Annotated in this window: 52 protein-coding genes, 1 tRNA gene, 4 pseudogenes and 1 riboswitch (1 of these 58 running past the window's edge); of the genes and pseudogenes, 28 read left to right on the forward strand and 29 right to left on the reverse strand. The window is 63.0% G+C overall.

The window, feature by feature from the left end:
- The 6 genes from D3227_RS30310 to D3227_RS30335 all read left to right on the forward strand — a co-directional run.
- Positions 1–668: zinc-binding dehydrogenase (locus D3227_RS30310; protein ID WP_147377718.1), on the forward strand; the 668-nt coding region annotated here is incomplete at its 5' end.
- Positions 669–733: 65 nt separating this feature from the next.
- The gene (gfa, locus tag D3227_RS30315; RefSeq protein WP_120017892.1) at positions 734–1,303 is read left to right on the forward strand and encodes an S-(hydroxymethyl)glutathione synthase; all 570 of its coding nucleotides are present in this window, start codon (positions 734–736) and stop codon (positions 1,301–1,303) included.
- Positions 1,304–1,370: 67 nt separating this feature from the next.
- Positions 1,371–1,838, forward strand: a complete 468-nt coding sequence (locus D3227_RS30320; RefSeq protein WP_120017893.1) for a YaiI/YqxD family protein — start codon at positions 1,371–1,373, stop codon at positions 1,836–1,838.
- A gap of 27 nt (positions 1,839–1,865) precedes the next feature.
- Positions 1,866–2,543 (forward strand): DUF1345 domain-containing protein, encoded by a 678-nt coding sequence (locus tag D3227_RS30325; RefSeq protein WP_120017894.1) that lies wholly within the window; start codon positions 1,866–1,868, stop codon positions 2,541–2,543.
- 107 nt (positions 2,544–2,650) lie between these two features.
- The gene (locus D3227_RS30330) at positions 2,651–3,532 is read left to right on the forward strand and encodes a cytochrome b/b6 domain-containing protein (RefSeq protein WP_120017895.1); all 882 of its coding nucleotides are present in this window, start codon (positions 2,651–2,653) and stop codon (positions 3,530–3,532) included.
- 1 nt (position 3,533) lies between these two features.
- A complete protein-coding gene (locus D3227_RS30335) occupies positions 3,534–4,325 on the forward strand; it encodes a molybdopterin-binding protein (protein WP_120017896.1) in 792 nt (263 codons plus the stop codon).
- Between the two features lie 40 nt (positions 4,326–4,365).
- Here D3227_RS30335 and D3227_RS30340 read toward each other — a convergent pair whose 3' ends face one another.
- Positions 4,366–5,367, reverse strand: a complete 1,002-nt coding sequence (locus D3227_RS30340; RefSeq protein ID WP_120017897.1) for a hypothetical protein — start codon at positions 5,365–5,367, stop codon at positions 4,366–4,368.
- 293 nt (positions 5,368–5,660) lie between these two features.
- Positions 5,661–5,747, forward strand: a riboswitch (glycine riboswitch).
- Positions 5,748–5,895: 148 nt separating this feature from the next.
- On the opposite strand from D3227_RS30340, the gene gcvT reads away from it, so the two are divergent.
- The 3 genes from gcvT to gcvP are packed head-to-tail and all read left to right on the forward strand — an operon-like array spanning position 5,896 to position 10,197.
- A complete protein-coding gene (gene gcvT / locus D3227_RS30345; protein ID WP_120017898.1) occupies positions 5,896–6,996 on the forward strand; it encodes a glycine cleavage system aminomethyltransferase GcvT in 1,101 nt (366 codons plus the stop codon).
- Positions 6,997–7,001: 5 nt separating this feature from the next.
- Positions 7,002–7,370 (forward strand): glycine cleavage system protein GcvH, encoded by a 369-nt coding sequence (gcvH, locus tag D3227_RS30350; RefSeq protein WP_120017899.1) that lies wholly within the window; start codon positions 7,002–7,004, stop codon positions 7,368–7,370.
- A 16-nt stretch (positions 7,371–7,386) separates the two neighbouring features.
- Entirely contained in the window at positions 7,387–10,197 is a 2,811-nt protein-coding gene (gcvP, locus tag D3227_RS30355; protein ID WP_120017900.1) for an aminomethyl-transferring glycine dehydrogenase, read from the forward strand.
- 10 nt (positions 10,198–10,207) lie between these two features.
- On the opposite strand, the gene D3227_RS30360 is transcribed toward gcvP, so the two are convergent.
- From D3227_RS30360 to cpaB, 9 genes are all read right to left on the reverse strand, one after another.
- Positions 10,208–11,377 (reverse strand): GGDEF domain-containing protein, encoded by a 1,170-nt coding sequence (locus D3227_RS30360; RefSeq protein ID WP_120017901.1) that lies wholly within the window; start codon positions 11,375–11,377, stop codon positions 10,208–10,210.
- 158 nt (positions 11,378–11,535) lie between these two features.
- Positions 11,536–12,006 (reverse strand): tetratricopeptide repeat protein, encoded by a 471-nt coding sequence (locus D3227_RS30365; protein WP_120017902.1) that lies wholly within the window; start codon positions 12,004–12,006, stop codon positions 11,536–11,538.
- 138 nt (positions 12,007–12,144) lie between these two features.
- Positions 12,145–13,107, reverse strand: coding sequence for a type II secretion system F family protein (locus D3227_RS30370; protein ID WP_120017903.1), 963 nt, complete (start codon positions 13,105–13,107; stop codon positions 12,145–12,147).
- Between the two features lies 1 nt (position 13,108).
- Positions 13,109–14,074 carry a type II secretion system F family protein gene (locus D3227_RS30375; protein WP_120017904.1) on the reverse strand — a complete coding sequence of 322 codons (966 nt, stop codon included), beginning with the start codon at positions 14,072–14,074 and terminating at the stop codon, positions 13,109–13,111.
- Between the two features lie 3 nt (positions 14,075–14,077).
- The gene (locus D3227_RS30380; RefSeq protein WP_120017905.1) at positions 14,078–15,499 is read right to left on the reverse strand and encodes a TadA family conjugal transfer-associated ATPase; all 1,422 of its coding nucleotides are present in this window, start codon (positions 15,497–15,499) and stop codon (positions 14,078–14,080) included.
- Entirely contained in the window at positions 15,496–16,710 is a 1,215-nt protein-coding gene (locus tag D3227_RS30385; protein WP_120017906.1) for a CpaE/TadZ family protein, read from the reverse strand. Before D3227_RS30385 ends, D3227_RS30380 begins: the two co-directional genes overlap by 4 nt.
- Before the next feature lie 33 nt (positions 16,711–16,743).
- Positions 16,744–17,013 carry a hypothetical protein gene (locus tag D3227_RS30390; RefSeq protein ID WP_120017907.1) on the reverse strand — a complete coding sequence of 90 codons (270 nt, stop codon included), beginning with the start codon at positions 17,011–17,013 and terminating at the stop codon, positions 16,744–16,746.
- A 4-nt stretch (positions 17,014–17,017) separates the two neighbouring features.
- Positions 17,018–18,463: a type II and III secretion system protein family protein gene (locus D3227_RS30395; protein WP_120017908.1), complete on the reverse strand. Its 1,446-nt coding sequence runs from the start codon at positions 18,461–18,463 to the stop codon at positions 17,018–17,020.
- Between the two features lie 29 nt (positions 18,464–18,492).
- Positions 18,493–19,422 carry a Flp pilus assembly protein CpaB gene (gene cpaB / locus D3227_RS30400; RefSeq protein ID WP_245451930.1) on the reverse strand — a complete coding sequence of 310 codons (930 nt, stop codon included), beginning with the start codon at positions 19,420–19,422 and terminating at the stop codon, positions 18,493–18,495.
- A 233-nt stretch (positions 19,423–19,655) separates the two neighbouring features.
- On the opposite strand from cpaB, the gene parE reads away from it, so the two are divergent.
- Together parE and D3227_RS30410 are read left to right on the forward strand one after the other, a co-directional pair.
- Positions 19,656–21,710 carry a DNA topoisomerase IV subunit B gene (gene parE / locus D3227_RS30405; RefSeq protein WP_120017939.1) on the forward strand — a complete coding sequence of 685 codons (2,055 nt, stop codon included), beginning with the start codon at positions 19,656–19,658 and terminating at the stop codon, positions 21,708–21,710.
- A gap of 44 nt (positions 21,711–21,754) precedes the next feature.
- Complete coding sequence (locus D3227_RS30410) at positions 21,755–23,812, forward strand: FUSC family protein (RefSeq protein WP_120017910.1); 2,058 nt, start codon at positions 21,755–21,757, stop codon at positions 23,810–23,812.
- Between the two features lie 144 nt (positions 23,813–23,956).
- Here D3227_RS30410 and D3227_RS30415 read toward each other — a convergent pair whose 3' ends face one another.
- Complete coding sequence (locus D3227_RS30415) at positions 23,957–25,078, reverse strand: DUF2336 domain-containing protein (RefSeq protein WP_120017911.1); 1,122 nt, start codon at positions 25,076–25,078, stop codon at positions 23,957–23,959.
- 150 nt (positions 25,079–25,228) lie between these two features.
- On the opposite strand from D3227_RS30415, the gene D3227_RS30420 reads away from it, so the two are divergent.
- Both D3227_RS30420 and D3227_RS30425 read left to right on the forward strand, forming a co-directional pair.
- Complete coding sequence (locus D3227_RS30420) at positions 25,229–25,681, forward strand: MaoC family dehydratase (protein WP_120017912.1); 453 nt, start codon at positions 25,229–25,231, stop codon at positions 25,679–25,681.
- Positions 25,682–25,684: 3 nt separating this feature from the next.
- Positions 25,685–26,566, forward strand: coding sequence for an HpcH/HpaI aldolase/citrate lyase family protein (locus tag D3227_RS30425; RefSeq protein ID WP_120017913.1), 882 nt, complete (start codon positions 25,685–25,687; stop codon positions 26,564–26,566).
- A gap of 12 nt (positions 26,567–26,578) precedes the next feature.
- Here D3227_RS30425 and D3227_RS30430 read toward each other — a convergent pair whose 3' ends face one another.
- The 3 genes from D3227_RS30430 to D3227_RS30440 are packed head-to-tail and all read right to left on the reverse strand — an operon-like array spanning position 26,579 to position 28,472.
- Positions 26,579–27,253 (reverse strand): methyltransferase family protein, encoded by a 675-nt coding sequence (locus tag D3227_RS30430; RefSeq protein WP_120017914.1) that lies wholly within the window; start codon positions 27,251–27,253, stop codon positions 26,579–26,581.
- Between the two features lie 18 nt (positions 27,254–27,271).
- A complete protein-coding gene (locus D3227_RS30435; RefSeq protein WP_120017915.1) occupies positions 27,272–27,880 on the reverse strand; it encodes a flavin reductase family protein in 609 nt (202 codons plus the stop codon).
- Between the two features lie 7 nt (positions 27,881–27,887).
- Complete coding sequence (locus D3227_RS30440; protein ID WP_120017940.1) at positions 27,888–28,472, reverse strand: nitroreductase family protein; 585 nt, start codon at positions 28,470–28,472, stop codon at positions 27,888–27,890.
- A gap of 154 nt (positions 28,473–28,626) precedes the next feature.
- On the opposite strand from D3227_RS30440, the gene D3227_RS30445 reads away from it, so the two are divergent.
- Positions 28,627–29,592, forward strand: coding sequence for a hypothetical protein (locus D3227_RS30445; protein WP_120017916.1), 966 nt, complete (start codon positions 28,627–28,629; stop codon positions 29,590–29,592).
- 11 nt (positions 29,593–29,603) lie between these two features.
- On the opposite strand, the gene D3227_RS30450 is transcribed toward D3227_RS30445, so the two are convergent.
- The 5 genes and pseudogenes from D3227_RS30450 to D3227_RS30470 all read right to left on the reverse strand — a co-directional run bounded on the left by D3227_RS30450 (position 29,604) and on the right by D3227_RS30470 (position 34,329).
- Positions 29,604–30,542: a lysophospholipid acyltransferase family protein gene (locus tag D3227_RS30450; protein WP_120017941.1), complete on the reverse strand. Its 939-nt coding sequence runs from the start codon at positions 30,540–30,542 to the stop codon at positions 29,604–29,606.
- A 76-nt stretch (positions 30,543–30,618) separates the two neighbouring features.
- The gene (thrS, locus tag D3227_RS30455; RefSeq protein WP_120017917.1) at positions 30,619–32,595 is read right to left on the reverse strand and encodes a threonine--tRNA ligase; all 1,977 of its coding nucleotides are present in this window, start codon (positions 32,593–32,595) and stop codon (positions 30,619–30,621) included.
- Between the two features lie 109 nt (positions 32,596–32,704).
- Positions 32,705–33,522, reverse strand: a pseudogene (gene blaOXA / locus D3227_RS30460) (class D beta-lactamase).
- Between the two features lie 148 nt (positions 33,523–33,670).
- Entirely contained in the window at positions 33,671–34,039 is a 369-nt protein-coding gene (gene yidD / locus D3227_RS30465) for a membrane protein insertion efficiency factor YidD (RefSeq protein WP_120017942.1), read from the reverse strand.
- A 134-nt stretch (positions 34,040–34,173) separates the two neighbouring features.
- Positions 34,174–34,329, reverse strand: coding sequence for a hypothetical protein (locus tag D3227_RS30470; RefSeq protein ID WP_245451931.1), 156 nt, complete (start codon positions 34,327–34,329; stop codon positions 34,174–34,176).
- Positions 34,330–34,636: 307 nt separating this feature from the next.
- Here D3227_RS30470 and D3227_RS30475 point away from each other — a divergent pair, with 307 nt between their 5' ends.
- On the forward strand, positions 34,637–35,548 hold the full coding sequence (locus D3227_RS30475; protein WP_120017919.1) for a LysR substrate-binding domain-containing protein: 912 nt from the start codon (positions 34,637–34,639) through the stop codon (positions 35,546–35,548).
- Here the strand turns inward: D3227_RS30475 and D3227_RS30480 are convergent.
- The gene (locus D3227_RS30480; RefSeq protein WP_120017920.1) at positions 35,545–35,991 is read right to left on the reverse strand and encodes an iron-sulfur cluster assembly scaffold protein; all 447 of its coding nucleotides are present in this window, start codon (positions 35,989–35,991) and stop codon (positions 35,545–35,547) included. The two genes, D3227_RS30475 and D3227_RS30480, sit on opposite strands and share 4 nt — an antisense overlap.
- 239 nt (positions 35,992–36,230) lie before the next feature.
- On the opposite strand from D3227_RS30480, the gene folE reads away from it, so the two are divergent.
- The 3 genes from folE to D3227_RS30495 all read left to right on the forward strand — a co-directional run bounded on the left by folE (position 36,231) and on the right by D3227_RS30495 (position 38,466).
- Positions 36,231–36,866: a GTP cyclohydrolase I FolE gene (folE, locus tag D3227_RS30485; RefSeq protein WP_120017921.1), complete on the forward strand. Its 636-nt coding sequence runs from the start codon at positions 36,231–36,233 to the stop codon at positions 36,864–36,866.
- 87 nt (positions 36,867–36,953) lie between these two features.
- Entirely contained in the window at positions 36,954–37,412 is a 459-nt protein-coding gene (hisI, locus tag D3227_RS30490) for a phosphoribosyl-AMP cyclohydrolase (RefSeq protein WP_120017943.1), read from the forward strand.
- An 85-nt stretch (positions 37,413–37,497) separates the two neighbouring features.
- Complete coding sequence (locus D3227_RS30495) at positions 37,498–38,466, forward strand: patatin family protein (RefSeq protein ID WP_120017944.1); 969 nt, start codon at positions 37,498–37,500, stop codon at positions 38,464–38,466.
- 12 nt (positions 38,467–38,478) lie between these two features.
- Here D3227_RS30495 and recJ read toward each other — a convergent pair whose 3' ends face one another.
- From recJ to D3227_RS30520, 5 genes are all read right to left on the reverse strand, one after another.
- Positions 38,479–40,263 carry a single-stranded-DNA-specific exonuclease RecJ gene (recJ, locus tag D3227_RS30500; RefSeq protein WP_120017922.1) on the reverse strand — a complete coding sequence of 595 codons (1,785 nt, stop codon included), beginning with the start codon at positions 40,261–40,263 and terminating at the stop codon, positions 38,479–38,481.
- A 66-nt stretch (positions 40,264–40,329) separates the two neighbouring features.
- A complete protein-coding gene (gene glpX, locus D3227_RS30505; RefSeq protein WP_120017923.1) occupies positions 40,330–41,313 on the reverse strand; it encodes a class II fructose-bisphosphatase in 984 nt (327 codons plus the stop codon).
- 144 nt (positions 41,314–41,457) lie between these two features.
- A complete protein-coding gene (locus tag D3227_RS30510) occupies positions 41,458–42,771 on the reverse strand; it encodes a homoserine dehydrogenase (protein WP_120017924.1) in 1,314 nt (437 codons plus the stop codon).
- Positions 42,772–42,817: 46 nt separating this feature from the next.
- On the reverse strand, positions 42,818–44,035 hold the full coding sequence (locus tag D3227_RS30515; protein WP_120017925.1) for an LL-diaminopimelate aminotransferase: 1,218 nt from the start codon (positions 44,033–44,035) through the stop codon (positions 42,818–42,820).
- 103 nt (positions 44,036–44,138) lie between these two features.
- Positions 44,139–44,543: a hypothetical protein gene (locus D3227_RS30520; protein WP_120017926.1), complete on the reverse strand. Its 405-nt coding sequence runs from the start codon at positions 44,541–44,543 to the stop codon at positions 44,139–44,141.
- A 97-nt stretch (positions 44,544–44,640) separates the two neighbouring features.
- On the opposite strand from D3227_RS30520, the gene D3227_RS30525 reads away from it, so the two are divergent.
- From D3227_RS30525 to D3227_RS30535, 3 genes are all read left to right on the forward strand, one after another.
- Positions 44,641–46,476 carry a PHA/PHB synthase family protein gene (locus D3227_RS30525; protein WP_120017927.1) on the forward strand — a complete coding sequence of 612 codons (1,836 nt, stop codon included), beginning with the start codon at positions 44,641–44,643 and terminating at the stop codon, positions 46,474–46,476.
- A 327-nt stretch (positions 46,477–46,803) separates the two neighbouring features.
- Positions 46,804–47,928 (forward strand): YcbK family protein, encoded by a 1,125-nt coding sequence (locus tag D3227_RS30530; RefSeq protein ID WP_245451932.1) that lies wholly within the window; start codon positions 46,804–46,806, stop codon positions 47,926–47,928.
- 179 nt (positions 47,929–48,107) lie between these two features.
- Positions 48,108–48,182 (forward strand) — tRNA-Glu (locus tag D3227_RS30535).
- A 442-nt stretch (positions 48,183–48,624) separates the two neighbouring features.
- On the opposite strand, the gene D3227_RS30540 is transcribed toward D3227_RS30535, so the two are convergent.
- The 3 genes and pseudogenes from D3227_RS30540 to D3227_RS30550 all read right to left on the reverse strand — a co-directional run.
- Positions 48,625–48,915: a hypothetical protein gene (locus tag D3227_RS30540; RefSeq protein ID WP_120017929.1), complete on the reverse strand. Its 291-nt coding sequence runs from the start codon at positions 48,913–48,915 to the stop codon at positions 48,625–48,627.
- A gap of 92 nt (positions 48,916–49,007) precedes the next feature.
- On the reverse strand, positions 49,008–49,466 hold the full coding sequence (locus D3227_RS30545) for a YidB family protein (protein WP_120017930.1): 459 nt from the start codon (positions 49,464–49,466) through the stop codon (positions 49,008–49,010).
- A gap of 94 nt (positions 49,467–49,560) precedes the next feature.
- Positions 49,561–50,434: pseudogene (locus D3227_RS30550) on the reverse strand (ATP-dependent DNA ligase); the annotation flags it as partial.
- 201 nt (positions 50,435–50,635) lie between these two features.
- Here D3227_RS30550 and D3227_RS30555 point away from each other — a divergent pair.
- The 7 genes and pseudogenes from D3227_RS30555 to D3227_RS30585 all read left to right on the forward strand — a co-directional run bounded on the left by D3227_RS30555 (position 50,636) and on the right by D3227_RS30585 (position 56,464).
- Positions 50,636–51,058, forward strand: coding sequence for a CBS domain-containing protein (locus tag D3227_RS30555; protein ID WP_120017931.1), 423 nt, complete (start codon positions 50,636–50,638; stop codon positions 51,056–51,058).
- Positions 51,059–51,305: 247 nt separating this feature from the next.
- Positions 51,306–51,476, forward strand: a pseudogene (locus D3227_RS44805) (sunset domain-containing protein); the annotation flags it as partial.
- A gap of 20 nt (positions 51,477–51,496) precedes the next feature.
- On the forward strand, positions 51,497–51,868 hold the full coding sequence (locus tag D3227_RS30560) for a helix-turn-helix domain-containing protein (RefSeq protein ID WP_342634021.1): 372 nt from the start codon (positions 51,497–51,499) through the stop codon (positions 51,866–51,868).
- A 569-nt stretch (positions 51,869–52,437) separates the two neighbouring features.
- Positions 52,438–52,902, forward strand: coding sequence for a nucleoside diphosphate kinase regulator (gene rnk / locus D3227_RS30565; protein WP_120017933.1), 465 nt, complete (start codon positions 52,438–52,440; stop codon positions 52,900–52,902).
- Positions 52,903–53,057: 155 nt separating this feature from the next.
- On the forward strand, positions 53,058–53,621 hold the full coding sequence (locus D3227_RS30570; protein WP_120017945.1) for a GreA/GreB family elongation factor: 564 nt from the start codon (positions 53,058–53,060) through the stop codon (positions 53,619–53,621).
- 621 nt (positions 53,622–54,242) lie between these two features.
- Positions 54,243–55,784 (forward strand): annotated as a pseudogene (ctaD, locus tag D3227_RS30580) (cytochrome c oxidase subunit I); the annotation flags it as partial.
- 59 nt (positions 55,785–55,843) lie between these two features.
- Entirely contained in the window at positions 55,844–56,464 is a 621-nt protein-coding gene (locus D3227_RS30585; RefSeq protein ID WP_167480917.1) for a Tim44/TimA family putative adaptor protein, read from the forward strand.
- Between the two features lie 131 nt (positions 56,465–56,595).
- On the opposite strand, the gene D3227_RS30590 is transcribed toward D3227_RS30585, so the two are convergent.
- Positions 56,596–56,615, reverse strand: the end of a protein-coding gene (locus D3227_RS30590; RefSeq protein WP_120017937.1) for a universal stress protein. 802 nt of this gene lie beyond the right edge of the window; 20 of the gene's 822 nt are visible here — the last part of the coding sequence; the start codon falls outside the window, past its right edge; its stop codon occupies positions 56,596–56,598.

Raw genomic sequence — 56,615 nt, forward strand, 5'->3', positions numbered from 1 at the left:
AGGTCAATCCCGACGCCCCCTTCGACAAGATCTGCTACATCGGCTGCGGCGTCACCACTGGCATCGGTGCGGTCATCAACACCGCCAAGGTCGAGCAGGGCGCCACCGCCGTCGTCTTCGGTCTCGGTGGTATCGGCTTGAATGTTATCCAGGGGCTAAAACTTGCCGGCGCCGACATGATCATCGGCGTCGACCTCAACAACGACAAGAAGGCCTGGGGCGAGAAGTTCGGCATGACGCATTTCGTCAATCCGAAGGAGATCGACGGCGACATCGTCCCTCATCTCGTCAACATGACCAAGCGTGGCGCCGACCAGATCGGCGGCGCCGACTACACGTTCGACTGCACCGGCAGCACCAAGGTGATGCGCCAGGCGCTGGAGGCCTCGCATCGCGGCTGGGGCAAGTCGGTCGTCATCGGCGTCGCCGGTGCTGGCCAGGAAATCTCGACCAGGCCGTTCCAGCTGGTCACCGGGCGCAGCTGGATGGGCACCGCCTTCGGCGGCGCGCGCGGCCGCACCGATGTGCCGAAGATCGTCGACTGGTACATGGACGGCAAGATCCAGATCGATCCGATGATCACCCACACGCTGAAGCTCGAAGACATCAACAAGGGCTTTGACCTCATGCATGAGGGCAAGTCGATCAGAAGCGTGGTGATTTACTAAGGAGAAGCCGCCGACCGAAGGGCCAGCGACTGAAGTTGCACAGGGTTCAACAAGGGAGGAATAAAATGCCGGAAAAACTGCATCCGAAAATCGACAATGGCCTGCCCAGGGAAAGCGCAAGCTTTGCCGGCGGCACGCTGGTCTGCGCCTGCACCAGCAAGCCGGTGAAGGTGAAGGTCAAGGGCCAGATCGCCCACAACCATGCCTGCGGCTGCACCAAGTGCTGGAAGCCTGACGGCGCGATCTTCTCGGTCGTTGCCGTGGCCGGCACCGGCGACGTCACCGTCGTCGAGAATGGCGACAAGTTGAAAGTGGTCGACCCAAGCGCGCTGATCCAGCGCCATGCCTGCACCGGCTGCGGCGTCCACATGCACGGCCCGGTCGAACGCGATCATCCGTTCAAGGGACTGAGCTTCATCCATCCCGAGCGCTTCGAGGAGGACGGCTGGTCGCCGCCGGGCTTCACCGCCTTCGTCTCGTCGATCATCGAATCGGGCGTCGATCCGGGCCGCATGGACGGCATCCGCGCGCAGTTGAAGTCAATCGGCCTCGAGCCCTATGACTGCCTCAATCCAGGCCTGATGGACTACATCGCGACATGGACCGCCAAGAAGTCTGGCGCACTACCGACCTGACACATTTGTTCGATTTTAGGCATGGGGCCGGGCAAGTCTCCGGCCCCATGCTCGTTTTGGAGAGACAATGCCCGCACCCGCAATCCTCGTCGACGCCGATGCCTGTCCGGTGAAAGCCGAGGTCGAAAAGGTCGCCGAGCGCCACGGCATCGTCGTCACCTTCGTCTCCAATGGCGGCCTGCGTCCTTCGCGCGATCCGATGATCCGCAACGTCGTCGTCTCCAAGGGCGCCGACGCCGCCGATGACTGGATCGTCGACAATGCCAGGCCGAACGACATCGTGGTAACGGCCGACATTCCGCTCGCCGCCCGCGCCGTGGCGCTTGGCGCCCATGTGCTCGGCCCAACCGGACGCCCGTTCACGCCGGAAACCATCGGCATGGCGGTGGCGATGCGCGATTTGAAGCAGCATCTGCGCGAGACCGGCGAAAGCAAAGGCTACAATGCCGGCTTCATGCCGCAGGACCGTTCGCGATTCCTGGGTGAGCTCGACCGCATCTTGCGGCGGGCGCTCAAATCCGCCACACCGGATTGACTTCAGGCGCCCTTCAGAGGCAGGACCATGGTTGACGACACATCCGCCAAATTGCCGATGCCCCGGCATAAGCAGTTCGCCGTGTCCGCTGTCATCGGTGTCGTCGCACTCGTCGTTGCACTGCTGCTCAATGCGCCGCTCCCCTATTCGATTGGCGCCAACGCGTTCTTTACCACTTACGTCGTTCTCGTGCTCGCCCTGATGCCGCGGCTTACCGGCCACTATCTCAGCAAGAACGCGCGCGCCACCGACCTGCCAGTGCTGGTGATCTTTGCCGTCACGCTGTTCGTCGTCGGCATCGCCATCGGCTCGCTTTTTCAGCTCATCAACCAGAAGGACAGCGCGCACCCGTTGGAGCTCGTCTTCGCAATGACGTCCATTCCGCTCGGCTGGTTTGCCATCCATGCCATGGCGGCGCTCCACTACGCTCATGTCTACTGGATGGACGGCGACGAGATCGACGCCACCACCAAGAAGAAGATACCGGTCAGCGGCCTCGAGTTCCCCGGCGGCAGACGGCCGGAAGGCTGGGATTTCCTCTATTTCGCGACGGTCATCGGCATGACGGCGCAGACCGCCGACACCGGCATCACGACCTCGCATATGCGCCGCGTGGTGCTTGTCCATTCGATCCTGGCGTTCTTCTTCAACACTGTGATCGTCGCCGCCGCGGTCAACCTTGCCGTCAGCCTCGGCAGCCCGTAATAAAAACGTGATCGTGTGAAACATCGGTTGGGCTGGCGACGTATTGGGAGGAGAACGAACAGCTGAGAGGCCCGCGACGGGACGCGCGGCCGGGAGTACAAAAGACGATGGAAACCGTTGCCAGGAGCCAACCAACCGTCGAGGCGGATGCCGCGCCGAAGGATGCGACGCTGATCTACCGGCAGTCGCGCTGGACGCGGCTGACGCACTGGCTGTGGGCGATCTCGCTGTTCTTCATGCTGCTTTCCGGCCTACAGATCTTCAATGCCCGCCCCCAGCTCTATATCGGCAAGGAGTCCGGGTTCGATTACAACAACACCGTCTTCGCCATTGGCGCCGAAAACACCGCTGCCGGCACGCGCGGCTACACCGAGATCTTCGGCAAGCGCTTCGACACCACCGGTGTGCTCGGTTGGTCGGGACCGGCCGGCCAGGAAACAGCGCGCGGCTTCCCGTCCTGGGCAACCATCCCATCCTACTACGACCTCGGCACCGCCCGCGTCGTGCATTTCTTCTTCGCCTGGATACTGAGCACCACCCTTGTCGTCTGGCTCGTCGCCAGTGTGCTCAACGACCATCTGCGCCGCGATCTCGCACCGCGCATCGAAGATCTCAAGCGCTTGCCGCGTGACATTGTCGACCACGCCAAATTGAAATTCCACCACACTCGCGAATACAACACGCTGCAGAAGATGGCCTATGGCGGCGTGCTGTTCGTGCTGTTGCCGCTGATGATCATTACCGGCCTTGCCATGTCGCCGAGCATGAATTCGGTGCTGCCGTTCCTGAACGACCTGCTCGGCGGTCGGCAGACGGCGCGCACCATCCATTTCGCGGTCATGGTGTTGCTGGTCGGCTTCTTCATCGTCCATATGCTGATGATCCTCGCCGCCGGCCCGATCAATGAGCTGCGCTCGATCATCACCGGCTGGTACCGCACCGATCCGCCGCCGGCGCATGGCGACAACACGCCCGAGAGGAGCGCCTGACATGGCAAAGTTCGAGATCAGCCGTCGCAAATTCCTCACCTCGGCCAGCCTTGGCGTTTCCGGCATAATGCTGTCGGGTTGCGATGCTTTCGACAGCCAGCTCGGCGTCGGTGACGGCTTGCGCAGTTTCCTCGAAGGCGCCAACGGCCTGACGTATCGCGCGCAACGCTGGCTCGCCGGCCGCGACGCGCTGGCCCAGGAATTCACCGAGGCCGATATCCGCCAGCCGCAGCGGCCGAATGGCGTCACCGCGCCCGACGACGATACCTATAAGGGCCTGCTCGCCAACAACTTCGCCGACTGGCGATTGGAGGTTTCAGGCCTGGTCGAGAAGCCGCTGTCGCTCACCCGCGAGCAACTTCAGAACATGCCGAGCCGCACCCAGATCACCCGCCACGACTGCGTCGAAGGCTGGAGCTGTATCGCCAAATGGACCGGCACGCCGCTGTCGCTGGTTCTCGACCAGGCGGAGGTCAAGCCGCAGGCGCGCTATGTCATGTTCCACTGCCTGGACACGATCGACCGCAGCCTTGCCGGCGACATCAAATATTACGGCACCATCGACCTGATCGATGCCCGCCATCCGCAGACGATCCTCGCCTATGGCCTCAACGGCAAACCACTGCCGGTCGAGAACGGCGCGCCGCTGCGCGTGCGGGTCGAGCGGCAGCTCGGCTACAAGATGCCGAAATACCTATACAAGATCGAGCTGGTCGACAGCTTCGCCAGCATCGGCGGCGGCCGCGGTGGCTATTGGGAAGACAATGGCTACGACTGGTATGCCGGAATCTAATGCGATACCACTCCGCCATTTGCGATCAATGGTTTGACGCCTAGGCGACCTTGTCGAGCAGCGGCTTCAACGCCGGATGGATTTCCGGCGAGGCATGCTTGATCAGCGTCAGCAGCGCGCGCTCGTTATCGAGCAACGGCCGATCGGCGCCGATGCGCTCGGCCAGCCATTTCGCCTCGCCGGCGTCGATCGTCTCGGCGCGGCGGGCCAGCGCTTCCGCTGCCCGGTTCTTTGCTTCCCACTCGGCCTCGATACCATCGGGCGAGCGATAGGCTTCCATGATGCTGGCGAGCCCGCCCGACACCATGCGGCCGAAGAAGCTGCCAATCTCCGGATCGGCCTGATCGAAGAAGGCATCGCGGCGCAGCGCCACCTCGCGCGTCGGCGCCTCGTAACCGGCCGAGCACATGACGAAATTGGTGATCGCCTTGATGAACAGATCGTTCCAGGACGGATCGTTGCTGGTCGCTGCGGTCCGCTCGTTGATCTTGAACAGCACCTCGGCCTCAGCGCGCGTGATCGCTATGTTGCCATCGCCGCCATAGGCATAAAGGATGCGGCGCAACAGATCGACCTCGGCCTTGGCGATCAGGCCGGGGACCAGATGGCCACCGAGCATCAGCGGTCCCTTGCCGTCGATCACCGCATGGGCGACCTGTTCCAGCGCGTAGGCGCAAAGCCGGCTGGGCGAGGATTTCGCCTTTTCCAGCACATGCACCAGAAGTTCGAGTTCGGTGCGGCTGTCGACCATGCCGTCGCGCGAGATCGTCCGCACCAGCCAGTCGGCATTATCTTCCGAGATATAGCCCGCCGGCTTTTCCTGATGGACGATGTAGTCGGTGATCGCCTCGACGAAGAATTCGGGCCATTCCTGGCACTTGTCGCGCGCCGTCGCGTCGAGCGCGAACAGCGCCTCGGCCTCGCCGCGGCTCACCACGCCATCGCCGAACACCTCGCGGCGCAGCATCATCACGTCCTCGGCCGTGATGCGGTTCTTCGAGGTCAGTCCCGCCACCGGCGCGCTCATGATCAGTTCGCCCATTTTCTTGTCCCCGTCCGCGCCGGCTGCCGCCGATCGCAAGCCATCATGTCGACCAGCATATCAGCAGTGTCTTGAGAATCCGGCAAACGGCGTGGTTAGCGAAGACTTGTCAGCCAACGCATGTCGCCCAAAAGTGTGCCGCGGTTTTGGGAGAACGACATGCATCAAAACAAAGATCTAAAGCGCTTCGCCTGAATCCGTTTCAGCGCGACGCGCTTTAGATGTCGCTGGCAGGTGACAAGGTGTCGTTCACGGGCTATGGATGACGAGTCGAGGGCTCATGGTTTGAGTCCTACCTGTTTGCGGGAGAGAGCAGCGAGAGCTGCCGCCGAAGGGGAAATCGCCCGAAATCTCTCAGGCAAAAGAACCGTAGACGGGAAAGACACTCTGGAAAGTCGGGGCTTGCCCCCGCGCCGAAGGTGTAAGCGCTGCCGACAGAGTTACGGGGCGCAAGTCTCTCAGGCTTCAGACAGAGGGGCACGGACTGGTCGCCATCAGCGGCCGATTGCGTGCGACTCTGGAGATGACATGACGGACGACGACACCAGGCACCTTCCCCTCGAGGATCTGCATACCGCCGCCGGCGCGCGCTTTGGCGCCTTCGCCGGCTGGTCGATGCCGCTGACCTATCCGGCAGGCGTGATGAAGGAGCATCTCCACACGCGCGAGCATGCCGGCCTGTTCGACATCTCGCACATGAAGCTGTTCGAGGTCAGCGGCCCCGGTGCCACGGCACTTCTCAACCGCGCCTGCCCGCTCGACGCCGGCGCGCTCGACATATCCCAGTCGAAATACACCTTCTTCCTCAATGAGGCCGCCGGCGTCATCGACGACCTCATCGTCACGCGGCTCGGCGACGAGCGCTTCATGGTCGTCGCCAATGCCGGCAATGCCGTCACGGACGAGAAGCACCTGCGGGCATTGGCCGAGGATTTCGACGCAAAGGTGGACGCGCTCGACTGCGTCTTCCTGGCCATCCAGGGTCCCGAGGCCTGGGCGGCCCTTGCCCGCGCCGGCATCGAGACCGGCTCGCTTTTGTTCATGCACGGCATCGAGCCCAGGCAAAACTGGTTCATGAGCCGCTCCGGCTATACCGGCGAAGACGGTTTCGAGATCGGCCTGCCGGAAGCGGACGCGCGGGATCTAGTCGCGAAATTGCTCGAAGACGAGCGCGTGCTATGGATCGGCCTTGCCGCCCGCGACAGCCTGCGGCTGGAAGCCGGGCTCTGCCTGCACGGCCAGGACATCACGCCGGAAATCGATCCGGCCAGCGCCGGGCTGATGTGGGCGATCCCCAAGGATGTTCGCGCCGCGGGCCATTTCGTCGGCGCCGACGCCCTGCGCGCAGTCCTGGAGCGCGGCCCGGCGCAAAAACGCGTCGGCCTGAAGCCGGAAGGCCGCCAGCCGGTGCGCGCCGGTGCGGCACTGTTCGACGCCGACGGCAATCCGGCCGGCCACGTCGCCACGGGCGGTTTCGGCCCGTCGGCCGGCCATCCGGTTGCCATGGGCTATGTCCAGACTGCGCTGGCCAAGCCCGGCACAAAACTTTTCGCCGATGTGCGCGGGACGAAAATCCCGATCGAAATCAATCCCCTGCCCTTCACACCTCATCGCTACCGCAAAGGATAAGCCCGATGGCAAAGACCTATTTCACCGAAGACCACGAATGGCTCCGCGTCGAAGGCGGCATCGCCACTGTCGGGATAACCAATTACGCGCAGGAGCAGCTCGGCGATCTCGTCTTCGTCGAACTGCCCGAAATCGGGAAAAAACTGAGCAAGGGCGATACGGCGGTCGTGGTCGAATCCGTCAAGGCGGCATCGGACGTCTATGCGCCTGTCGACGGCGAGATCACCGAAGCCAACACCTCGTTGTCGTCGGACCCGTCCCTGGTCAACTCGGCGGCGACCGGCGACGGCTGGCTGTGGAAGATGAGGCTCGCCAATGAAAGCCAGCTCGAAGGCCTTCTGGATGAGGCGGGCTACAAGGCCCATATCGGCTGAAGCAGGATAACGACAAATGAGCGCAGCACCCTACCCCTTCGCCGCCCGCCATATCGGCCCCGGCCTCAACGATGTCAGAGCCATGCTCGCCACGATCGGCGTGCCCTCGGTCGAGACGCTGATCAGTCAGGCCGTGCCGAGATCGATCCGCCTCGACTTGCCGCTGACCCTGCCCGAGCCGGCCAGCGAAGCTGAAGCGCTGGCCGAATTGGCAGCGACCATGGCAAAGAACACGGTGCTGAAGAGCTTCATCGGCGCCGGCTACCACGGCGTCCACGTGCCGCCGGTCATCCAGCGCAATCTGTTCGAGAGTCCGGCCTGGTACACGGCCTACACGCCCTATCAGGCCGAGATCAGCCAGGGTAGGCTGGAAATGCTGTTCAATTTCCAGACTTTGGTCGCCGAACTGACCGGCCTGCCGGTGGCGTCGGCCTCGCTGCTCGACGAGGCAACTGCCGTGGCCGAGGCGGTCGGCATTGCGCTGCGCCACCATCGCGACAAGCGAACCAAGGTGGCGCTCGCCGGCACGCCGCACCCGCAGACGCTGGACGTCGTGCGCACCCGCGCCGAACCGCTTGGCACCGAAGTTGACGGCGAGACCATCGACGACAACACCGCCGCTTTGCTCGTCTCCTGGCCCGACACGTTCGGCGTCTATGGCGATCACAAGGCAGCGATCGAAAATGCCCGCGCCACCGGCGCGCTGGTCATCTTCATTGCCGATCCGCTCGGCCTGACGCTGACCGACGCGCCGGCGAAGCTTGGCGCCGATATCGCCGTCGGCCCGATGCAGCGCTTCGGCGTGCCGATGGGCTTTGGCGGCCCGCACGCCGCCTACTGCGCCGTCTCCGACAAATTGACCCGGCTGATGCCCGGCCGCCTCGTCGGCCAGTCCACCGACAGCAAGGGCCGTCCAGGCTATCGGCTCGCCTTGCAGACGCGCGAACAGCATATCCGCCGCGACAAGGCGACCTCCAACATCTGCACGGCGCAGGCGTTGCTCGCCAACATGGCGACCGCCTATGCGATTTGGCACGGCCCCGCCGGCCTGCAGGCGATTGCCGGCCGCATCCACGGGCTCGCCAATCAGTTGGCTGCCGGCCTCTCGGCCGCCGGCGTATCGGTACTGGGCGTAAGCCGCTTCGACACGGTAACAGTTGAAGTGAAAGGCAAGGCCAGGGTGATTGCCGCCGCCGCCGAAAAGACCGGCCGGCTGCTGCGCGTCATCGACGCCGACCATGTCGGCATCAGCTTCGACGAGACCTCGACCGAGGCCGATCTGGAGGCAATTGCCGCGCTATTCGGCGCCAAGGCAGGCGCTGCCGCCACTAGCACCGTGCCGGGCAAACCGCGCGGCAAGGAGTTCCTCAGCCAGCCGGTCTTCCGCGAGAACCACTCCGAAACCGAGATGATGCGCTTCCTGCGCCGGCTGGCCGACAAGGACCTGGCGCTCGACCGCGCCATGATCCCGCTGGGATCCTGCACCATGAAGCTCAACGCCGCGGCCGAGATGATGCCAGTGAGCTGGCCGAGCGTCGCCAATCTGCATCCCTTCGCGCCGGCCAGCCATTCGGCCGGCTACCGCGCCATGGTCGGCGAACTGGAAGGCTGGCTGTCGGAGATCACCGGTTTCGATGCGGTCAGCCTGCAGCCCAATGCCGGCAGCCAGGGAGAGTATGCCGGATTGCTCGCCATCCGCGCCTATCACCGCTCGCGCGGCGAAGGCCATCGCACCGTCTGCCTGATCCCGTCCTCCGCGCATGGCACCAATCCGGCCAGTGCGGCGATGGCCGGCATGAGCGTTGTCGTCGTGCGCTGCTCGGAGGACGGCAATATCGACATGGACGATATGCGGGCCAAGGCCAATGAGCATTCCAAGAATCTCGCGGCGTTGATGTTCACCTATCCATCGACGCATGGCGTCTACGAGGAAGGCGCGCGCCACCTCTGCGCCCTCATTCACGAGCATGGCGGCCAGGTCTATTTCGACGGCGCCAACCTCAACGCGCTGGTCGGCCTCGCCCGCCCCGGCGATATCGGCGCCGACGTGTGCCACATGAACCTGCACAAGACCTTCTGCATCCCGCATGGCGGCGGCGGTCCGGGCGTCGGGCCGATCGGCGTCAAGGCACACCTGAAGCCCTATCTGCCGGGTCATGTCACCGAGGGCTCGGCGCATGCCGTGGCGGCCGCACCGTTCGGCAGCGCCTCCATCCTGCCGATCACCTGGATGTACATCCGCATGATGGGCGCTTCCGGCCTGAGGCAGGCTACGGAAACCGCCATCATCTCGGCAAACTATGTGGCGACGCGGCTCGCACCGCACTTCCCGCTGCTCTACAAGGGCAGGCACGATCGCATCGCGCATGAGTGCATCCTCGACACACGCGTGCTCAAGGAGAGCGCCGGCATCAGCGTCGACGATATCGCCAAGCGGCTGATCGACTACGGTTTCCATGCGCCGACCATGTCGTTCCCGGTCGCCGGCACGCTGATGGTCGAGCCGACCGAGTCCGAGCCCAAGCGCGAGCTCGACCGCTTCTGCGAGGCGATGGTCGCAATTGCCGGCGAGGCAGCCAAGGTGGCAAAGGGCGAGTGGCCGCTGGCCGATAACCCGCTGGTCAACGCCCCGCACACCGCGGCGGAAGCGCTCGCCGCCGAATGGTCGCATCCCTATTCGCGCCTGGAGGCGGCCTATCCCGCCGGTGACGCCGACAGCGTGGCAAAATACTGGCCGCCGGTATCGCGCATCGACAATGTCGCCGGCGACCGCAACCTCGTCTGCTCCTGCCCGCCGCTGTCGGAATATCTGGGCGCCGCCGAATAAATCGGGCGGGTCAGGCGGAACGCAAGGCCGGCCCGTCGGCCTTGCTCGCTCTGTCCAGGACAAGGACGCGGTTTCGCCCGGCGTTCTTGGCCGCGTAGAGCGCTTTGTCGGCCTCGGCCAGCACGTCCTCGAGGCTGCTGCCACCGACCTGGCCGAAGCCGATGCCACCGCTGACGGTGCTGCGCAAGGGGCCGCGCGGGGTAGGCACGACTTCGGCGCCGAAGGCGACGCCGATCTTGCTTGCAAAGTCGTAGGCCTTTTCCTCCGTCATGCGCGACATGACCAGCGCGAACTCCTCGCCGCCGAGTCGAAAGGCGTCGACGCCGGTCCTGCCATACTTGCGGATAACCGCGGCGAAGCGGCACAGAACCTTGTCGCCGACCGGATGGCCGAATACGTCGTTCGTCCGCTTGAAATGATCGAGGTCGAACATGACCACTGACATGAACGGGCCGAAGGCGCGATCGCCATAGAGCGACATCAGCGCGCGCCGATTCATCAGTCCGGTCAGCGGGTCGGTCAAGGTCTCGGCCTTCAATTCGATCTGCGCCTGCAGATGATGCAGCGAGAGCGTCAACGCCCCGAGACCGGTCATGCAGGCGACCGCCACGACGGAATTCAATCGTTCGGCCCAGTTGTCAGGCGCCACGCCGAGCACCCATTGTCCCTTGACGACCAGCACCGCGGCGCAAAGTCCGAAGGACAGTGCACAGGTGCCGCTCAGGAACGAAACGACCAGCAGAATCCGGCGATCATGACCGCCCTGGATCCAGAACAGCACCCCGGTCACCGTCAGCAGCGCCGTCACGGCAATGTAGGTGAGGATGAAGCCGACGCCATCGAGGCCGAAATAGGTGAGAGCCGCGCAGACGGCCATCGCCGCAACGGTCGGCATCACGACGCTCCGATAGTGGCCAACGCCCAGATACTGCATGGCCGACAGGCAGATGATCAGAAAACCCAGGCTGAGCAGCGCAAGCACGGCTTGGCACAGCCAAGGGCTTGGATCTCTGCCGTACTGCCAGAACAGCACCACATGCGCGACAAGGACCAGCATGCCGCACGCCACCGTCAGCACGAACCGCGCCATTGGCGTGGTGAACCAGATTGCAAACAGCGTTATGCTGAGACACGAGCCCGACAGCGCCGCTGCGAGCAGGAGTGAACTGAAATCCAACATAGGTGAGCGGCAGCCTTTGCGATCCTTGGTTGCACTGCATCATAAGCCAGCGGCGGTCCGCAGATACTGCTTTCGGCAAGGTTTCCCGCGCAACCTGCGGACAGGGTTTACAAAGAGTCGATGTCCCGCTGCACGCTACGGATGCGAGACCGAAAGGTTCAGCTCTTGGCCAGCAGCGCCAGATTGGCGTCGACGACCGTCTGGTCGGCCATGTGGGCTTTGGCCTCCAGGAGCAGCGCCCTGGCCTTCTTCTTGTTGCCGCGCAGCAGCTGCGAATAGCCCATATTGTTGACGATCTGCGGCTTGCGGCCGGCAACCTTCAGAAGTTGGCCATAGGCACGGTCGGCGAAGTCGAAGCGGCCGAGTTCGTCATAGGAGGCGGCCAGCCCCATCCATGCCTCGGCATTGTCGGCCTTCAGCTCGACGGCCTTGCGGAAGTGCTTTTCGGCGAGGCCGTAATTCGCCTCGCGGAACTGCGCCTTGCCCTGCTCCAGGTCGGAAGCGCTGACGTCTTTTGCCGTTGGCTGGATAGCGGTGGTCTTGGTCGTGTCGACGTTGCTCGACGTGCAACCTGATATCATCAGGACGGCTGCCATCGCGGCCATTGCCGTGAGAGTTCTGTGACGCATGCCCCTGCCCCAATCGCCCGATTTGCCGGGTCGTTCTTCAGGAAGCACCGTACAAGAAGGCGATTAACCTTCGGTGCCGAAACGCACCTAAGATTTGGTTTCGAACAAGGGGCGCATTTGTCGAAAAAAAACGAAATCCTAATCCGCCGTCATTTTGACGATGATCGGAATGATGGCGATCATCAGCACCACCGGCAGGATGCAAACCGTCACCGGCACCGACATCTTGGCCGGCAAGGCATGTGCCTTCTCCTCGGCGAGCGACATGCGCTTGTGGCGCATTTCGTCGGAAAACACGCGCAGCGCCCCCGACAGGCTGGTGCCAAGCTCCTTGGACTGCTGCAGCAGCGTGGCGAAGGAACGCACCTCGTCCAGGCTGAGGCGATCGGCGAGCGCCTTCAGCGCGTCGTCGAGACTGCGGCCGGCCCTCAGCTCCAGCGACACCATCTGCAGATTATGGCTGAGCGACGGATAGGTCTTGGCAAGTTCTTTCGAAACCCGCTCGATGCCGGCCTCCATGCTCATGCCGGCATCGGAGCAGACGATCATCAGGTCCATGAAGTCGGGAAAGCCGTTGCGGTACTCGCGCATCTTTTCGCGCACCTTCTGGCTCAGCACCATGCCCGGCAGGAAATAGCCGGCGGCTCCCGACAGGATGACGAAGCTCCAGCGGCTGGTCATGGTCGCATCGGCGCTGGCCATCCAATGGTTGATCAGAAACGCACCGACGGCGGCGCCGACAAAGGCGGCAAAACGGATCAGGAAGAACGTGCCCACCGCGCGCGGCTCCATATAGCCGGCCTGGATGAGTTTCATGCGCAGCCGCGCGACGTTTTCCGGATCGCTCTTGGCGTAGAATTCCTGCGCTCTCTTGACCGCCTTCTCGCGCACCGCGCTGGGGTTCTTCCTGGGCGCTGCTTCGATGCGTTCGATCGCCTGGCTGTCCTCTATCTTCAGTCGGCGCTTGACGTCGTTGCGGTCGCCTTGCGCGGCGACCAGCGGCCACGCCACCGCGCCGCCGCCCAACACAAGCAACAGCAGCGCGACCGGTATCAGCGAGGTCGGCGCAAGCGAGGCGAAGAATTCGATGACGCTTTGCATGTCAGAATTTGAAGTTCGACATTTTGAACATGATCGCGTTGCCCAGCATCAGCCATGCGACCGAGCCGCCAAGCATGTACCAGGTCTTCGCCTCGCCCCAGACGCTTTGGTAGAATTGCGGCATCAGCACCATGATGCCGGCAAACAGCAGCGCGGGCACCGCCGTCAGGATGTATGCCGACATGCGGCCTTCGGTCGAAATGGCGCGCACCTTGCGGCGCAGCTTGCCGCGATCGCGGATCGTCGCCGACAGCCCGTCGAGGATTTCGCGCAGATTGCCGCCCGAACTGGTCTGGATCGACACTGCGGTGACGAACAATGGCAGATCCTCGTGGCCGACGCGGTCGAACAGCGCGTTCAGCGCTGAAACCAGGTCGGAGCCATAGGTAACCTCGTCGGCAATGACGCCGAATTCGGTGCCGATCGGGTCCGGCATTTCGCGAGACACCATGGCGATGGCCACCGGCACCGGGTGGCCGGCCTTCAGGCCGCGCGTGATCAGCTCGAGCGCCTCGGGCAACTGTATGCCGAACCGCTTCAGCCGGCGGGTGCGCTGTGTGCGCATGGCCATCACCGGCAGCACGGGCAGCAGCACAACGAAAAGGAGCAGGCCCATCAGCAGCGGCAGGCCATGCCAGATGGCAACCAGCGCCAGCGCAAACGCCACGCCGGAGGTGATCGTCAGGAATTTGGGTAACGGCATTACCATGCCGGACTGGGTGCGCAGCGCACGGAACTGGTCGAGCGAAAACCGCGACGCTCCGGCCTCGAGACCGCGCTCCTTGCGCAGCTGGATCAGCACCTGCTCCTGGCTGATCTTGTTTTCCTGCAGCCTCATGCGCCGGTTGATCGCCGTGCGCTTGTCGCTGCGGCCGGCGTAGAGCAGATAGCAGGCCTCGGCGATCATGATGCCGCTGAGCGCGGCCGCGGCATAGACGACGTAGATCGCGCTGAAGCCCTCGAACACCTGCTACTCCTGCGGCCGGCCGGGCTCGAAATAGCGTCCGGGGAACTCGATGCCCATGGCGCGCAGATCCTCGAGAAAGCGCGGGCGGATGCCGGTCGCCTCGTAGTGACCGAGAATCTTGCCGTCGGCCTCCATGCCGGTGCGCACGAAGCGGAAGATTTCCTGCATCTGGATGACGTCGCCTTCCATGCCGGTCACTTCGGCGACGCTGGTCACCTTGCGCTTGCCGTCGGACAGGCGCGTCAGCTGGACGATGATGTCGATGGCGCTGGCGATCTGGCTGCGGATCGACTGCACCGTCATCGGCATGCCGGTCATGCCCAGCATCTGCTCCAGACGCGAAATGGCATCACGCGGCGTGTTGGCATGGATGGTCGCCATCGAGCCTTCATGGCCGGTGTTCATCGCCTGCAGCATGTCGAAGGCTTCCTCGCCGCGGCATTCGCCGAGGATGACGCGGTCGGGGCGCATGCGCAGCGCGTTTTTGACTAGGTCACGCTGTTTCAGTTCGCCATGACCTTCGATGTTGGCCGGGCGTGTTTCCATGCGCGCGACATGCGGCTGCTGCAGCTGAAGCTCGGCCGCGTCCTCGATGGTGATCAGCCGCTCGTCTTCGGGAATGAAGGCCGACAGCGCATTCAGCATCGTCGTCTTGCCGGTGCCGGTGCCGCCCGAGATGATGGTGGTCTTACGGGCATGCACGGCCGCCGCCAGCACCTCGGCCATGTTCTGGGTGATGGCACCGAACTCGACCAGTTTGTGCAGGCCAAGCTTGTTCTTCGAAAACTTGCGGATCGACACAAGCGGCCCGTCGACACCGACCGGCCGAATGGCCGCGTTGAAGCGCGAGCCGTCCAGCATGCGCGCATCGACCATGGGTTGCGATTCATCGACACGACGGCCCACCGCAGCGACGATTTTATTAATGATTCTAAGCAGATGCGCCTCATCCTTGAAAGGAATGTGCACCTGCTGCAGCTTACCGCGTTTTTCGACGAAGCAGTTCTGGTGGCCGTTGATCAGGATGTCGTTGATCTCGGGATCCTTCAGCAGCGGCTCCAACGGACCGAGGCCGACCATCTCGTCGACGATGTCGTCGACCAGCGCGTCAAGCTCGACGGTATTGATCGCCATCCGCTCCTGGCGGGCCTTTTCGGAGACGAATTCATGCACCTGGCGGCGCATCTCGTCCTTTGGCAGCCGTTCCAGCGCGACCAGGTTGATCTCCTCGAGCAACATCCGGTGGATACGAACGCGCGCGTCGCCCACTTTGTTGCCGCTCTTGGCCGGTGCGGCCTCCGGCTTTGGTGCGACAGGCTTGCGGGTCGTCGGAATGACCACGGCGTGCTGGGTGACCGGCGCGGTCTCGGGCGCCCTCAGCGGGCGCGCGTCGCGGTTCTGAAGGGTGGAAAAGCGGCTGGTCATCCGGCCTTCCTCTTAAGCAATCCCTTGCCGATACCGAACAGTGACTTCGATTTGCTCGGTGTCGCGACCGCTTCCTCCGGCAGGATGATCTTCTTCAGGTCGTTGACGACATTGGCGTTCGGATCGATGTCGTGCAGCGGCACGCCGCGATCGACCGCCTCGCGCACAAGGCGGTAATTGTTGGAGATACCGCCGACGAAATGCTCGCCGAGGATTTCCTGGACGTCCGCCTGCTTGATGCCATTGTCGAACATCTTCTGCTCGAAGCGGTTGACGATGACGTTCGGCTTCACTTCCTTGCCGGCAGTCTCGTAGACGGCCTGGATGAGCCTCTGCGTGTGGCGCAGGCACGGCACCGTCATTTCAGCGACGATATAGAGCTTGTTGGAACCGAGCAGCACCGTTTCCGTCCAGGGAAACCAGGTGCGCGGCATGTCGATCACGACATTGTCGAAATAGGCCGAGACGAGGTCCAGCATGCGCACCACGACGTCGGTCTTGAAAGAGCGCATTTCCGACGGACGCGTCGGCGCCGCCAGCACGCAGAGCCCGCTCGCGTGCTTGGACAGCATCACATCGAGCAGTTGCCGGTCGAGGCGCTCGGGCTGGTTCTCGATTTCGGTGATGTCGAAGCGCGGTTCGAGGTCGAGATATTCGGCGCAGGCGCCCTGCTGGAAGTTCAGGTCGACCACGCAGGTCGAGGCGCCCCGCGTCACCGAATGATGCAGTTGGAACGCGGTCTGCAGCGCCAGTGTCGTTGTGCCGACGCCGCCCGCGGCCGGCATGAAAGTATAGATCTGCGATTCGGTGTTTTCCTCCCGCCCCGGACCTTGCAGCGCGCGGATGACGGAGCGCACCAGGTCGGCGGTGGTGATCGGCTTGACCAGGAAGTCGGCGACCTTGAGCTGCACCAGGATGCGCACCGCCGCGGCATTGAACTCCTGCGTGACGACGACGACCGGAACACGACCTTCAAGCCGGCGCATGATGCGCTGCAGCGACTCGATCTCCTCGAGCTTCGCCGCATCCATGTCGACGATAAGGGCGCCGAAATCGGCCTCCTGAACCTCGCCGCGCAGCTCCGTCACGTTCTTGTCGACCGTCGAAAGTTCGATCACCTCCGACGCGGCGAACGCCGTACGCGTGTCCTGCAGGAACGTCCTGTCGGTGGATACGAGCAGGATCTTCTTGGTCTTGATGCCGCTTGCCATATCATCAGCCTGTCAGGTCAATAACAAATCAAATCAATTGGTTGTGGACGTCGGCGTCGTCGTGGCGCTGGCTGCCGGGTCGGCGCCGCCGGTCGCGGGAGTGCCGCGCTGGGCCGGCACCAGAAGCCTAGTGTTCTGGACGCCGTATTTCCACGGATCGACCATCTGCATGACGGTATTGGATGCCTGCGCATTGCCGGCGGCCGGCGTCACGCCTTCGCTGCGCACGTAGTCGTCGCTGGTGCAGCCGGCGGAGGGGCCGGCAAGCGACAGGGCAAGCAACAATCCTGGGGCCACACGCATGGCTTCAATCCTTCGGCAGGTCGAGGAAATGACCGGCCGTGGTGGCTGCGGCAGGCTGCGCGACGCGGCCGTCGGCCATCGCCAGGGCGCGGTTCGGGTCGGAGGCCTTCACCTCCTCGGTGTTGTTCAGGAAGTAATCGGCATTGCTGGCCGGCTGCGTGCCGTCGGTCGGCTCGACGAGCTTCTTCGACGGATCGACCGGTTTGACCAAGTAGGGCGTGACGATGATCACCAGATCGGTCTCGCGCCGCTGGTAGGATTTTGAGGAGAACAGCGGTCCGAGCACCGGCAACTTGCCGAGGCCGGGAAGGCGCGAGGTGGTGATGTCGTTCTGCGACTGCAGCAGGCCGGCGATCATGAAGCTCTGGCCGTTCTTAAGATCGACCGACGTCCTGGCCCGGCGCACGATAAAGCCCGGCACCGAGATATCGCCGATATTGTAGGATGCCGAGGCATCGATCGAGGACACTTCCGGCGCGATGTCGAGGGCCACCAGCCCGTCCTTCAGCACGGTTGGCGTGAAATCCAGGCTGACGCCGTATTTCTTGTAGCTGACGCTGATCTTGCCGTCTTCTTCGGAAACCGGGATCGGGAACTCGCCGCCGGCGAGGAAACTCGCTGTCTGGCCCGAACGGGCGATCAGGTTCGGCTCGGCCAGTCGCCGGGCGAGACCGCGCTGTTCCAGCGCCTTGATGGCGATGTCAATCGACACGCCGTTCGACAACAGCCGGCCGATGACTTCGCCGGTCCCCGCCCCCGGTACCTCGCCCGGCTCAAGGCTGACCTCACGCCCGCCGATGCCGTAGGCGAAGTTGGCGCTGTACTTGGCACCGAGATCCTGCCCGGCCTGCCGGTTGATCTCGACGAAGCGGACATTGAGCTGGACCTGCTGCGACGACGAGATGTTGACCGAGTTGATCACTTCCTCATTGCCGGAAAAGCGGGTGGCGATCTTGTTTGCCTTCTCGGCGGCAACCGCGTCATCGGCCTCGCCCGACAGCACCACGCGACCGTTGGCCGAACCGACCTTGATGTTGGCGTCCGGCACGCTGGCGCGAATGGTACTCGCCAGCTGGTCGGTGTCCAAAGTCACCTCGATGTCGATGGTGCCGACCAGCTGCTTGTTCTCGTCGAACAGGGCGATGCCGGTGGTGCCGAGATTGTTGCCCAGCACATAGAAGGACTTGTCGGTCAGCGGATTGACGTTGGCGATCTCCGGATCGCCGATGACGATCTGGTAGAAGGCTGCATTGGTCATGATCGTCTTCGGCTTGCCCTTGGCCACCTTGATCGAGGTATTCTTGGTCGCCGAGACATAGACGACGTCGTTGTTGGCCCTGGCCGGCGCGCTGAGGCCAAGCACTCCGGCCGCGACCAGCGAGGCCGCCGCGGCAAGCGCGCGTGTGAGGCGCAGCCACTGCGTCAAGCGATAGTTATTCAGCCCAAACATTGCACCTGTCCCCGTCCGGTCCCCACCGGTTATTGTTTCAGGTCCTTCGAAGGAACCTTGTATTCCTCGGCCTGCGTGCCGCGCGTTACGATGATCGTCTTGAACTTCGGCTTCTCTGGCTCTTTGGTGGCCGCATTGAACAGCGACCCTGCGGCCGCCTGGACGTTGGCTGCGACCGACCCGCCGAAGGACGATATAGTAGTCAGGCCATCCTTGCCGGCGCCGTCTTCGCTGGCCGAACGAAGCGACAGCGACAAGGTGCCCACGGTGCGGGCCAGCGCCACTTTCTGCGCCCCGTCTGTCGTCACCTCGAGGGTCACGGAATTGGCGACCTGCGGAGCGGTCTGCCGCTCGTCGGCGCCCTGGCCGACGCTCAGCACCTTGGCATCGGACACCACGATTTCGGAGGTGATGGTCGAACCGGCGGCACCCTGCGCGTTCTTGGCCACTTCCTGGATTTCGCCGGCATCGCGCGTCAAAACGACATCGACCCGGTCGCCAGGCGTAACAAAGCCGCCGACACCGGCGATTTCGTCGGTGCGGATGGTCACCGCCCGCATGCCGGGCGACAGCATGTTGGACAGCGTCGCACGACCATTCGGTCCGGACAGCTTGGTGAGCAGCACCGGCTCATTGATCTCGATCGGCGACAGCACCACGCGGCTGCCGTCGTCAAGCAACGATCCGATGGTGGTGAAGGCGCCTTGCGGCAGGGAATCCTGCGGCCACGGGATTTCGCTGAGCTGAGCCCGCTCGATCTGCATGCCGTAGCGCAGCGGCGCATTCGCCACCACGATGGTCTTGAACTCGACCTTGGGTGCGGCGGGCGCCACGATCGACGCCGTTTTTTCCTCGGAATCGGCCTTCGCCTGGCTCTTGACCCAGAAATCCGCGGCAAAGATCGAGATCGCGCCGAAAACGGCGGCGATGCCGATCATGGTTATGGCCTTGCCCCTCACGCTAAACCCCTGACGTCCGTGGTCTTTTGTTCGTTGACGCTTACGCTAGGCGTCATTGTTAAAGATTCAGGAACGCCGCAATGCGCGCATCGACCTATTTCCGCCGGCTTGGTTATCGAATGGTTTTGGAATAAGAGACACTTTGATCCCTGAACGGAACAGGAACCTCGTTCGCCCGCCAAAAGCGTGGCAGTATCGCGGGGTGATTCGCAGCCCCGGACTTTATGGTCAGCATGGACGACAACAACGACCTTTTTCGCGATCTGGACAAGCAGCCGCAACCGGCTCGCGCACCGACGCGGCCTGCCGATCCGCTGGTGCAGGCGGCGAAGCGTCCGGCCGCCTCGCGTGACGGCAGCGAGAGCTACAGCGCCGCCGATATCGAGGTGCTGGAAGGGCTGGAGCCGGTGCGGCGCCGGCCTGGCATGTATATTGGCGGCACCGACGACAAGGCGATGCACCATCTGTTTGCCGAAGTCATCGACAATTCGATGGACGAGGCGGTTGCCGGCCACGCCACCTTCATCGATGTCGAACTCTCCGCCGACGGCTATCTCTCGGTTACCGACAATGGCCGCGGCATTCCGGTCGACCCGCACCCCAAGTTCAAGAAGCCGGCGCTCGAAGTCATCATGACGACGCTGCATTCGGGCGGCAAGTTCGACTCGAAGGTCTATGAAACCTCCGGCGGCCTGCACGGCGTCGGCGTCTCCGTGGTCAACGCGCTGTCCGATCATCTCGAGGTCGAGGTCGCGCGCGGACGGCAGCTCTATCGGCAGAAATTCTCGCGCGGCATTCCGGTGACCGGCCTTGAGCAGCTCGGCGAGGTGCACAACCGGCGCGGCACGAAAATCCGCTTCCATCCCGACGAGCAGATCTTCGGCAAGGGTGCCGCGTTCGAACCGGCGCGGCTTTATCGCATGACTCGCTCGAAGGCCTATCTGTTCGGCGGCGTCGAGATCCGCTGGAGCTGCGATCCTTCGCTGATCAAGGAAAAGGATCAGACGCCGGCCAAGGCCGAGTTCCACTTCCCAGGTGGCCTCAAGGACTATCTCAAGGCATCGCTCGGCGACGAGTTCCAGGTCACCCGCGAAATCTTTGCCGGCAAGAGCGACAAGCAAGGCGGCCATGGCTCGCTCGAATGGGCGGTGACCTGGTTCGGCGGCGACGGCTTCATCAACTCCTACTGCAACACCATCCCGACCGCCGAAGGCGGCACGCACGAGGCCGGCTTCCGCAACGTGCTGACCCGCGGGCTTCGCGCCTATGCCGATCTCATCGGCAACAAGCGCGCTTCGATCGTCACCTCGGAAGACGTGATGATCTCGGCCGCGGGCATGCTGTCGGTGTTCATCCGCGAGCCCGAATTCGTCGGCCAGACCAAGGACCGGCTGGCGACGATCGAGGCGGTGCGCATCGTCGAGACCGCCATCCGCGACCCGTTCGACCATTGGCTCGCCGACAATCCGCAGGAAGCCTCAAAACTTCTAGAATGGGTGATCGCGCGCGCCGACGAGCGGGTGCGCCGGCGCCAGGAAAAGGAAGTGTCGCGCAAGAGCGCTGTGCGCAAGCTGCGCCTGCCCGGCAAGCTCGCCGATTGCACGCAGAATGCCGCCGCCGGCGCCGAACTCTTCATCGTCGAGGGTGACTCAGCCGGTGGCTCGGCCAAGCAGGCGCGCGACCGCGCCAGCCAGGCGGTACTGCCATTGCGCGGCAAGATCCTCAACGTCGCCAGCGCCGGCAACGACAAGCTTGCCGCCAACCAGCAGATCTCCGACCTGATCCAGGCGCTGGGCTGCGGCACACGATCGAAATATCGCGACGAGGATTTGCGCTACGACCGCGTCATCATCATGACCGACGCAGACGTCGACGGCGCCCACATCGCCTCGCTGCTGATCACCTTCTTCTTTCAGGAGATGCCGAACCTGATCCGCGGCGGTCATCTCTATCTGGCGGTGCCGCCGCTCTATTCGATTCGCCAGGGCGGCAAGGTCGGCTATGCCCGCGACGACGCGCACAAGGACGAACTTCTGCGCACCGAATTCACCGGCCGCGCCAAGGTCGAGATCGGCCGCTTCAAGGGCCTGGGTGAGATGATGGCCGCGCAGCTCAAGGAAACCACCATGGACCCGAGGAAGCGCACGCTGCTCAGGGTCGACGTGAACGAAATCGATTCAGCCACCAAGGACAGGGTCGATGAGCTGATGGGCACCAAGCCGGAAGCCCGCTTCCGCTTCATCCAGGAACGCGCCGAATTCGCCGCGACGGAAGTGCTGGATATCTGAGCGCCGGCCGGCCTAGCCTGCGCTTCTGATACGGAGACCAGCTTGTGATCTGGGCGCAGCTGAAGAGCTTCGAAACTAGTTTGGTGGGGCCAACGCAGCCGACGCGCTCGGACTGGATTTTCGCCCTGCGCACGGTTTTGGCCGGCCTGATCGCGCTTCTCGCCGCTTACGCGCTCAAGCTCGACCACCCGCAATGGGCGATGATGACCGTGTTCATAGTCGCGCAGCCTGTCGCCGGCATGGTGCTGGCGAAAGGTTTCTACCGGCTGCTCGGCACGCTGGCCGGCGGCCTGGCGGCGATCGGCATCACCTCTCTGTTCGGCACCAATCCCTGGCTGCTGGTCACCGCGCTTGCCGTGTGGATCGGGCTCTGTACGCTGGTCTCGTCGCTGCTGCGCAATCCGGAAGCCTACGGCGCCGCCCTTGCCGGCTACACCGCGATGATCATCGGGCTCCCTGCTTTCGGGCAGCCGCACTACGTCGTCGATCTCGCCGTCGCGCGCTGTGCCGAAATCGTGCTCGGCATTGTCTGCGCCGGTGCGACCAGCCGGCTGATCCTGCCGAAACTGGCGGCCGACGCCATCATCTCCAGGCTGAAGCGCAGCATTCTCGATCTCGCCACCTATGCCAGCGGCGCCTTTTCCGGTGGCGATGCGGCAACGCTTGCCAGTCTCCAACGCAAGCTGATCACCGACGCCCAGACGCTCGCCGAGATGCGCACCTATGCCAGGCTCGAAGCGCCAAGCTTCGCCACCCGCGCCCACCCGGTCAGGCGCACGATCGGACAGCTTCTGTGGGCGCTGTCGGCGGCACGCGCGCTGCATTCCCATGCCGCGCCGAAGAACGCGGCGCTGATCCCCGTGCGTAGCGAATTGCAAGCCCTTGTCGGCGAACTGGCGACGAAGCCGGGCGCACTGGACGATACCGGACCGTGGGTCGCGCGGCTCGATGCGATCGCCAGTCAGGCGCGGCAGATGCCGGACCTGCCTGCCAATCCCGATGGCGACAGGGTCGGCACGATCACCCGCCTCACCATCGCCGCCGATTTCGCCGAGGCGTTGAAGCAGGTGCTGCGCGGCCTTGATGCGCTCCGCTCGCCCGTTTCCCGCCCCTCCCGCGACCGGCGCCAGCCGGCGCTTGTCGTGCACCGCGACTACCACGCCGCCTGGCGCAATGCCGTGCGCGCGGCCCTTGCCACGCTGCTGGTGGCAGCCTTCTGGCTGGCGACGAAATGGTCGGAAGCGGCGGGCACAGTCATTCTCGTCGCAGTCGTTTCCAGCCTGTTCGCCGCCCGCCCCGATCCCGTCGACTCTGCCTGGGGTTTTTTCGAGGGAACCCTCCTCGCGCTGCCCTTTGCGTTTTTCGTCGGTCAGGTCGCCCTTCCAGCCCTGCCCGGCTTCGGCTGGTTCGTGGTCTTCGTCGTGCCGATCATGGTGCCGGCAGCACTTGGCATGGCCAATCCGCGTTATGTTGGCGTAGCCACCGCCTTCGCCATCAACTTCCTCGCCTTCCTCAGCCCGCATCAGGCCATGACCTACGACCCCGGGCCGTTCTTCGCCGGGTCGGCGTCGATCCTGGTCGGCATTCTGCTGGCGATCGGCGTCTTCATCGTCGTGCTGCCCGCCGACCCCTGGGTCACCGTCAACCGCATCCTGCGAGCGATGCGGGAGGATTTGGCGCGCCTTTGCCTGCATGAGCGCATGCCGCGGCGGTCGGCCTTCGAGAGCCTGGCCTATGACCGGGTCAACCAGCTGATGCCGCAGCTGCAGCGCACCGGCAGGCAAGGCGATGCCGTCCTGGGTGGCAGCATTGCCGCCGTCACCGTCGGATTGGAAATCCTGCGGCTGCGTGGCGCCCAGCAAAATGCAGCGATCCCGCCCGAGACCGTGCTCTCGATCACCAACTTCCTGCGCGGGCTGGCACGCGAGTTGCTGTTTCGCAGACCGGGCGAGCCGCAAACCGCGACTATCGCCGTCGCCAGGCAATATGCCGCCGGCATCGCCGAGCGCAGCGACGCGGTCGAGATGCTGCAGGTCGCGGCATCACTGCGCATCATCGCAGCGGCGATCGAGGACTTTCCGGATTTTTTCGCAAAGGCCTAGGCGCGGCACAGGGCGTGTTGAGATTCAGGTCAGGCCGAGCCGAAAACGATGGCTTCCGAGAACCGGGGGGCCGTCCACATATGAGCACCGGAAGCGCAGGAAGTCATCGTTTGCTGGCCGGCGTCACCTGAATATCGGCACACCCTAGGCGGCTGCTATCGCCAGCGCATGGCCGCGCGCATTTTCACGCAGCGCCTCAAGATGGATCGATTTCACCAGCCCGGCGAGATCGCCTTCGGCGGATTGGCCGCCGAGTTCCTTCAGCATCAGCCAGCTGACTTCCTGCACCCCGGCGACGCGCTTGCCGTTGGCCACCTCGCGCCAGACTTTCAACGCGCGCAGGATGATGCCGTGGGTAGCGGCAGCGAGGCCGGCGTTGCGGAACAGCGCTTGCAGCGCGACGTCGTGCCCGCCGGCGAGCAGCGCCCGCACCCGTTGCTCGGACTGCTGGGCAAGCGCCACCAGCGCCGAGCCGAAGAAGTCGACCTTGCCATGCGCGATGGTGCGGATGATGAAGCTTGCGGTGAGGTCGCCGCGCAGCCTCAGATGTTCGATCAGCGCGGCGTGCTCCTCGGCGCGCGTGCCTTCGATCAGGGTCACGGAAGCCTTGACGCAGGCATCGCGCATGACGCGATCGGCCCGGGCGGCGCCCATCAGCGCCAGCACCAGCGGCGATGTCTTGAGCGTTTCGCCGAGCTTGACCAAAAGCATATGCCGGCAATCGGCGGGCAGGCGCGCGTCGGATATCAGCGCCTCGCGCACCAGCGCGAGGTGGCCGTGCCGTTCCGCCATGCGGCGAAAGCTGAGCGAGGCAATGGCGGCGCCGCTGTTGGCGAGAAGCACGGCGCAAGCTTCCGGCTCGCCGATCTCGGCGATGGCGGCCGCCAGCGACATGGATACGACAGGCCGGTCGGCGATCAGCTTCTGCGTCGCCTTCTGGCCGCCGGCGACCCGGTCGATCAGGTCTGCGTCGGTAAGCAGCGGCGAACGCGCCAGCACCAAGGCGGCCACTTCCGGCTGGTCGGAGGCGAGCGCGCTGATGATCTGCAGCGGCGCGTGGTGGCTCATCGACAGCGCTTCGGCGATCGCCAGCCGAACCTTCGACGACGCGTCGTCGAGCAGCAGCGTCAGCGCGGCCTCGGCGGCGCATCGGTCCTCGAAGGGCAGGTCGGAATTGATGTAGGCACGGGCCAGCGCACTGGCCGCGGCGGCGCGCTCGGAGACCCGCGCCGTGTCAATCCATTTCAGAAAGTGCGAAACTACCATGCCGCCTGCTTACGCCCCTTGCCAGAACGCGCCTGGCCCCGATGGAAACGTAGGCCTGAAATGGTTTACGAAGCGTTCACCATGTTCCTTAACCGGCTTGATGGAGCCGCGGCCAACGCCTATCAAGCAACGGGAACGAGGAGATCGACCATGGCCGGGCTTTATCTGGAAGAGTTCGTCGTCGGCCATGTCTTCCAGCACACGCTGCGCAAGACCGTGACTGAAAGCGACAACATGCTGTTTTCAGTGATGACGCTGAACCCGCAGCCGCTGCATATCGATTTCGACTTCGCCGCCAAGAGCGAATGGGGCAGACCGCTGGTCAATTCGCTGTTCACGCTGGGGCTGATGATCGGCATTTCGGTCAACGACATCACCGTAGGCACCACCGTCGCCAATCTCGGCATGAAGGAAACCGTGTTTCCGCATCCGGTCTTCCACGGCGATACCATTCGCGTCGAGACCACGGTGGTTTCGGTTCGCGAGTCCAAATCCAAGCCGGATCGCGGCATCGTCGAGTTCGAACATCGCGCCTATAACCAGGATGACATCCTTGTTGCCAAATGCACGCGCCAGGCAATGATGATGAAAAAGGCGGCCTGAGCGATGCGTTCGCTGCTTTTCATTCCAGGCGATTCCGAAAAGAAACTGGAAAAGGGATTTGGGGCCGGCGCCGACGTGGTCATCGTCGACCTCGAAGATTCCGTCGCTGCCGCCAACAAGCCGGCGGCACGCGCGGCTGCGGCCAGCTTCATCGCCAGCCAAAGGCAGCAGACGAGGTCTGCCATCTATGTGCGCGTCAACGATCTATCGACCGGCCTGACCGACGATGATCTCGCGGCCCTGGTCCCGGCGAAACCGGACGGCATCATGCTGCCGAAGTCGAACAGCGGCCAGGATGTCCAGCAGCTTTCGGCCAAACTCAGGGTGCACGAGGCCGAGAACGGCTTGCCGGATGGCGGCATCAAAATCCTGCCGATCATCACCGAGACGGCCGCCGGCGTGCTGGCGGCCGCGACCTATGCCGGAGCCAGCGCGCGGCTTGCCGGCCTGACCTGGGGCGCGGAGGATCTGTCGGCGGCCATCGGCGCCCGCACTGCCCGCGACGAAAACGGCCGCTACACCGATGTCTTTCGCCTCGCCCGCAGCATGACAATCCTTGCCGCCGGCGCGGCCGAGGTCGCCGCGATCGACACGGTTTTTCCGAATTTTCGCGACATGGCCGCCTTCGAAGCCGAATGCATCGAGGCCGAGCGCGACGGCTTCACCGGCAAGATGGCGATCCATCCAGCACAGGTGCCGGTGATCAATGCCGCCTTCACGCCGTCAGAGGAAGCCGTGAAACACTCCCAGGCAGTCGTCGAGGCCTTCGCGGCGGCCGGAAATCCCGGCGTGGTCGGTATTGACGGCAAGATGGTCGACCGGCCGCATCTGCGGCTGGCCGAGCGTCTGCTGGCGCGTGCCCGGGCCGCAGGGATTTCCGCTTAGACGTTCGATCCGCTACCAGACCAGCGGAACCAGCCTGTAGCGGACCTTTGCCGCGTAGTCGTCATAGCCCCGCAGGCCGGTCCGAAGTGTCTTCTCTTCGATGAAGGTGCGTATGGCCAGGAGAACGACGAACACGAGCACCGACGCCAGCCCCCACCAGGAGCCAAGCAGAAGTGCCGTGCCGGCGAAGAAGATGGTGGCGCCGGCATACATCGGGTGACGGACGTAGCTGTACGGACCCGTGGTTATGACGTGCTGTCCGCGTTCTTCCTGGATCTTCACGACGGGCGCCGCAAAGCTGTTCTCCAGCATGGTGCGGTAGCAGATCCAGATCCCGATCAGCAGCACTGCCGTGCCGACCACTTGTCCCCATATTGGAACCGCCGACCAGTCGAAGCGGAAGTCGAACCCCATCAGGACTTGCCAGAGAAATATGGCGAGCAGCAGCACGCTCAGCAGGATCTTGTCGGCTGCGGTTTGATTCTTCTGGATGGGTGGCCTCAGCCGCTCATTCATCAGGCCGGGATCGCGCCGGGCCAGCGACACGCCCAAGGTAAGGCTGAGCCCAACCATCACCACCAGGTACAGCCAGGCTCCCGGCCAGTTCAGCGTGCCGGCCGACAGGAAGAGCAAGGCGCCCATGACGCCGAACCACACGAACGTCTGCAGGATCAACTTCGAGATCATAAGATGCCTCCTGATCCGCTAGTCTTTTCCCCAGCGCGGCCGCCGCATCGAAAATATGTCGCTGATGCTTGAATAGTCCATGTAGCCGAGGCGGCCGACATTGCCGGCCCTGACGATGTCAAACCTGCCGTCATTCAGGAAAGCATCGTCGATATGCACGCCGACGACCTCGCCGGCGACCACGACGGCGCTCGTTTGCGTTCCGTCGAGTGCCCTTGGCCGCAGGATTTCCGTCACCCGGCATTCGAGTGCAGCCGGCGCCGCCGCCACGCGCGGCGGCGCGACGAGGCGCGACGGCGCCATGGCGAGATCGGCATAGTCGAACTCGCTGACGCCGCGCGGCGCATCGACCGCGGTGCGGTTCATCTTCTCCGCCAGTTCACGGCTGACCAGATTGGCGACGAACTCGCCCGTCTCTTCGGCAAAGCTGGCGCTGTCCTTCTGGCCCTCGGACGAAAACCAGACAAGGAAGGGCCGGGTCGAAAAGGCATTGAAGAAGGAATAGGGCGCGAGGTTGATCTTGCCTTCCCTGTTCAGGGTCGAAATCCAGCCGATCGGGCGCGGCGCCACGATCGCCTTGGACGGATCGTGCGGCAGCCCATGCCCCTTCGTCGGCTCGTAGAACATCTTCTCCCTAGCCCGCCCATGGCCCTTGATAATCGGCATAGAGCTTGGCCGGATCCGGCCGCGGCCGCTCCGGCGCCGGCCCCTGGTAGGAGCCGATATGGACGAAGCCGACGACGCGCTCCTGCGGTGCCAGTCCCAGGATCGCCCTGCCCTCCGGCACGTCGGAATACCAGTTGCTGATCATGTTGGTGCCATAGCCCATCGCATTGGCCGCGATCATCAGGTTCAGCGCCGCCATGCCGCCGGACAGGAACATTTCCCATTGCGGGATCTTGGGGTTTTCCCGGGGGATCGACACCACGCCGATCACCAGCGGCGCGCGCGAAAAGCGCGCCAATTCCTGGTTGCGGCGGCCTTCCGGCAACGGCCCTTCGCGCTGTTCGGCAAGAGCCGCCAGTTTCTTGCCGATCTCAACGCGCGCCTCGCCGCGATAGAGGATGAAGCGCCAGGGCTCGAGCCGGCCATGGTCTGGCACACGCGCGGCCGCGGCGATGATCGTCGCGATCTCGGCGTCGCCGGGCGCAGGCTCCCTCAGCTCGGGAATCGGCGCCGAATTTCGGGTCAGCAGAAAGTCGATGATGGGCGACGCCATGGGCGCAAGTCTCCTGAACTGTGAGCTGAAGCGCGCCATCGGGAATCGGGCGGCTCGGGCATTGGCGCGGCGCGCCGGAAGGAAGAGCCTCCGGCAGAGCGGATCAGACTCTTAAGCCTTGAAATTGCCACCGCCTTGGGCTTCAACGCAAGGCATGTTTGAGGGGACACTGCGTCTTTTCCTGGTCTGGCTCGCTGCCGCGCTGTTCATGGCGCCGGTTTCGCTTGCTTGCGCGCAGACCAAGGATGGCATCAGCGACCTCAAACTTCCCGGAATCTCAAGCTATTCGTCACCCAAGAACGAGACGTCGCTGGCGTTGGGAAGTGGCGGCGCAATCACGCTCTCGGCGCAGCTGACGGACAAGGGCACCGACATCACGCGCGGTATCGTCTGGCGGGTCTTCAAGCCTGAAACCGCGAGCGACGGCAAGCTGCCGATGGTGGCTTCCGCCCATGGTGGCACGGCCGTATTCCAACTCGAGCCCGGCAGCTATCTGGTCCATGCTTCCTACGGACGCGCCGGCGCCACCAAGCGCATCACCGTCGGCAAGGAGGCAAAGCGCGAAAGCCTGGTGCTCGACGCCGGCGGCCTCAAGCTCGACGCCGTCCTGTCAGGCGGGGCGCATATTCCGCCGAAAAAACTGCGCTTCTCGATCTTTGAAGGCCGCACCGAAGCCAATGGCGAGCACGCGCTGATCATCCCCGATGTCGAACCGAACAGCGTCGTGCGGCTGAATGCCGGCACCTACCACGTCGTCTCGAACTATGGCTCGGTCAATGCCGTGATCCGCTCCGACATCCGCGTCGAGGCCGGCAAGCTGACCGAGGCCACTGTCGAGCACCGGGCGGCCGAAATGACCATGAAGCTGGTGCGCGAGGCCGGCGGCGAGGCGATCGCCGACACGTCCTGGTCGCTGCTCAACGAATCCGGCGATCCGATCAAGGAAACCGTCGGCGCCTTCGCCTCGATGGTGCTGGCCGAAGGCGACTACACCATCATCGCCAAGAACCGCGACCGTATCTACCAGAAGGATTTCACGGTCGTCGCCGGACAGAACCAGGAGATCGAGGTTCTCGCCACCGAAGCCTCGGCCATCGATCCCGAGGAAGGCGCCGATTAGGCCACCTGCGATCAAGCGGCCTTGCGCATGCGCCGCGGCAGGAAGTGGACGCGACCGCGCGGGGTGGCCGGCGCCAGGTCGAAGACACCACGGTAGAGGCGCTCCAGCAGCGCCTTGCGGTCGCGCAGCGGCTCCAGTTCGCTCCAGCTCAGAACGTCGCCGACACGCACGTCGATCGACTTGCCGGACAGCCGTGCGAATTCGTGGATGAGCAGCGAGATGCGCAACGTCAGTGACGCCTTGCCGACAAATTTCGCCACCCGTCCCTCGCGTTCGGCCATGTTCATCGGACCGCTGACCAAGTGGAACAGCCGCCCGTTCTGGCCGGAGAAATGCATCGGGATGACCGATGCCCTGGCATCCTGGACGAGACGGGCCGGAAACATCTTCCATGGCAGGTCACGCGCCCGGCCAAAGCCTTTCGGCGCGGTGGCGACGCCGCCGGCCGGAAAGACGACGATGGTGACGCCCTCCTTCAGCAGCCGCACCGCCTCATGGCGCACCGCCATGTTGTTCCTGAGCGCATCCTTGGTCTCGGAAAAATCGATCGGCAGCGAATAGGGTTCCATCTCGCGGATCTTGAGCAGATCCTTGTGGATCATGACGCGAAACGGCCGCCCAAGCTGCTCGGCCAGCGACAGCACGGCGATGCCGTCGCCAATGCCGAACGGATGGTTGGCGACGATCACCAGCGGCGTCTCGGGCAGCTTTGCCGGCGGCCATTGATCGGCGCTCCGCACCTTGACGTCGATCAGTTCCAGCATGCGGCTGAACACGCGCTCGCCGCTCGGCGCCACCTGCCGGCGCCAGAAATCATAGAGCGCGGCAAAGCGGTCGCGCCCGGACAGGCCTTCGATGGAATGGATGAACCAGCGCGTCAGCGCCGGCTGGTGCGAACTGGCGTAGGAAAGCTCGGGAAACGGTCTTTCCCGCAGTTTCAGCTTGAGCATGGACGGCTCGTACAGGCTTGGCGTGACAGGCATGTGAAAATGGCGGTGGATCGCTCCACCGCCATCTCGTCGTAGATCAGGCAGCGCGCTTGCGCCTGCGATCCGGCGTCACCGCTTCTTCGCTCAATTGCGCGATCGCATTGGCGAGACCAAGCGATTCCTGGTCGCGTGAGCCGAGACGGCGGATGTTGACCGTCGCTTCCTCCGCCTCGCGCCTGCCGCAGACGAGGATGACCGGAACCTTGGCCAGCGAATGTTCGCGGACCTTGTAGTTGATCTTCTCGTTGCGCAGGTCGGCTTCGGCAAGCAGCCCGGCCGCCTTTAGTTGCCCCACGACCTTCATCGCGTAGTCGTCGGCATCCGAGGTGATCGTCGCCACCACCACCTGCAGCGGCGCGAACCACAGTGGGAAATGGCCGGAATAGTTCTCGATCAGGATGCCGAGGAAACGCTCCATCGAACCACAGATAGCGCGATGCACCATCACCGGCTGCTTCTTTTCCGAATCCGAGCCGATATAGAAGGCGCCGAAACGTTCCGGCAGGTTGAAGTCGACCTGCGTGGTGCCGCACTGCCATTCGCGGCCGATGGCATCCTTCAGCACATATTCGAATTTCGGACCGTAGAAGGCGCCCTCGCCCGGATTGATCGAGGTCTTGATGCGGTTGCCCGAGCGCGTCCGGATCGTTTCCAGCACGCCGCTCATGATCGCCTCGGCATGATCCCAGGCCTCGTCGGTTCCGACGCGCTTGTCCGGCCGCGTCGACAGCTTCACGCTGATCTCGTCGAAGCCGAAATCGGCATAGGTCGACAGGATCAGATCGTTGATGCGCAGGCATTCCGAGGCAAGCTGCTCCTCGGTGCAGAAGATATGCGCGTCGTCCTGCGTGAAGCCGCGCACGCGCATCAGCCCGTGCAGCGCACCCGATGGCTCGTAGCGGTGCACATTGCCGAATTCCGCAATCTTTACAGGCAGATCGCGATAGGATTTCAACCCGTGCTTGAATATCTGCACATGGCCGGGGCAGTTCATCGGCTTGAGCGCGAACACCCGGTCGTCATCGGTGTCGTCGCCGGCGACCGTCACCTTGAACATGGCATCGCGATACCAGCCCCAGTGGCCCGATGTCTCCCACAGGCTCTTGTCGAGCACCTGCGGCGCGTTGACCTCCTGGTAGCCCTGCTCGTCGAGGCGGCGGCGCATGTAGTTGACCAGGTTCTGGAACATCTTCCAGCCCTTGGCGTGCCAGAAGACGACGCCCGGCCCCTCTTCCTGGAAGTGGAACAGGTCCATCTCGCGGCCGAGCTTCCTGTGGTCGCGCTTTTCGGCTTCCTCCAGCATCGTCTGGTAGGCATCGAGCTGCGCCTGGTCGGCCCACGCCGTGCCGTAGATGCGCGTCAGCATCGGATTGTTGCTGTCGCCGCGCCAATAGGCGCCGGCCACCTTCATCAGCTTGAAGGCGTTGCCGATCTGCCCGGTCGAGGCCATGTGAGGGCCACGGCAGAGATCGAACCAGTCGCCCTGCGCGTAGATCTTGAGATCCTGGTCCTCGGGAATGGCGTCGATCAGTTCCAGCTTGTAGCGCTCGCCCTTGTCGGCAAACACCTTCTTGGCCTTCTCGCGCAGCCAGACTTCCTTGGTGAACGGCTTGTTGCGCTGGATGATCTCGCGCATCTTCTTCTCGATCACCGGGAAATCGTCGGGCGTGAACGGCTCGTTGCGGGCGAAGTCGTAGTAGAACCCGTTCTCGATCACCGGCCCGATGGTCACCTGCGTTCCCGGCCAAAGTTCCTGCACGGCCTCGGCCAGCACATGCGCCGCGTCGTGGCGGATGAGTTCGAGCGCGCGCGGGTCCTCGCGGGTGATGATCTCGACCTTGCCGGACTTGCCAAGCGGGTCGGACAAATCGCGCACGACGCCGTCGATGGCGTACGCAACGGCCTTCTTGGCCAGCGACTTCGAGATCGATTCCGCCAGGCCGGCGCCGGTCATCGCCGCTTCGTAGTCGCGGACGGAGCCATCGGGAAATGTCAGGGAAACGGAATTCAGCATAATTATCTCCTATCCAGTCCCGCAAACGAGCGCGGGTGGTGAAATGCCGGATGCGTCCGGCGGCAGTCTTTTATGGGCAGATTCCGGCGCCGTAAAGCGCTCGTTCCGTCTATTTGATCAAGCCAGGCAGGTCTTTCAAGAACCCCGCCCGTGTCTTGGGACCCTTGGGCGTGTCCGTTGGCTTCTCGTCGACCACCAGCCGGGCAAAGACGATCCGGCGGCCATCCTTCGCGGCCCAGCCGACGAACCAGCCAAGCGAACGCTTATCGGTGCCGCCACTGCCGAGTCTCGTGCTACCGGTCTTGCCCTGCACCGCCCAGCCACCGGCCCGGAAGCTCGGGATGATCGCCTTGGTCATCTGATGAGCCCCGGCCGACACCGGCATTTTGCCGGCAAGCATCCGGCGCAGGAAAGCTGTCTGCTCTACCGGCGATATTTCGAGCGAGGAATTCACCCAGGAATGGGTCAGGCCATCATTCTTGCTGGCATCGCCGGTGACGTCCCTATTGCCGTAGCCGAACTTCGACACGTAGCCGGCGTTCGTTCGCTGCCGAGCCTGCTTGTGATTTCGCGGGAGTACCAAAGAACGGAATCGCGCTCCCAGATCGTCGGATCGACGATCTTATGGTCCCGCTTCACCGCATTGAACTCGGGCTTATAGTCCCAGCTCGGCGTGTGCTCGTCGCTGAGGATACCGGCGTCATAGCCGATGAGTGCCAGCGGCACCTTGAATGTCGAGGCCGGGCTGAAGCGTTGATCGCAAACGCCGTCCCGATAAAGCGTCTCGCCGCTCACCGCATCCTGGATGAGCGTGCATTCGACATCGCCCAGCGGCGCGGATTGCGCCCGCATCGGAAAACCAAGCAGCCAGGCCAGCAGGAAGAGAACGATGGCAAAAACGAACGGAAGGCGGTCTATCTGGCGCATGGCAGTCTCTCTCCTGACGGGTGGGCAGGAGAGGATTTAGCGAGTCGTCTTGTCTCGATTTTGTCTCAAATTCGAAGTCTTTGTGCAGGCTTGCGTTAACCCTACCAGATCGTAAAGACCGGCCGCCGCTGAGGCCAGCGGATGCAGGTCAAACCTCGCCGCGCTTCTTGCCGATCCGCCAGTACCGCCAAGGCATGAACCAGACATAGCGCCCGGCCAGCGTCTCGGGCACGCGGTCGATGCCATGCGTGCCGAACGGGCCGCAGCGCAGTACCCGGAAAAGCCCCATCCAGCCGCCTGCCCACAGGCCGTGGCGGGCGATCGCCTCATGCGCGTATTCCGAACAGGTCGGCAGGTGCCGGCAGGAATTGCCGACAAAGCCGGACAGCGTCAGCTGGTAGAAGCGGACAAGCGACGTGCCGAGGATACGGCCCGGCGTCTTGCGCCAGGGGCCTGGCCAATTGCGGCCGCGCCGCGCCGGTGTCGCGGTATGCGCATGCCGATGGTGGTCGCGCACCGCATTCTCCGTATCGCGCCTCGCCCCGGGATAGATGTGGACTTCGAGCAGAGAACGCAATCCCCTGTTGATGCTGGTCCTTGTCGAGACTGGCCCTTGGTGATGCCGGTTGTCGATGCTGGCTGTCCTGCCTTTCAACGGTGAAAGGTGCGCCGATCTGCCGGGGATACCCAGCGCGTGGGACTGGTTGGTCCCTGTTCGCAGCGTCCGGCCTGTGGCCGCCTCTCGCCATACCATTGAAACGTCGCGATCCGCATGACGTCGCCAAAAATCTCCAGGAACTGGATCATGGCCGTATCTCCTTTGGCATCGATTAGACTGCCGCTGGCCTTCGTCTTCAAACGAGTATAATTTCCACCTCGGATAACTCTAGATTATGCGTATTGAAGTATGCCCGGCTGCGCGTAACGGTTCAACTATATGAAATTATTATGCGATCTGGCTTTGCCAACAGCGGCTTCAAGCTTGCTGTGTTGAGCGGGCCGTAAGGCTATTTCGCGCGGTTTGTGTGCTTGATGTAAACTCGGAAAAAGGAGCTAGACTCGTGCCGATCGTCAAACTGAACGAAAAGTTCGTCGACTGGCTGAAGGCTCCAGAATGAAGCGCGGACGCCTGCCCTTGACGGCGCTGCGGAGCTTCGAGGCGGCCGGACGACAGTTGAGCTTCAGCCGAGCGGCCGAGGAGCTGTTCGTCTCACAGGCAGCGATCAGCCGGCAGATCCGCGAGCTCGAGCATTTCCTGCGCCAACCGCTGTTCTTCCGCCACCACCGCCGCGTTGAGCTGACCGAGGCAGGCCGGCGCCTGCTCGATCAATTGGTCAGAAGTTTCGACGACATCGACAGGCGGCTCTCGGAGCTGGCCGCTCCGGCCCAATCCGTGGTTCGCGTCAGCGTGGAACCGTCCCTTGCAGCCGTATGGCTGGTGCCACGACTCAATCGATTTCGTGAATTGCGACCCGATATCGACGTTTCCGTCGAAGTCGATCCACGGCCCATCGAGTTCCGCAGCGATCAGGCCGAGCTCGCTCTGCGCTTCAGCGCCCACAACACCTCATGGCCGCGCAGCGAAGCCGAGCGGCTTGCCTTGACCGTCGACTCGCCGGTCCTGTCGCCGGCGCTGCTTGCCTCGGGTCCGCCGCTGGAAAAGCCGATCGACCTTGGCCGCTACACGCTGCTACATGAGGAAAATCGCCAGGGCTGGGCGCGCTGGTTCGAAGCGGCCGGCGTGCCCGCCGACGCCGCGCCCGCGCGCGGCCCCATGTTTGCGGATACCTCGCTTTCGAAGCAGGCGGCGCTGCTCGGCCATGGCGTGGCGTTGGGCGATCTCATGCTGGTCAGGGACGAACTGGCATCCGGCGCACTGATCAAGCCCTTCGACATCGACGTCGCATCCGGCGCCTACTGGCTGGTGGCAAGGAGCTTGCGCAACCTGCCCGGACCGGCCGCGGCCTTCGCCGACTGGATCCGTACCGAATTTGCCGAAAGCCGGCGTTCTCTGGAAGAAATCTAAGCTGCTTCTTCGGCGCGTTTCTTCTCGATCAGGCCGATCGCATCGACGACCGCGTCGAAAGTCAGCATGGTCGAGGCATGGCGCGCCTTGTAGTCGCGCACCGGTTCCAGATACCGCAGGTCGGCGAAGCGGCCTTCCGGCGGCGCGCCGTTCTCCTTCAGCATCTTCAGCATCGTCTCGCGCACCGCGCGCAACTCGTCCGCGCTGGCGCCGATGACATGCTGCGCCATGATCGAGGACGACGCCTGACCGAGCGCACAGGCCTTCACATCATGGGCGAAATCCGTAACGACGCCGTCATCCATCTTGAGATCGACGGTCACGGTCGAGCCGCATAATTTGGAATGCGCGCGCGCTGTCGCATCCGGATGGTCGAGCCGGCCGATCCGCGCAATATTTCCGGCAAAACCCAGAATTTTCGCATTGTAGACGTCGTCGATCATATTTTTCCAATCTGTCGCCGCCGAGCGAACAGCGATTGCCGCTGTTGCGTCTTTCATTCGCTCGGCACGACCATATATAATGCTCACAGTCGAGCATCGACAAGGCAACCAAAGGCCACGTCTTTGCTCAAATCAATTCACGCCGCTTGAGGGCTGGAAACCGCGAGTTTCTTACACCCGAAAGGTCGTGGTCCGTTCAACTCGTCCCTCCCGAGAGAGGGACTACGGGAGACGCCTTTATGGATGCCGTCATCAAGAAACTCATGCCCTCCTCGGCCTATATGGAAAAGCCGGTCACCGACCGGCCGAGCGAAGCCGAAGTCGAGGCCGCGGTGCGCACCCTGTTGCGCTGGACCGGCGACAATCCGGAGCGTGAGGGCCTGATCGACACGCCGAAGCGTGTTACCAAGGCATTCCTCGAAATGTTCAACGGCTACGACATGTGCCCGGCCGAGGAGCTTGGCCGTACCTTCGAGGAAGTCGCCGGCTATGACGATCTCGTCATCGTCAGGGACATAAATTTCCACTCGCATTGCGAGCACCACATGGTGCCGATCATCGGCAAGGCGCATGTCGGCTACCTGCCGGATGGCAAGGTCGTCGGCCTGTCCAAGATCGCGCGCGTCGTCGACATCTTCGCCCATCGCCTGCAGACGCAGGAAGCGATGACCGCGCAGATCGCCAGCGTCATCCAGGACGTGCTCAATCCGCGCGGTGTCGCCGTCATGATGGAAGCAGAGCACATGTGCATGGCCATGCGCGGCATCCGCAAGCAGGGCTCCACCACGCTGACCTCGACCTTCACCGGCGTCTTCAAGGACACGCCCGAGGAACAGGTCCGCTTTGTCACCATGGTGCGCGGCGGCGGGGTCTGATCGGCCCTCGCCGGCCGCTAGACCATGATCCCAAAAAGTGGGAACCGGTTTTTGGACAAGATCATGGTCAAACAAGAAGATCCGGCGATGTCGGCACTGGAATTCCCGAAAGCTCCGTCAGACAAGAAAGCGCTGGAGGAAGGCACTGTCCTTTCGCCGCGCTTCGACGCCAACGGCCTCGTCACGGTCGTCGTCACCGATGCCGCCGACGGCATACTGTTGATGGTCGCGCATATGAATGCCGAAGCGCTGGCGCTGACGCTGGAAACCGGCATCGCCCATTACTGGTCACGTTCGCGCAACGCGCTGTGGAAAAAGGGCGAGACCTCCGGCAATCTCCAGACCGTCGTCGAGATGCTCACGGATTGTGATCAGGACGCGATATGGCTGCGCGTGAAAGTGTTGGGCCACGACGCAACTTGTCACACCGGCCGACGTTCATGCTTTTATCGGACGGTGGGGCTGAACGACGGCAAGGCGACGCTTGCCGACGACGGTAGCAAGCCGCTGTTCGATACGGAGCAAACGTATCGGAAGCCGGTGTGAACCATTCGATATTCACAAACCACTCATATTCATTATTCTCAAACATCCTTACTGTAGAAGGGATGTGGGACAAGGGGAGATCATGATGCTCGAATGGGCGTCATTGCGTAGTAGACCTGACGTTCGAGAGGCCAACGGCCCCTCCTCGTCCGGCGGCGCATCCGATACGAAGCCGGGCAAGAAGACTGGCATTTCATTGGCGCTCGGCGGTGGCTGCGCGCGCGGTTGGGCCCATATCGGCGTGCTGCGCGCGCTCGACGAGGCCGGCATCGAAGTGTCGATGATCGCCGGCACCTCGATCGGCGCGCTGGTCGGCGGCTGCTACCTTGCCGGCAAACTGGACGATCTCGAGGAATTTGCCAGGAGCCTGACCAAACGGCGCATCTTCGGCCTTCTCGATCTCAATCTGCGCGGCAGCGGGCTGTTCGGCGGCATGAAGCTGGACGCCAGGCTGCGCGAGCACATGAGAGGCATCCGCTTCGAGGACCTGTCGAAGCCTTTCGTCTGCGTCACCTCGGAAATCCGCACCGGCCACGAGATATGGTTGTCGAGCGGCTCGCTGATCACCGCCATGCGCGCTTCCTACGCACTGCCCGGCGTGTTCGAGCCGGTGACCTGCAACGGCCGCGTTCTGGTCGACGGCGCGCTGGTCAATCCAGTGCCGGTCTCGGTCTGCCGCGCCTACGAGCAGCCCCTCGTGGTAGCGGTCAACCTGCACTACGACCTGTTCGGCCGCGCCGCCGTGATCAAGCACAGCGCCGGCGAGCTGGTCGTGGAGAATGACGCGCCGCGGGCCGGCCAGTCGTCCGAACACCAGGCGCACCACACACGCCTCGGCATCACCGGGGTCATGGTCGAAGCCTTCAACATCATCCAGGACCGGATCTCGCGCGCGAGACTCGCTGGTGACCCGCCCGACATGTCGCTGCAGCCCAAGCTCAGCCATATCGGCCTGACCGAATTCCATCGCGCCGACGAAGCGATCCGCCTCGGCTATCAGGCGACGATGGCGCAGATCGGCGAACTCACCCGACTGCAAACGGTTCTCGCCTAATCCAGACAGCGCTCAGGCTATTGCTGCATCGGTGATGCGGAACTGCACCGTACGGTTGCCGTTCCAGTAATTGCCGGACAGCGACCCGGCGACATGCACCGTCTTGCCCCTGTTCTTGAACAGGAATTCGCCAAGTGCGGTATCGACGGCGCGAAAGGCGATCGCCTGGATGCGGCCGCCGCTTTGCGACTGGAGCTCGGCGCGGATGTGGTTGGTGCCGACCGGCCGCGCATCCGCCAACTTGTGGCGCGGCAATGCGAAGACTGGCGCGACATGGCCGGCGCCGAACGGCCCGGCTTTTTCCAGCGCGTCAAGCAGGCTGAGCGTCGCGCCCTCGGCGGCAAGTGCACCGTCGATGGCCAGGCTCTCCTCGTCCTGCAGCCGGAACACCTCGGCGGCCGCACGCTCCTCGAAGAAGGCCCTCAGGTCCCCGAGCTTTGCCCGCTCGACCGTGATGCCGGCCGCCATGCCGTGGCCGCCGCCCTTGACGATCAGCCCGGCATCGGCGGCCTCGCGCACCAGGCGCCCGAGGTCGAAACCCGACACAGAACGGCCCGAGCCGGTGCCGACACCATTGGCGTTGAAGGCGATGGCGAAGGCCGGCCGGCGTGCGTGGTCCTTGAGCCGCGATGCGAGCAGCCCGACGATGCCCGGATGCCAGGTGGTGCTGGCGGTGACGACGACGGCCGGGCCGTTGCCGCCGGCAAGCTCGGCATCCGCTTCGGCGCGCGCCTGCGCCAGCATCTCCAGTTCCATCTGCTGGCGTTCCTGGTTCAGCCGGTCGAGCGTCTCGGCAATCGTGTTGGCCTCGACAGGATCGTCGGTGGCAAGCAGGCGGCTGCCGAGGGCGGCATCGCCGATGCGCCCGCCGGCATTGATGCGCGGTCCGATCAGATAGGCCAGATGAAAGGTGCTGATCGGCTCGCCGATACGCGATACGCGCGCCAGCGCGGCCAGTCCCTCGTTCTTCTGCTGGCGCGCCACCTGCAGCCCCTTGACCACGAAGGCGCGGTTGACGCCGGTGAGCGGCACCACGTCGCAAACGGTCGCCAGCGCCGTCAGGTCGAGCAGCGACAGCAGATCCGGTGACGTGGCATCCGGCAACAGGCCGCGCAGGATCCTGGCCGTCTGCACCAAGGTGAGAAAGACGACGCCGGCGGCGCAAAGATGTCCCTGCCCGGAAAGGTCGTCCTCGCGATTGGGATTGACCACCGCAACGGCTGCCGGCAGCGGACCGCCGACCTGATGGTGATCGAGCACGACGACATCGGCGCCGGCCTCTCTCGCCGCGTCGATGGACACGGCACTGTTGGTGCCGCAATCGACGGTGACGATCAGCGTCGCACCGCGCGAGATGAGGTCGCGCATGGCTTCCGGGTTGGGGCCGTAACCTTCGAAGATGCGGTCGGGTATGTAGATCTCGGACGGCACCGAGAAATGCCCGAGGAAGCGCTTGAGCAGCGCCGACGATGCGGCTCCGTCGACATCGTAGTCGCCGAAGATCGCCACCTTTTCCCTGGCCACGATAGCGCCTGCGATACGGGCTGCGGCCTTCTCCATGTCGGTCAGCGAGGCCGGATCCGGCAGGAGATCGCGGATCGTCGGATCGAGGAAGCGCTCGGTCTGCTCTGCGGTCACACCGCGCCCGGCAAGCACCCGCGCAACGATATCCGGCACGCCGTAGCCTTGCGCGATGGCAAGCGCGGTCATGTCCTGCCGCTCGGTCAGCCGGTGCTCCCAGGAGATACCGGTGGCCGACTGCCTGATATCGAGGAAAAGCCTCTTCTCGCCCGTCATATGACGCGCCGCCCGCCAATTGCCATCTGTCACGACATCAATAGGCGACGGCTAAGCAGGAAGGAATCAAAACTTTTCCAGATCCTGATGGCGTGCCTTGATCTCGCGCACGGTGCGCGATGACGAGCGCAGCACGATGGTGTGCGTGGTTATGTAGGTGGGGCCGAACTTGACGCCATCGAGCATGTTGCCGTCGGTTACGCCGGTTGCCGCAAACAGCACGTCGCCGCGCGCCATGTCCTGGGCGCGGTAGACCCGCTTGGGATCAGATATGCCCATCCTGGCCGCGCGCGCCACCTTTTCCGGCGTATCCAGGATCAGCCGGCCCTGCATCTGGCCGCCGGTGCAGCGCAACGCGGCCGCCGCCAGCACCCCTTCCGGCGCACCGCCCGTGCCGAGATAGATATCGATGCCGGTCTCTTCCGGATCGGTGGTGTGGATGACGCCGGCGACATCGCCGTCGCCGATCAGCCGGATCGCCGCGCCCGTCGCCCGCACCGCCTCGATCAGTCTGCCGTGGCGCGGCCGGTCGAGGATGCAGGCGGTGATCTCGGATACCGGAACACCCTTGGCCCTGGCGAGGCCCGCGATGTTTTCGGCCGGCGAGGCGTCGATGCCAATGACGCCTTCGGCATAGCCCGGGCCGATGGCGATCTTGTCCATATAGACGTCGGGCGCGAACAAGAGGCTGCCCTTTTCCGCGATCGCGATGACGGCAAGCGCGTTGGGCAGGTTCTTGGCGCAGATCGTCGTGCCTTCGAGCGGATCGAGCGCGATATCGACCGCCGGCCCTTTGCCGGTGCCGACCTCCTCGCCGATGTAGAGCATCGGCGCCTCGTCGCGCTCGCCCTCGCCGATTACCACCGTGCCTTTGATCGCGAGCCGGTTGAGTTCCTCGCGCATGGCGTCGACCGCGACCTGGTCGGCGGCCTTCTCGTCGCCACGCCCGCGCAGCCTGGCAGCCGCCACCGCGGCCCGCTCGGTGACGCGCACCAGTTCCATGGTGAGTATCCGGTCGAGACCGGCGACAATGTTCTGGGCGACATTCATCGATGGAAAATCCTCGTTGGCATGCTGCCTCCCGCCAGAGGCCCGCTTCTTGTGTCAAAGCTCCATGACAACGGCAAGACTTACCAGGTAAATTTTTCGAAATCGCAGCAATATCAATCGATTAAAGGCGGAATATGATTGAATTTATCCGGCGCGCTCGATGCGGATGACCTGCGGCTTGTCGGTCAGATGGCCGTCCTTGGTGATGCCGTCGACGGCCTTGCGCACCGCCGCTTCGGTCGTCTCGTGAGTGACGAGGATCACCGTCTTCTGCGCGTCGGTTTCCGGCCCGGAGGCGTGCTGGACGATCGATTCCAGCGAGATATCGTTGTCGGCCATGCGCTTGGCGATCGCCGCAAAGACGCCGATGCGGTCATGCACGGTCAGCCGGATGAAATAGCCACCGGCGTGGCTGCGCATCTGCGCTTTCTTGTAGGGCTTCAGCTCCTTTGCCGGGCGGCCGAAGACCGGACCGTGCTGGAAGCCTGGCCGGCTCTTGGCGATGTCGGCAATGTCGCCGATGACGGCCGACGCCGTGGCGTTGCCGCCGGCGCCGGGGCCGGAAAGCAGCAGCTCGCCCAAAATGTCGGTCTCGATCGCCACCGCATTGGTGACGCCGTGCACCTGTGCGATGACCGAGGCGGTCGGCACCATGGTCGGATGCACGCGCTGCTCGATGCCGCTCTCGGTGCGCTGGGCGACGCCGAGCAGCTTGATGCGGTAGCCGAGATCGCCAGCGGCGCGAATGTCGGCCTGGCTGATGTTGGAGATGCCTTCCATGTAGATGTCGTTGGCTGCGATTTTCGTACCGAAGGCAAGGCTGGTCAGGATCGACAGTTTGTGCGCCGTATCATGGCCCTCGATGTCGAAGGTCGGATCGGCCTCGGCATAGCCCAGACGCTGCGCGTCCTTCAGGCAGGCGTCGAAGGAAATGCCCTCTGCCTCCATGCGGGTCAGGATGTAGTTGCAGGTGCCGTTGAGGATGCCGAAGACGCGGGTGACGGAATTGCCGGCCATCGCCTCGCGCATCGTCTTGATGACCGGGATGCCGCCGGCCACCGCCGCCTCGTAGTTGAGCAACACGCCCTTCTTCTCGGCGATCTCGGCAAGCTGCACGCCATGCTTGGCCAGCAGTGCCTTGTTGGCGGTCACCACATGGCGGCCGGCTCCCAGTGCCGCCTTCACGGACGCGAGCGCAGGCCCCTCGTCGCCGCCGATCAGTTCGACGAAGACATCGATATCGGCCTTCTCCGCCATCTTCACGGCGTCGTCGAACCACTCGGCCGAGCCAAGGTCGACACCGCGGTCGCGCTTCGGGTCGCGGGCGGAGACAGCAGAGACGACGATGTCGCGGCCGCACTGGCGGGTCAGTTCCGCCGCCTTGTCACCGAGCACGCGCGCAACCGAGGCGCCGACAGTGCCTAGACCGGCAATTCCAACACGCAACGCTTCAGCCATGTCCGGCGACGCCCCTCAAAATTCGTTTCGATGATGTCAGGCAAACTCAGCGGTGCGCGGAGAGCGGCACCACATTGTTGGGTTGCTTGGCGCTGGACGCCAGGAAGCGCTTGATGTTGCGGGCAGCCTGCCGGATCCGGTGCTCGTTCTCGACCAGCGCGATGCGCACATGATCGTCGCCATGCTCGCCGAAGCCGACTCCCGGCGCCACCGCCACGTCGGCGTGCTCGATCAGCAGCTTGGAGAATTCGAGCGAGCCAAGATGGCGGAACGGTTCCGGGATCGGCGCCCAGGCGAACATCGAGGCCGCCGGGGCCGGGATGGTCCAGCCGGCACGGGTGAAGGCGTCGACCATGACGTCACGGCGCTTGTGGTAGACCTCACGCACTTCGGCGATGTCAGCGCCGTCGCCGTTCAGAGCATGCGCCGCCGCCACCTGGATCGGCGTGAACGCGCCATAGTCGAGATAGGATTTGACGCGCGTCAGCGCCGAGATCAGCCGCTCGTTGCCGACGGCAAAACCCATGCGCCAGCCGGGCATGGAAAACGTCTTCGACATCGAGGTGAACTCGACGCAGACGTCGATGGCGCCTGGAACCTGCAGCACCGAAGGCGGCGGGTTGCCGTCGAAATAGATCTCCGAATAGGCAAGGTCGGACAGGATGATGATGTCGTTCTTCTTGGCGAAAGCCACCACGTCCTTGTAGAAATCGAGCGAGGCGACCAGCGCCGTCGGGTTCGACGGATAGTTGAGGATCAGCGCCAGCGGCTTCGGGATCGAATGGCGGATGCCGCGCTCAACCGCCGGGATAAAGCCGTCATCCGGCTCGACCTGCAGCGAGCGGATGACGCCGCCCGACATGATGAAGCCGAAGGCATGGATCGGATAGGTCGGGTTGGGGCACAGGATCACGTCGCCGGGCGCGGTGATCGCCTGCGCCATGTTGGCGAAGCCTTCCTTGGAGCCCAGCGTCGCCACCACCTGGGTGTCCGCGTTGAGCTTCACGCCGAAGCGGCGCTGATAGTAGGCGGCCTGGGCGCGGCGCAGGCCAGGAATGCCGCGCGACGACGAATAGCGATGCGTGCGCGGATCGCGCACCACTTCGCACAATTTGTCGACGATGGCCTTTGGTGTCGGCAGGTCGGGATTACCCATGCCAAGGTCGATGATGTCGGCGCCGCGCGAGCGGGCGCTGGCCTTCAGCCGGTTGACCTGCTCGAAGACATAGGGCGGAAGCCGGCGGACCTTGTGAAATTCTTCCATGTCAGTTCCAGACATTCAGAGGTAGTTTTGGCAGAGGTAGTTTTGGCAGAGGTGGTTTTGGCAAAGCTGTTTCGGCAAAGGGGTTTCGGCGCGCGATATAGCCCTAATTGCAGGTAGGGTCGAGGGCGGGATCGCATTTGGTCTCGATCTGCTTCAGCGTATCATCGCCATGGGACTTCGCCAGCGAGTTCAGCGCCGCCGGATTGCTCGCGCCGGTGCCGCCGCTCTTGCCGAGTTGCGCCTGCTGGTCGCCCTTCAACTGGGCAAGCTTGGCCTTGGTTTCCTCCGGGGTGAGTTGCTTGGCGGCCACCTGCGGCGGAATGTTGAGGTTCGGATAGGAGCCGGTGTCCTTCGGGCCCTCGGCAGTGGCGACCGGCGTTGTGTTGCCGTTGTTGCTGCTGGCGCAGCCGCCGGCCGCAAGCAGCGCGCTCCCCAGCAAGGCCAACGCGGCGATGCGGCAAATACCAACAGTGCTCGAAAAAACGGTGTCGCCGACATTAATCGTCATATTGTTTTCCTGGCAGCCGGGTTAGAGCGTGTTGGACCCGGCCGAATGTCCCATGATACTATGTCAAGAAAACGCTCCGGGAGGAACCCCGAGAACCATGTCCAAGACACCCGATTCGGGCAAAGCGGAAGATGGCGGACCTTCGACCGTCGAGCAATATCTGGTAAAGGACCCGGAACGCTTCGCGCTGAACATGGCGCGCATGGTCGAGCAGGCCGGCAAGGCGGCCTCCGCCTGGGCCGAGCCGCGCGAGAAGGGCGAAGTGCGCGACCACGTCGCCGAGCCCGTGGTCGACATGGTCAAGACCTTCTCCAAGCTCAGCGAATACTGGCTTGCCGACCCGCAGCGTGCTCTGGAGGCGCAGACGCGGCTGTTCGCCGGCTACATGACGGTCTGGGCAAATGCCATCCAGCGCGTCAGCCCGAACGCCGAAGCGTCTGACGACGCGGTCAAGCCGGAACGCGGCGACAAGCGCTTCCAGGATCCCGAATGGGGCCGCAATGCCTTCTTCGATTTCCTCAAGCAGGCCTATCTCGTCACCTCGCGCTGGGCGGCCGACCTGGTCGAGCATGCCGAGGGGCTGGACGAGCACACCCGCCACAAGGCCAGCTTCTACGTCAAGCAGGTGTCCAACGCGATCTCACCGTCGAACTTCATCCTGACCAATCCGGAGCTGTTTCGCGAAACGGTTGCCTCCAACGGCGAGAACCTGGTGCGCGGCATGAAGATGCTGGCCGAAGATATCGCCGCCGGCAAGGGCGACCTGAAGCTCAGGCAGGCCGACTATTCGCCCTTCGAGATCGGCAAGAACGTCGCCACTACCCCCGGCAAGGTGGTGGGCCGCAGCGATGTCGCCGAGATCATCCAGTATGATCCGGCGACCGAGACGGTGCTCAAGCGTCCCCTGCTGATCTGCCCGCCCTGGATCAACAAGTACTACATCCTCGATCTCAACCCGCAAAAATCCTTCATACGCTGGGCGGTCGAGCAGGGCCACACGGTCTTCGTCATCTCCTGGATCAATCCGGACGAGCGCCACGGCACCAAGAGCTGGGAGGCCTATATCCGCGAGGGCCTGCAATACGGCCTCGACATGGTCGAGAAGGCCACCGGCGAAAGGGACGTCAACGCCATCGGCTACTGCGTCGGCGGCACGCTGCTGGCGGCGGCACTTGCGCTGCTGGCGCAGGAGGGCGACGACCGCATCAAATCGGCCACCTTCTTCACCACCCAGGTCGATTTCACCTATGCCGGCGACTTGAAAGTTTTCGTCGACGAAGACCAGGTCGCGGCCGTCGAGAAGTCGATGAACGAGAAGGGCTACCTCGACGGCACCAAGATGGCGACCGCCTTCAACATGCTGCGCTCGGGCGACCTGATCTGGCCGTACGTCGTCAACAACTACATGCGCGGCAAGGACCCCCTGCCCTTCGACCTGCTCTACTGGAACGCCGATTCCACCCGCATGGCCGCCGCCAACCATTCCTTCTATCTTCGCAATTGCTACCTCGAGAACAACCTCTCGAAAGGCACGATGGAACTTGCCGGCCGCACCGTGTCGCTCGCCGACATCACCATCCCGGTCTACAACCTTGCCTCCAAGGAAGACCACATCGCGCCGGCACTATCGGTGTTCCTCGGTTCGAAGTATTTCGGCGGCCCGGTCGAATATGTGATGGCCGGCTCCGGCCACATCGCCGGCGTCGTCAACCCGCCGGCGTCGATGAAGTACCAGTACTGGACTGGCGGCAAGCCGGTGGGCGACTTTGGCCAGTGGTTCGCTTCGGCGGTGGAGCATCCCGGCTCCTGGTGGTCACACTGGCAGCACTGGATCGAGACCCAGGACAATGCCCGCGTGCCAGCCCGCAAACCTGGCAAGCATATGAAAACCTTGGGCGATGCACCGGGCACCTATGTCAAGGTGCGCGTGTAACAGCCTGTAATGTCTGGTGAGTTGACGGCTCGTCAAAACAGGCCGAAATGGTGTCGTCAACCATCCGGCAGCCTCAATTCGCGATCTACAAACGAATAAATCCGAGGCTTGCAGATTTGACACAGGTCCCGTTTCCGGTTGGGGAACAGAGGGGGCATTGCGACGGAGCGCGAGGCGCCGAGTCGACGATGAACCGGCCGGATACCGAGGGGGAATTTTGTTTTGAGATCAGCAGGTTGGCGTCTCGCACGGAGGGAAAGCCGCAGCATTGCGGCAGCGCTTTTTTCCGTGCTTCTGGCGTCCTGCACCTCGGCCGGCGACCCGACAATGTCCGTCGGCATGCCAGGCTACAACGCCACCTCGGCCGACATCAACGCGGCCTCCAGCGCGACAACGGCAACCGCGACCGATTCGTCCACGCAGGTGACATCAGCCTCTTCTGAGGCATCGACCGTGATGAGTGAGGACGATAAGCCTTTGCCTGAAAAGGTCGCCTATGTGCCGGTGACCAAGCCTGGGGCGGCCTTCCCCATCAACGTGCCTACTGGTTCCGACACCGTTGCCGGCAATACACCGCAGCCGCAGGTGCAGCCGGCGCAGACAGCCGCCGAGACCGACGCCGTGGCGCAGAAAGTCGCCGATGCCACCACGACGGCACCGAAAGCCGACGCCAAGGCTGCCGCCCCGGCGGTGGACAACGCCGTCTATGTGACGGCCGGCGAGGCGCCGCAGCAGGTCAACGCGCCGAAGAAGGGTTTCCTCGCCTCGCTGTTCAGCACCACTCCGGCCTCGGCGGCACCGGCGCCGCTGGTCAACGCGCGCTCGGGCGAGCAGCCTGTGCAGGCCAAGGCCACGACGCCCGCAAAACCTATTATCACGCTGGCCTCGGCCACTCCGGCCGAAAAGCCGGTGCGGCTTGCCTCGATCGGCGACGATAGCAACCACATCACCGGTGCCGACGCCCTGCCCGGCGTGCGCCAGACGGCGCTGTTTGAGATCAAGCGCAAATCCGGCCTCGACGACGAAAGCGACGTCGATCTCAACGAGGACGAGGGCGGCGCCTATCAGGTGGCCTCTGCCGCCGGCCTTGCCCGCCTTGCCCCCAACGGCCTGCTGAAGCAGAACGAGAGCGTCGACGTCGCCTGCCTGAAACCCTCGCTGGTGCGCGTGCTGAAGACGATCGAGGGCCACTACGGCCGCAAGATGGTCGTCACCTCGGGCTATCGCGACCCGGCCCGCAACCGCCGCGCCAACGGCGCCAAGAACTCGCTGCACATGTATTGCGCCGCCGCCGACATCCAGGTTCCCGGCGTCTCCAAATGGGATCTGGCAAACTACATCCGCACGATGCCCGGCCGTGGCGGCGTCGGCACCTATTGCCACACCGAATCCGTGCATATCGATGTCGGCCCCGAGCGCGACTGGAACTGGCGCTGCCGCCGGCGCAGCTGATTTTTCGCCGGCCCGCGCAAACGCCACCGAACCACGATCCGAAGATCGGGCAAGGTTGTGAAACCGCGGCCTGACAGGCCAAAAGCGCAGATTTTGCCACTGTTGAAAAAAGTTGTCGCAGGCGGCGGCAGACGGGTTGCCGGTTGCGAACAACGCAATTATAAGCCGCTCATCTGAGCGCGCCCATCGTCTAGCGGTCAGGACACCGCCCTTTCACGGCGGTAACAGGGGTTCGATTCCCCTTGGGCGTACCAGCGATTTCAACAACATGACGACAATCCGAAGTTTGCGGTCCCGATAAGGGACCCGAAATACGCTGCTACGTTGGGAACTCAGTACGACCAAATCGATTCTCTAATCTGATGCATTGGCATCCTTCGTCACCATCTGCATGGCAGCTTGCTTCGTTTGGGTACAGGCGTCGGTCTTGAAATTTCGACTGGTGCTGTACCCCTGCCTGCTTCGATCGCCATGGATCGGCGACGAGTCCGTCGCGCTCGCCAGATAATTCGTCGCCCGTGCCTCGCCTCCATGGCCGTTCGGATGATTGTCGAGATTGGAGAAGGCGCTTCTATTCGACCCACATCATCCGCGCTTCGGAACAGAACCGTTCGTGCGCTCCAGCGGGTAGAAGGTAGTTCGCGGTCCGAAGTCCCAAGAGGTAATGGCCGGCATGGGCGTCTATGTCCTGTTACGCTAGCGCTTCTCGAACGTCGGCTTCCAGTCGCGGTTGCGCGCCCGCTGCTGGCCTTCGTAGTCGGGAATGCATGTGAAGAACACCGGGCGGCCGTCGCGACCCTCAGCCTTGCATTTTGAGCAGCCAAAGAGGCCGACTAAATCCTGATGCATTGATCCGTGATCCGGCCCGAGCCTGTCGATCAGCGCTGCGATATCGAGCTTCGTCGATTTGCGGCACATCGGATGCCCGCAGTTGACATAGAGGGTTTCGCGGGCGGCCAGGGCGTCGGCGAGAGTCTTTTGGGGCATGGCGATCTCCGTTGAAGCGGTTCGCCGCAACGAAGGATTATATTCCTGATATCGGTCGCGCTGGCAAGCACGTCGTGGACCCACTCCCACCGCTACTGCTGGGGGCTGCGAGGTGGCCCCTGATCGAGGAGTGTGATCTCATCGGTCGCTGCTGGCAGTTCGCCCTTTGGCGTCAGCTTGTCGACTGCCTCGGGCAAATCTTTCGTGATCCTAGCAATCAGTTCATCGCGCGACAGACCAGTCTGCATCGAAAGAGCAGTGAGGGTGTCATCGTCTATTGCCGTCTCCACGTCCTTCGGTTCGATCGGCTCGTTGGGTCCGGTACTAACCCACGAATCTACCTTCGACCCCACTCCTGCGTTTCTGAAGCGGTCGAGGATATCCCCAAGCGCTGTCCCGGACACACCCTTGGACAGCTGATCCATGAGCCCGCCTTGCGGGTTGTTTGGATCGCGATTTCCTGCACCGCGGATCAAGTCTCCGATCTTGTCACGATTTTGGTAAGCCAGAATGCCAAGCACTGCGACAGCCAGTTTTCCCAGATTTGCCATTGGTTTCCTCCCTTAGGTCACAGGGAGAAGATTTCGTGCTCGCAAAGGTTCCACCTGTTCGACCCGGTCGACTTTCATATGATGCGCGCACCGTTTCCTCCCGAAAATCCTGCAGCGAGGCATGCCGCAAGTCTTCCTCGCCCCGTAGGTGCTTCACACGGCCGATCAGCCCCGGCCTGACCCATTGCGTCGCCGGCCGCTTCATGCCCTTCGGCGCCGTGCCAGCGCTGGTGGACGCGTTGCCAGAGCCGTTCACGCATTTCCCGGTTCAAGGTGATGAGCGCAGAACCGACATAGCGGCCGGTGCCTCGCTCGGCCATGAGAGCGAAAGCTGGCTTGCCGGCCTCGCGCTCGACGCCGAGCAGCTCGTATTCGTCAATGCTGTAAGCCTTCGTCTTCAGCCACGCAGTCGAGTTGCCGCTTCGGTATTTGCTGTCCTTGCGCTTCGAAACCATCCCCTCGAGCCCGGCCTGGTCGACGAGATGGAAAATAGCCACGGCGTCGCCTGGCAGCGCCTGGCTGAATTGAATTCTGCCGCCGTCCGGTATCATTCCGGCCAGGATCTCACGACGATCCTCTAGCGCCATGTCGAGCAGATCGTGGCCATTGAGGTGCAGCAGATCGATGGCGACGAAATACAGATCGTGTTGCCGGCGCGTGATGGCTTTGCGAAGTGCGGCGAAGTCTGACAGCCCGGCCTCGTTGGTGACGATGATCTCGCCGTCGATGATCGCGCTCGCCACCTCCAGTTCGCCGGCCGCCTTGGCCAGGTCGCGGTATTTTGATGTCCAGTCGCGACCGCGGCGGGTGAAGATGCGTACGCCGCCGGCGTCCCTGACGATCTGCGAGCGGTAGCCGTCGAACTTGACTTCGTGAATCCAGTCTCCTCCCTCGGGTGGCTTATCCACCAGTGTCGGCATCAAGGGCTCAATGAACTCCAGCGGGTCTCCGGCGGCGCGCTTACGCATCGGAATCCACGCAAAACTCGAAATTGATTCAATAGCGGGGAGCCGTTTCCGTTCCGTTAGCTCTTGCTAAAAAGGCCGACCTGAAAATTTGCTCGTGCTCGCTGTTCTGTTCGGCCGGAGGAACGACCTCTGGCAGCCAAACCCCGTCCGCGGTAAAATGAAACAGGGGGACATTCACCAACCCAGCAAGGGAGGTCCGCCATGAAAGTCAAAGACGCAATGCACAAGGGTGTTGACTGGGTCAGCCCCGAAATCGCTGTCACCGAACTGGCGAAAATGATGCGAGCCCAGGATATCGGGTCGATTCCTATCGGAGAGAACGACCGACTGATCGGAATGGTGACCGACCGCGATATTGTCTGCAAAGGACTGGCGGAGGATGGTTTTGACGGCCATACCGCAACGGCGCGCGATGTCATGACGACCGGCATTCACTGCTGCCGCGAAGACGATGATCTGGCCAAGGCCATGCGGCACATGGAGGAACTGAAAATCCGCAGGTTGCCGGTGATCAACAAGAGCATGCGGATGGTCGGCATCCTCAGCGTCGGCGACGTCGGTCAGTCGGCGCCGAGGGAACTTGTGTCCGAATACGTCAAGAGCGTTTCCGCCCATCACCACTGAAGGGCGTGCTTCTCGAGCGACGACCCTTCAGACTGCCGCCGCGCTGGCCAACAGCGCGCCGGCAGAAATGTTCGGTCATCGAGGCCGACGCCGACCCTTCATGCGGCGTCCATAAAGCGGTCGCCCTGACCTTAATCGCAGCCGAGGCGGAACAAAAAGCCCGCCGGCCGAAGCCAGCGGGAGGGACCTGGAGTAGCCAGAGTGGGATCTGGCATATTGCAAACGATACGCCCTGGCTTTTGGCTCAGGCCGCAACATCAAGGGAAACATCAGCGTGAACTTGGGTGAGCATATCTCCCATCTGCCGGGCCAAGAGTATTACGACGAGACAGTGATCACGCCGAGCCAGGGTGAGCGCTGGTTTTTGCTCAGAGGCTGAGGCGAGAGCGGCGGGAGCTGGCGGAAGGCGAAAAAATAGGAATAGCAGAAGCCAACGTCGTGACCGGAGCGTCTTGGCTTTCAGCAGGCTGTGATTTCGCTCCCGAAAGCGACCTAGAAGGAGATTATGTGATGATCACTGGTGCTCAATGCCGCGCCGCTCGCGCGCTAGTCGAATGGACCCGCGAAAAGCTCGCCGGCAATTCAGGCGTGGATGCGTTGGTCATCGAAGAATTCGAGCGTCGGATCACCCTCCCCGACCGGGACATCTGCGACAAGCTACAAACCGCGCTCGAAAACGCCGGTGCCGCTTTCATTGCGGAGAACGGGGGCGGCATCGGAGTTCGCCTGAAGCTCAACCGCTCCGAAGTCAGACGGATCGGCGTTCTGGAAAATGAAGGCGGCATCGTCGGGACAGATGCCGTTCCATAGGCTCAATTGCTTCGAAGTTCGATGGACCTACAGGAGCCATCGGTTTGCGACCAAGGAGGCCGTCGTGACGGTTGTCTGGAACGATCTTACACAGGAGGAGCAGACAGCGCTTAAGCGGTTGAATCGCGGGCCCTACCCGGCACTATCCAAAGCATTGGCAGAACGCCTTGTCTTTCTCGGACTGGCGGAAGAAAGACTAAGTGGCACGGGCATAAACAGGGCTGGACGAGCGCTGGTGATAAACACCTTACTGAACGTTCGCCCTGACTAGCTCCAACTTGATAGCCGAAGCGCTGCCTTGACTTCCGGAATTGCTTCACCAACTATAGCTTTATGGACGTCACTGTCAAAATCCGTTGCGATTTTCTTTTCCGGGTTTGCCCCATCGCGGGATCATAACCCCCGGCTCGGCTGCCATGCGCCCCGAGCCGAGGGGCAACACCTAAGTCAACATATGATCCGTAGGGTGCACCGCCTCTGGGCTTTGGTGCATCAACGAAGATTTTCTCGAATTGGCCAGTTCCGTCACCTTTGATGACGGCTGGCCCAACTAGAATATGAGTATCCAAATGCAGAACACCACGAAAACCCCGCGCAAGCCAAACATCCGCATCTCGCAGTCGGACCATGCACGTTTATCGGCGCTTGCGAGCACTGTGGCCGCTCGAAATCCGGAGGCTTCCGATGAACTGCTCGCCGAACTCGAGCGCGCACGCATCGTCGCCGATGGTTGGGTCTCCGCTGGCACCGTCCGGATGGGTTCAACTGTGACGTTCAAGCCCGACACCGGCGATCGTAAAACGATCACGCTGGTTTTTCCTGGCGAGGCGGACATCTCGGAAGGCAAGGTTTCAATCCTCACGCCGATTGGCACAGCCCTGATCGGCCTCTCGGCTGGACAGTCTATCATGTGGACCGCCCGAGACGGGCGCCGGCACGAATTGCTGGTCCTTGCCGTGAACCAGCCCGCCCCGGAAGGCGATGGAGCCGAGCGGCTCGCACCAGCGTCTCCGGCGATTGCGGCGAGTGTCTAGACGTGGGCATCTCCGTACGTCTCCTCAATCATGCGGGCAGCCTAATCGCGGGAGTCTAACCCCTGCGCCGGCTTGTCCGGCACAGGGGTAATTCTTCACACCCGATCAATTTCCTGACGCTGGATCCCTTGCACGGGGCCGGCTGGAGACGCACCATGCCCAATATCGACAGCTGTCAACTGACGACCAAGGACTACACCATTCTGGAAGTGATGCGGGAGCGCCACCCGGCCCGCACCCAAACACTGTTGACTATCCTCCACCGGAAGATTTCGAGCGCACTCGTCATGTTTCGGGAAGACATCCCGGCAACCGTCGTGACGCTCAGCAGCCGCGTGGCTTACCGGGTAAACGATGGCCCCGCCGAAACGCGCATCCTCACACATGGCGAGATGCGCGGTCTGGTAGGCATGCTTTTGCCAATCACCAATCCGCGCGGTCTGGCACTGCTTGGTCTGGCCGAAGGTCAATCCATGACCATTCCGAGTGCGGACGGCAGCCCTGAAACGCTGACTGTCCACGAAGTGGTCTATCAGCCGGAAGCCGCAAGGCGCGAGAGATTGAAGTTGGCGCTGGGGGCGGAACCGGGCTCGTCGCAACTGGGCAGGCTTGTTCTCCACGTCGTCCATCGTTCTGATAAGTTGCAGGACAACGCAGAGAACAAAGTCATGGCGGCTTTCGACACTGGGTTCGACGACCCGGGACCGTCCGCCGCCTGAGAGCTCGACCATCCCGAGGGCTGTGAAACTGGCCCGGCGCGGCTCTCCGAGCACATCATGCACCTGCCTGCTGAGGGCATAAGCTGGTTCAGGCCGCCAAGAAACTCCGCCGACAGCTAAGTCGGCGTAGTTGTGAAAACTCTGGTTGATCCAGAATGCACATTGAGTGGTGGCGGAATGTCGCGCGCCTTGCGCGCAGGATTCGCTCATGCGCGCCGTGGCGTCCGAGCTCTTCCTCAAATGTGCGAATCCGAGCGCCTACCGCGTAGCCGGTTGGCAGCCCTCAGAAAGCTGCCGGAATGCACGATTTCGAAGAACGTACGGCCGCGGTCAAGGTCCAACATGGTTTGCCAGTTCAGTGCAATAAACTTGCATCAATGCGGCATTTAATTGCGTTTGCCTTCCTGTTTTATGCAGCGCAACGTGTTCATCGCCAGGCGGCTTTCCGTCACTGACGAATAAATGAACGCAGGCGAGGCCTGATCCCCTTGCGACCGCGGGTTCGCAAGTTGTTGTCCGCCGTTGAGCCCGCCCGGTCTGCCCGCAGCGAGGAGCAGGAAGCACAACATGTCCATTCCAGCCACAGTCTTGGATGATCGCAAACACAGGTTCCTCATCAAGTGGCTTTTCTCGACCAACCACAAAGATATCGGGACTCTCTACCTCCTGTTCTCGATCATGGCCGGCGTTCTCGGCACCGCGCTTTCGGTGTTGATCCGCATGGAGTTGCAGGAACCAGGCTTGCAGATATTTGGCGATCCGGGGGTCTACAACGTTGTCGTCAGTTCCCATGGGCTTGTCATGATCTTTTTCGTCCTCATGCCGGCGCTGATCGGTGGCTTCGGCAATTGGATGGTGCCGATCATGATCGGCGCGCCCGATATGGCTTTTCCGCGCTTGAACAATATCTCGTTCTGGCTGCTGGTGATGTCGTTTGTCCTCTTCATCGCCTCGATGTTCGTTCCAGGAGCGCCAGGTGCGCTCGGCCATGGCGGCGGGTGGACGCTCTATCCGCCCTACTCGACGGACGGCCAACCGGGGCCTGCTGTCGACCTCGTCATACTGTCGATCCACCTGTCGGGCGCCTCGTCGATCCTCGGTGCGATCAATTTCATCACCACCATCTTCAACATGCGCGCACCCGGCATGACGTTGCACAAGATGCCTCTGTTCGCCTGGTCGATGCTGGTCACGGCCTACATGCTTCTCATGTCACTACCGGTGCTCGCCGGTGCAGTGACCATGCTTTTGACCGATCGCAATTTCGGGACGACCTTCTTCGCGCCTTCCGGCGGCGGTGATCCGATCCTCTACCAGCATCTGTTCTGGTTCTTCGGCCATCCCGAAGTCTACATCATGATCCTGCCTGGGTTCGGGATCATCAGCCATGTAATCGCGACCTTCGCCAAGAAGCCGGTCTTCGGCTATCTCGGCATGGCCTATGCAATGGTGGCTATCGGCACGATCGGCTTTGTCGTTTGGGCGCATCACATGTATACCACGGGCCTGTCCCTAGACACCCAGCGCTACTTCGCCTTCGCCTCGATGGTGATCGCCGTTCCAACCGGCATAAAGGTGTTTTCGTGGCTGGCAACCATGTGGGGAGGATCGATCGAGTTCAAGACCCCGATGCTCTGGGCTCTCGGTTTCGTCCTGCTCTTCACCATTGGCGGCGTCACCGGGATCGTGGTTGCCAGCCCCGGTCTCGACCGCTCGTTGCACGACACCTATTATGTGATTGCCCACTTTCACTATGTCCTGTCGCTGGGCGCGGTCTTCGCCATCTTCGCCGGCTTTTATTACTGGTTCCCGAAGATGACCGGCTATATGTACAGCGAAACGATGGGCAAGCTCCATTTCTGGCTGATGTTCATTGGCGTCAACCTGGTCTTTTTCCCGCAGCATTTTCTCGGAATGGCCGGCATGCCGCGACGCTATGCCGACTACCCCGACGCTTTCGCCGGCTGGAATTTCATCTCGTCGATCGGGGCCTACATTTCAACGGCCGGACTTATCGTCTTCTTCATCGCGGTCGCGGAGGCCTTCACCCGCAAGCGTCAAGCTGGCGCCAATCCATGGGGCGAAGGTGCGACCACGCTCGAATGGCTGCTGCCGTCGCCGCCGCCCTTCCATCAGTGGGAAAAGCTGCCGCTCATTCTCTAACACTCGCCTCCTTCCAAATCGCCGTCTCTGTCACTTCGACATTTTGTCGGGAGAACGTCATGAACGAGACCACAGATCCAAACAACCAGATCCTGATCGTCGTGATTATCGCGTTCTATTGGGCATTGCTGGGCAATTGGAGCCAACTTCTGCCACGCTCGGGCGACGATAAGACCAAGCGGGACGATACGCCGACAGAGCAACGAACCGGCAATAGCGAAAACACTTCTTCTGCGGACACGCCCTTGGATGTGATCCGAGAGATCGACCCGAATTTCGACCTCGCCGCTTTTCTGGCCGGCGCCAAGACGGCTTATGAAGTTATCCTGCAGGCCTATGCTGACGGTGACATCCAAACGTTGAAGCGCCTTGTCGGGCCCGAAGTGCTTGATACCTTCGAACGAGCGATTGCCGAACGCAGGGATCGAAAGGAGATGCTACAGCTCACCATCATCGGCACGAGCGAAGCAAAGATCGTCGACGCTTTCGAGGTGGATGGTACGGCTGAAATTGCCGTTCGCTTCGTTTCCGACATGGTCAGCGCTACGCGCTCGGCCTGCGACGTGATCGTCGCCGGCGATCCCCAGCAGATCGTTGAGGTGATCGATACGTGGACGTTCGCCTGTGACATCCAGTCAACGAAGCACAATTGGATGTTGATCGCCACGGAAGGCGAGTAACAGGTCTGTGCTCCCGATGCTGCTGCTTGGCAGCCCCGCGGCAGTTGGCGGGCGGTCAACCCGGAGCGCTGGACGGCCTACGCGGATTTCTCAGCTTTTGACAATGCGCATCCACTATTTGTGTATCACGCTCAATTCGACATGACCCGGT

The organism is Mesorhizobium waimense, from assembly GCF_003601975.1.
Classification (GTDB): domain Bacteria; phylum Pseudomonadota; class Alphaproteobacteria; order Rhizobiales; family Rhizobiaceae; genus Mesorhizobium; species Mesorhizobium waimense.

What these genes read in the sequence shown, in the direction of transcription:
- D3227_RS30515 (WP_120017925.1), bottom strand. Translation starts at nt 44,035, where the DNA reads ATGGAAGAATTTCACAAGGTCCGCCGGCTTCCGCCCTATGTCTTCGAG.
- D3227_RS30335 (WP_120017896.1), top strand. Translation starts at nt 3,534, where the DNA reads ATGGCAAAGTTCGAGATCAGCCGTCGCAAATTCCTCACCTCGGCCAGC.
- D3227_RS30320 (WP_120017893.1), top strand. Translation starts at nt 1,371, where the DNA reads ATGCCCGCACCCGCAATCCTCGTCGACGCCGATGCCTGTCCGGTGAAA.
- D3227_RS30325 (WP_120017894.1), top strand. Translation starts at nt 1,866, where the DNA reads ATGGTTGACGACACATCCGCCAAATTGCCGATGCCCCGGCATAAGCAG.
- D3227_RS30480 (WP_120017920.1), bottom strand. Translation starts at nt 35,991, where the DNA reads ATGATCGACGACGTCTACAATGCGAAAATTCTGGGTTTTGCCGGAAAT.
- D3227_RS30360 (WP_120017901.1), bottom strand. Translation starts at nt 11,377, where the DNA reads ATGTTGGATTTCAGTTCACTCCTGCTCGCAGCGGCGCTGTCGGGCTCG.
- gfa (WP_120017892.1), top strand. Translation starts at nt 734, where the DNA reads ATGCCGGAAAAACTGCATCCGAAAATCGACAATGGCCTGCCCAGGGAA.
- D3227_RS30415 (WP_120017911.1), bottom strand. Translation starts at nt 25,078, where the DNA reads ATGGTAGTTTCGCACTTTCTGAAATGGATTGACACGGCGCGGGTCTCC.
- gcvP (WP_120017900.1), top strand. Translation starts at nt 7,387, where the DNA reads ATGAGCGCAGCACCCTACCCCTTCGCCGCCCGCCATATCGGCCCCGGC.
- D3227_RS30510 (WP_120017924.1), bottom strand. Translation starts at nt 42,771, where the DNA reads ATGGCTGAAGCGTTGCGTGTTGGAATTGCCGGTCTAGGCACTGTCGGC.
- D3227_RS30445 (WP_120017916.1), top strand. Translation starts at nt 28,627, where the DNA reads ATGTTTGAGGGGACACTGCGTCTTTTCCTGGTCTGGCTCGCTGCCGCG.
- glpX (WP_120017923.1), bottom strand. Translation starts at nt 41,313, where the DNA reads ATGAATGTCGCCCAGAACATTGTCGCCGGTCTCGACCGGATACTCACC.
- D3227_RS30555 (WP_120017931.1), top strand. Translation starts at nt 50,636, where the DNA reads ATGAAAGTCAAAGACGCAATGCACAAGGGTGTTGACTGGGTCAGCCCC.
- folE (WP_120017921.1), top strand. Translation starts at nt 36,231, where the DNA reads ATGGATGCCGTCATCAAGAAACTCATGCCCTCCTCGGCCTATATGGAA.
- recJ (WP_120017922.1), bottom strand. Translation starts at nt 40,263, where the DNA reads ATGACGGGCGAGAAGAGGCTTTTCCTCGATATCAGGCAGTCGGCCACC.
- D3227_RS30330 (WP_120017895.1), top strand. Translation starts at nt 2,651, where the DNA reads ATGGAAACCGTTGCCAGGAGCCAACCAACCGTCGAGGCGGATGCCGCG.
- D3227_RS30340 (WP_120017897.1), bottom strand. Translation starts at nt 5,367, where the DNA reads ATGGGCGAACTGATCATGAGCGCGCCGGTGGCGGGACTGACCTCGAAG.
- D3227_RS30530 (WP_245451932.1), top strand. Translation starts at nt 46,804, where the DNA reads ATGTCCGTCGGCATGCCAGGCTACAACGCCACCTCGGCCGACATCAAC.
- D3227_RS30540 (WP_120017929.1), bottom strand. Translation starts at nt 48,915, where the DNA reads ATGCCCCAAAAGACTCTCGCCGACGCCCTGGCCGCCCGCGAAACCCTC.
- D3227_RS30425 (WP_120017913.1), top strand. Translation starts at nt 25,685, where the DNA reads ATGCGTTCGCTGCTTTTCATTCCAGGCGATTCCGAAAAGAAACTGGAA.
- hisI (WP_120017943.1), top strand. Translation starts at nt 36,954, where the DNA reads ATGTCGGCACTGGAATTCCCGAAAGCTCCGTCAGACAAGAAAGCGCTG.
- D3227_RS30475 (WP_120017919.1), top strand. Translation starts at nt 34,637, where the DNA reads ATGAAGCGCGGACGCCTGCCCTTGACGGCGCTGCGGAGCTTCGAGGCG.
- D3227_RS30390 (WP_120017907.1), bottom strand. Translation starts at nt 17,013, where the DNA reads ATGCGTGTGGCCCCAGGATTGTTGCTTGCCCTGTCGCTTGCCGGCCCC.
- D3227_RS30395 (WP_120017908.1), bottom strand. Translation starts at nt 18,463, where the DNA reads ATGTTTGGGCTGAATAACTATCGCTTGACGCAGTGGCTGCGCCTCACA.
- D3227_RS30470 (WP_245451931.1), bottom strand. Translation starts at nt 34,329, where the DNA reads ATGATCCAGTTCCTGGAGATTTTTGGCGACGTCATGCGGATCGCGACG.
- D3227_RS30495 (WP_120017944.1), top strand. Translation starts at nt 37,498, where the DNA reads ATGCTCGAATGGGCGTCATTGCGTAGTAGACCTGACGTTCGAGAGGCC.
- D3227_RS30545 (WP_120017930.1), bottom strand. Translation starts at nt 49,466, where the DNA reads ATGGCAAATCTGGGAAAACTGGCTGTCGCAGTGCTTGGCATTCTGGCT.
- D3227_RS30365 (WP_120017902.1), bottom strand. Translation starts at nt 12,006, where the DNA reads ATGCGTCACAGAACTCTCACGGCAATGGCCGCGATGGCAGCCGTCCTG.
- D3227_RS30380 (WP_120017905.1), bottom strand. Translation starts at nt 15,499, where the DNA reads ATGACCAGCCGCTTTTCCACCCTTCAGAACCGCGACGCGCGCCCGCTG.
- D3227_RS30370 (WP_120017903.1), bottom strand. Translation starts at nt 13,107, where the DNA reads ATGCAAAGCGTCATCGAATTCTTCGCCTCGCTTGCGCCGACCTCGCTG.
- rnk (WP_120017933.1), top strand. Translation starts at nt 52,438, where the DNA reads ATGCAGAACACCACGAAAACCCCGCGCAAGCCAAACATCCGCATCTCG.
- D3227_RS30585 (WP_167480917.1), top strand. Translation starts at nt 55,844, where the DNA reads ATGAACGAGACCACAGATCCAAACAACCAGATCCTGATCGTCGTGATT.
- thrS (WP_120017917.1), bottom strand. Translation starts at nt 32,595, where the DNA reads ATGCTGAATTCCGTTTCCCTGACATTTCCCGATGGCTCCGTCCGCGAC.
- D3227_RS30520 (WP_120017926.1), bottom strand. Translation starts at nt 44,543, where the DNA reads ATGACGATTAATGTCGGCGACACCGTTTTTTCGAGCACTGTTGGTATT.
- gcvH (WP_120017899.1), top strand. Translation starts at nt 7,002, where the DNA reads ATGGCAAAGACCTATTTCACCGAAGACCACGAATGGCTCCGCGTCGAA.
- D3227_RS30430 (WP_120017914.1), bottom strand. Translation starts at nt 27,253, where the DNA reads ATGATCTCGAAGTTGATCCTGCAGACGTTCGTGTGGTTCGGCGTCATG.
- parE (WP_120017939.1), top strand. Translation starts at nt 19,656, where the DNA reads ATGGACGACAACAACGACCTTTTTCGCGATCTGGACAAGCAGCCGCAA.
- D3227_RS30570 (WP_120017945.1), top strand. Translation starts at nt 53,058, where the DNA reads ATGCCCAATATCGACAGCTGTCAACTGACGACCAAGGACTACACCATT.
- D3227_RS30525 (WP_120017927.1), top strand. Translation starts at nt 44,641, where the DNA reads ATGTCCAAGACACCCGATTCGGGCAAAGCGGAAGATGGCGGACCTTCG.
- gcvT (WP_120017898.1), top strand. Translation starts at nt 5,896, where the DNA reads ATGACGGACGACGACACCAGGCACCTTCCCCTCGAGGATCTGCATACC.
- D3227_RS30435 (WP_120017915.1), bottom strand. Translation starts at nt 27,880, where the DNA reads ATGTTCTACGAGCCGACGAAGGGGCATGGGCTGCCGCACGATCCGTCC.
- D3227_RS30420 (WP_120017912.1), top strand. Translation starts at nt 25,229, where the DNA reads ATGGCCGGGCTTTATCTGGAAGAGTTCGTCGTCGGCCATGTCTTCCAG.
- D3227_RS30385 (WP_120017906.1), bottom strand. Translation starts at nt 16,710, where the DNA reads ATGGCAAGCGGCATCAAGACCAAGAAGATCCTGCTCGTATCCACCGAC.
- D3227_RS30440 (WP_120017940.1), bottom strand. Translation starts at nt 28,472, where the DNA reads ATGGCGTCGCCCATCATCGACTTTCTGCTGACCCGAAATTCGGCGCCG.
- D3227_RS30450 (WP_120017941.1), bottom strand. Translation starts at nt 30,542, where the DNA reads ATGCTCAAGCTGAAACTGCGGGAAAGACCGTTTCCCGAGCTTTCCTAC.